The organism is Pseudomonas sp. CJQ_9 (genome assembly GCF_043106615.1).
Classification (GTDB): Bacteria; Pseudomonadota; Gammaproteobacteria; order Pseudomonadales; family Pseudomonadaceae; genus Aquipseudomonas; species Aquipseudomonas juntendi.
On record NZ_JBICMS010000043.1, the window covers coordinates 1 to 49169 of the forward strand.

The 49169-nt window shown below is 64.2% G+C and carries 44 protein-coding genes and 1 pseudogene; 16 read left to right on the forward strand and 29 right to left on the reverse strand.

Annotation, left to right across the window (positions count from 1 at the left end):
• The first annotated feature begins 197 nt into the window (after positions 1–197).
• The 3 genes from ACF8SD_RS07665 (at position 198) to ACF8SD_RS07675 (ending at position 2824) form a co-directional block, all read left to right on the forward strand.
• Entirely contained in the window at positions 198–995 is a 798-nt protein-coding gene (locus ACF8SD_RS07665; RefSeq protein WP_033690660.1) for a transporter substrate-binding domain-containing protein, read from the forward strand.
• Between the two features lie 139 nt (positions 996–1134).
• The gene (locus ACF8SD_RS07670) at positions 1135–2097 is read left to right on the forward strand and encodes an amino acid ABC transporter permease (protein WP_054905298.1); all 963 of its coding nucleotides are present in this window, start codon (positions 1135–1137) and stop codon (positions 2095–2097) included.
• The gene (locus ACF8SD_RS07675; RefSeq protein WP_392484162.1) at positions 2090–2824 is read left to right on the forward strand and encodes an amino acid ABC transporter ATP-binding protein; all 735 of its coding nucleotides are present in this window, start codon (positions 2090–2092) and stop codon (positions 2822–2824) included. The genes ACF8SD_RS07670 and ACF8SD_RS07675 overlap by 8 nt, the downstream gene beginning before the upstream one ends.
• A gap of 123 nt (positions 2825–2947) precedes the next feature.
• Here ACF8SD_RS07675 and ACF8SD_RS07680 read toward each other — a convergent pair whose 3' ends face one another.
• The 12 genes and pseudogenes from ACF8SD_RS07680 to ubiE form a co-directional block, all read right to left on the reverse strand.
• Positions 2948–3820, reverse strand: coding sequence for a methyl-accepting chemotaxis protein (locus ACF8SD_RS07680; protein ID WP_392484163.1), 873 nt, complete (start codon positions 3818–3820; stop codon positions 2948–2950).
• A pseudogene (locus ACF8SD_RS07685) lies at positions 3803–4891 on the reverse strand (methyl-accepting chemotaxis protein); the annotation flags it as partial. The gene ACF8SD_RS07680 and the pseudogene ACF8SD_RS07685, both read right to left, overlap by 18 nt.
• Before the next feature lie 192 nt (positions 4892–5083).
• A complete protein-coding gene (locus ACF8SD_RS07690; RefSeq protein ID WP_173891362.1) occupies positions 5084–7000 on the reverse strand; it encodes a methyl-accepting chemotaxis protein in 1917 nt (638 codons plus the stop codon).
• Between the two features lie 100 nt (positions 7001–7100).
• Positions 7101–7808: a 16S rRNA (uracil(1498)-N(3))-methyltransferase gene (locus ACF8SD_RS07695; protein WP_009684303.1), complete on the reverse strand. Its 708-nt coding sequence runs from the start codon at positions 7806–7808 to the stop codon at positions 7101–7103.
• Positions 7805–8593 (reverse strand): twin-arginine translocase subunit TatC, encoded by a 789-nt coding sequence (gene tatC, locus ACF8SD_RS07700; RefSeq protein WP_173891361.1) that lies wholly within the window; start codon positions 8591–8593, stop codon positions 7805–7807. Before tatC ends, ACF8SD_RS07695 begins: the two co-directional genes overlap by 4 nt.
• Complete coding sequence (gene tatB, locus ACF8SD_RS07705) at positions 8590–8967, reverse strand: Sec-independent protein translocase protein TatB (protein WP_173891360.1); 378 nt, start codon at positions 8965–8967, stop codon at positions 8590–8592. Before tatB ends, tatC begins: the two co-directional genes overlap by 4 nt.
• Before the next feature lie 3 nt (positions 8968–8970).
• Positions 8971–9243: a twin-arginine translocase TatA/TatE family subunit gene (locus ACF8SD_RS07710; RefSeq protein ID WP_029886370.1), complete on the reverse strand. Its 273-nt coding sequence runs from the start codon at positions 9241–9243 to the stop codon at positions 8971–8973.
• A 60-nt stretch (positions 9244–9303) separates the two neighbouring features.
• Positions 9304–9639 (reverse strand): phosphoribosyl-ATP diphosphatase, encoded by a 336-nt coding sequence (locus ACF8SD_RS07715; RefSeq protein ID WP_009684306.1) that lies wholly within the window; start codon positions 9637–9639, stop codon positions 9304–9306.
• A gap of 1 nt (position 9640) precedes the next feature.
• The gene (hisI, locus tag ACF8SD_RS07720) at positions 9641–10033 is read right to left on the reverse strand and encodes a phosphoribosyl-AMP cyclohydrolase (protein ID WP_173891359.1); all 393 of its coding nucleotides are present in this window, start codon (positions 10031–10033) and stop codon (positions 9641–9643) included.
• A 72-nt stretch (positions 10034–10105) separates the two neighbouring features.
• On the reverse strand, positions 10106–11725 hold the full coding sequence (ubiB, locus tag ACF8SD_RS07725) for a ubiquinone biosynthesis regulatory protein kinase UbiB (RefSeq protein ID WP_173891358.1): 1620 nt from the start codon (positions 11723–11725) through the stop codon (positions 10106–10108).
• The gene (locus ACF8SD_RS07730) at positions 11722–12345 is read right to left on the reverse strand and encodes an SCP2 domain-containing protein (protein WP_392484151.1); all 624 of its coding nucleotides are present in this window, start codon (positions 12343–12345) and stop codon (positions 11722–11724) included. The genes ubiB and ACF8SD_RS07730 overlap by 4 nt, the downstream gene beginning before the upstream one ends.
• Complete coding sequence (gene ubiE / locus ACF8SD_RS07735; RefSeq protein WP_009682367.1) at positions 12345–13115, reverse strand: bifunctional demethylmenaquinone methyltransferase/2-methoxy-6-polyprenyl-1,4-benzoquinol methylase UbiE; 771 nt, start codon at positions 13113–13115, stop codon at positions 12345–12347. The genes ACF8SD_RS07730 and ubiE overlap by 1 nt, the downstream gene beginning before the upstream one ends.
• Before the next feature lie 124 nt (positions 13116–13239).
• Here ubiE and ACF8SD_RS07740 point away from each other — a divergent pair, with 124 nt between their 5' ends.
• Positions 13240–13515: a polyhydroxyalkanoic acid system family protein gene (locus tag ACF8SD_RS07740; RefSeq protein WP_173891356.1), complete on the forward strand. Its 276-nt coding sequence runs from the start codon at positions 13240–13242 to the stop codon at positions 13513–13515.
• 12 nt (positions 13516–13527) lie between these two features.
• Here ACF8SD_RS07740 and ACF8SD_RS07745 read toward each other — a convergent pair whose 3' ends face one another.
• Positions 13528–18216, reverse strand: coding sequence for a hypothetical protein (locus ACF8SD_RS07745; RefSeq protein WP_392484152.1), 4689 nt, complete (start codon positions 18214–18216; stop codon positions 13528–13530).
• A gap of 177 nt (positions 18217–18393) precedes the next feature.
• Here ACF8SD_RS07745 and ACF8SD_RS07750 point away from each other — a divergent pair, with 177 nt between their 5' ends.
• Both ACF8SD_RS07750 and ACF8SD_RS07755 read left to right on the forward strand, forming a co-directional pair.
• Complete coding sequence (locus tag ACF8SD_RS07750) at positions 18394–18813, forward strand: phasin family protein (RefSeq protein WP_173891354.1); 420 nt, start codon at positions 18394–18396, stop codon at positions 18811–18813.
• A gap of 10 nt (positions 18814–18823) precedes the next feature.
• Entirely contained in the window at positions 18824–19600 is a 777-nt protein-coding gene (locus ACF8SD_RS07755) for a phasin family protein (protein ID WP_392484153.1), read from the forward strand.
• A gap of 111 nt (positions 19601–19711) precedes the next feature.
• Here ACF8SD_RS07755 and ACF8SD_RS07760 read toward each other — a convergent pair whose 3' ends face one another.
• The 14 genes from ACF8SD_RS07760 to gshB form a co-directional block, all read right to left on the reverse strand.
• Positions 19712–20326 carry a TetR/AcrR family transcriptional regulator gene (locus tag ACF8SD_RS07760; RefSeq protein WP_029886365.1) on the reverse strand — a complete coding sequence of 205 codons (615 nt, stop codon included), beginning with the start codon at positions 20324–20326 and terminating at the stop codon, positions 19712–19714.
• Between the two features lie 13 nt (positions 20327–20339).
• On the reverse strand, positions 20340–22022 hold the full coding sequence (gene phaC / locus ACF8SD_RS07765) for a class II poly(R)-hydroxyalkanoic acid synthase (RefSeq protein WP_392484154.1): 1683 nt from the start codon (positions 22020–22022) through the stop codon (positions 20340–20342).
• Between the two features lie 58 nt (positions 22023–22080).
• The gene (phaZ, locus tag ACF8SD_RS07770) at positions 22081–22932 is read right to left on the reverse strand and encodes a poly(3-hydroxyalkanoate) depolymerase (RefSeq protein ID WP_173891351.1); all 852 of its coding nucleotides are present in this window, start codon (positions 22930–22932) and stop codon (positions 22081–22083) included.
• 62 nt (positions 22933–22994) lie between these two features.
• Positions 22995–24674, reverse strand: a complete 1680-nt coding sequence (phaC, locus tag ACF8SD_RS07775) for a class II poly(R)-hydroxyalkanoic acid synthase (protein WP_173891350.1) — start codon at positions 24672–24674, stop codon at positions 22995–22997.
• A 267-nt stretch (positions 24675–24941) separates the two neighbouring features.
• A complete protein-coding gene (locus ACF8SD_RS07780; protein WP_029886361.1) occupies positions 24942–25319 on the reverse strand; it encodes a gamma-butyrobetaine hydroxylase-like domain-containing protein in 378 nt (125 codons plus the stop codon).
• Positions 25320–25462: 143 nt separating this feature from the next.
• Entirely contained in the window at positions 25463–26806 is a 1344-nt protein-coding gene (hslU, locus tag ACF8SD_RS07785) for an ATP-dependent protease ATPase subunit HslU (protein WP_173891349.1), read from the reverse strand.
• A 76-nt stretch (positions 26807–26882) separates the two neighbouring features.
• The gene (gene hslV, locus ACF8SD_RS07790) at positions 26883–27413 is read right to left on the reverse strand and encodes an ATP-dependent protease subunit HslV (protein WP_009682353.1); all 531 of its coding nucleotides are present in this window, start codon (positions 27411–27413) and stop codon (positions 26883–26885) included.
• Between the two features lie 212 nt (positions 27414–27625).
• Positions 27626–28897, reverse strand: a complete 1272-nt coding sequence (locus tag ACF8SD_RS07795) for a dihydroorotase (RefSeq protein WP_392484155.1) — start codon at positions 28895–28897, stop codon at positions 27626–27628.
• Positions 28894–29898: an aspartate carbamoyltransferase catalytic subunit gene (locus tag ACF8SD_RS07800; protein WP_173891347.1), complete on the reverse strand. Its 1005-nt coding sequence runs from the start codon at positions 29896–29898 to the stop codon at positions 28894–28896. The genes ACF8SD_RS07795 and ACF8SD_RS07800 overlap by 4 nt, the downstream gene beginning before the upstream one ends.
• Before the next feature lie 12 nt (positions 29899–29910).
• On the reverse strand, positions 29911–30429 hold the full coding sequence (gene pyrR, locus ACF8SD_RS07805) for a bifunctional pyr operon transcriptional regulator/uracil phosphoribosyltransferase PyrR (RefSeq protein WP_392484156.1): 519 nt from the start codon (positions 30427–30429) through the stop codon (positions 29911–29913).
• A 49-nt stretch (positions 30430–30478) separates the two neighbouring features.
• Entirely contained in the window at positions 30479–30904 is a 426-nt protein-coding gene (gene ruvX / locus ACF8SD_RS07810; RefSeq protein ID WP_003249316.1) for a Holliday junction resolvase RuvX, read from the reverse strand.
• The gene (locus ACF8SD_RS07815) at positions 30904–31473 is read right to left on the reverse strand and encodes a YqgE/AlgH family protein (RefSeq protein ID WP_173891345.1); all 570 of its coding nucleotides are present in this window, start codon (positions 31471–31473) and stop codon (positions 30904–30906) included. Before ACF8SD_RS07815 ends, ruvX begins: the two co-directional genes overlap by 1 nt.
• A 122-nt stretch (positions 31474–31595) precedes the next feature.
• Complete coding sequence (locus ACF8SD_RS07820) at positions 31596–32501, reverse strand: energy transducer TonB (protein WP_173891344.1); 906 nt, start codon at positions 32499–32501, stop codon at positions 31596–31598.
• 91 nt (positions 32502–32592) lie between these two features.
• Positions 32593–33546, reverse strand: coding sequence for a glutathione synthase (gshB, locus tag ACF8SD_RS07825; RefSeq protein ID WP_173891343.1), 954 nt, complete (start codon positions 33544–33546; stop codon positions 32593–32595).
• Between the two features lie 242 nt (positions 33547–33788).
• On the opposite strand from gshB, the gene ACF8SD_RS07830 reads away from it, so the two are divergent.
• The 7 genes from ACF8SD_RS07830 (at position 33789) to ACF8SD_RS07860 (ending at position 43412) form a co-directional block, all read left to right on the forward strand.
• Positions 33789–34190, forward strand: a complete 402-nt coding sequence (locus ACF8SD_RS07830; RefSeq protein WP_392484157.1) for a PleD family two-component system response regulator — start codon at positions 33789–33791, stop codon at positions 34188–34190.
• 47 nt (positions 34191–34237) lie between these two features.
• Complete coding sequence (gene pilH / locus ACF8SD_RS07835) at positions 34238–34603, forward strand: twitching motility response regulator PilH (protein WP_392484158.1); 366 nt, start codon at positions 34238–34240, stop codon at positions 34601–34603.
• Complete coding sequence (locus ACF8SD_RS07840) at positions 34600–35154, forward strand: chemotaxis protein CheW (RefSeq protein WP_392484159.1); 555 nt, start codon at positions 34600–34602, stop codon at positions 35152–35154. Before pilH ends, ACF8SD_RS07840 begins: the two co-directional genes overlap by 4 nt.
• Before the next feature lie 47 nt (positions 35155–35201).
• The gene (locus ACF8SD_RS07845; protein WP_392484164.1) at positions 35202–37226 is read left to right on the forward strand and encodes a methyl-accepting chemotaxis protein; all 2025 of its coding nucleotides are present in this window, start codon (positions 35202–35204) and stop codon (positions 37224–37226) included.
• A 48-nt stretch (positions 37227–37274) separates the two neighbouring features.
• On the forward strand, positions 37275–42224 hold the full coding sequence (locus ACF8SD_RS07850; RefSeq protein WP_392484160.1) for an Hpt domain-containing protein: 4950 nt from the start codon (positions 37275–37277) through the stop codon (positions 42222–42224).
• Positions 42217–42678 (forward strand): chemotaxis protein CheW, encoded by a 462-nt coding sequence (locus tag ACF8SD_RS07855; protein ID WP_054904974.1) that lies wholly within the window; start codon positions 42217–42219, stop codon positions 42676–42678. The genes ACF8SD_RS07850 and ACF8SD_RS07855 overlap by 8 nt, the downstream gene beginning before the upstream one ends.
• Positions 42679–42794: 116 nt before the next feature.
• Positions 42795–43412 (forward strand): hemolysin III family protein, encoded by a 618-nt coding sequence (locus tag ACF8SD_RS07860; RefSeq protein ID WP_173891338.1) that lies wholly within the window; start codon positions 42795–42797, stop codon positions 43410–43412.
• Here the strand turns inward: ACF8SD_RS07860 and ACF8SD_RS07865 are convergent, their stop codons facing one another.
• Both ACF8SD_RS07865 and ACF8SD_RS07870 read right to left on the reverse strand, forming a co-directional pair.
• On the reverse strand, positions 43413–44132 hold the full coding sequence (locus ACF8SD_RS07865; protein ID WP_173891337.1) for a 16S rRNA (uracil(1498)-N(3))-methyltransferase: 720 nt from the start codon (positions 44130–44132) through the stop codon (positions 43413–43415).
• A gap of 70 nt (positions 44133–44202) precedes the next feature.
• On the reverse strand, positions 44203–45609 hold the full coding sequence (locus ACF8SD_RS07870) for an adenosylmethionine--8-amino-7-oxononanoate transaminase (RefSeq protein WP_173891336.1): 1407 nt from the start codon (positions 45607–45609) through the stop codon (positions 44203–44205).
• A gap of 225 nt (positions 45610–45834) precedes the next feature.
• On the opposite strand from ACF8SD_RS07870, the gene ACF8SD_RS07875 reads away from it, so the two are divergent.
• From ACF8SD_RS07875 to ACF8SD_RS07885, 3 genes are all read left to right on the forward strand, one after another.
• Positions 45835–47706 (forward strand): flavin monoamine oxidase family protein, encoded by a 1872-nt coding sequence (locus ACF8SD_RS07875; RefSeq protein ID WP_392484161.1) that lies wholly within the window; start codon positions 45835–45837, stop codon positions 47704–47706.
• A 255-nt stretch (positions 47707–47961) separates the two neighbouring features.
• On the forward strand, positions 47962–48513 hold the full coding sequence (locus ACF8SD_RS07880; protein WP_173891334.1) for a cytochrome b: 552 nt from the start codon (positions 47962–47964) through the stop codon (positions 48511–48513).
• A gap of 32 nt (positions 48514–48545) precedes the next feature.
• Positions 48546–49124 (forward strand): YceI family protein, encoded by a 579-nt coding sequence (locus tag ACF8SD_RS07885; RefSeq protein ID WP_173891333.1) that lies wholly within the window; start codon positions 48546–48548, stop codon positions 49122–49124.
• Positions 49125–49169: the final 45 nt, after the last annotated feature.

Below are 49169 nucleotides of genomic sequence, written 5' to 3' on the forward strand. Positions count from 1 at the left end.
CGCATTTCCCTGAGGGAGCGGGCGCGCCCGCGAAGCTTTAAGGGCCCAACCCCGATTTTGGCCAACAAAGTCCCCCCCAGTGCTAGGTCCCCGGGCCGGCATGCGTTAGCATCCCTCTCCGATAATCCGCATCGGCCGGTACGGCCGTGCCAACACAATAAGATTCGCTACTTTACTTGCTAGGGGACTTGGTGATGATCAAGAAATACCTTTCGCGGCTGCTGGTCGGTGTCACCGCCCTGGTCGCCGTGACAGCGGCGCAGGCCGGCGCCATCGATGATGCGGTCAAGCGCGGCACCTTGCGGGTGGGCATGGACCCGACCTACATGCCGTTCCAGATGACCAACAAGCGTGGCGAGATCATCGGCTTCGAGGTCGATATCCTCAAAGCCATGGCCAAGTCGATGGGCGTCAAGTTCGAGGCGGTGTCCACCGCTTACGACGGCATCATCCCGGCGCTGTTGACCGGCAAGTTCGACATGATCGGCAGCGGCATGACCCTTACCCAGGAACGCAACCTGCGCCTGAACTTCAGCGAACCCTTCATCGTGGTTGGCCAGACCCTGCTGATCCGCAAGGAACTGGCGGGCGAGATCAAGTCGTACAAGGACCTGAACAACGAGAAGTACCGCCTCACCTCCAAGCTTGGCACCACCGGCGAAATGGTGTCCAAGAAGCTGATCGGCAAAGCCAAGTACCATGGCTACGACAACGAGCAGGAAGCCGTGATGGATGTGGTCAACGGCAAGGCTGACGCCTTTGTCTACGACGCGCCCTACAACGTGGTGGCAGTGGACAAGGCCGGTGCCGGCAAGCTGCTGTTCCTCGAAGAACCCTTCACCTACGAGCCGCTGGCCTTTGGCCTGAAGAAAGGCGACTACGACAGCATCAACTTCATCAACAATTTCCTGCACCAGATCAAGCACGACGGGACCTACGATCGTATTCACGACAAGTGGTTCAAGAACAAGGACTGGCTGAAGGAAATGGAATAAAAGCTGGCTTCAAGCCGCAAGCCACAAGCTTCAAGCTGCAAGTTGCAAGTTGCAAGCACAAGCGGACCGTGCACCGATCCGCTTGTGCTTGCAGCTTGCAGCTTGCAGCTTGCAGCTTGACGCTTTCTGGAGTACCCACGTGATCAAACACAAGAAAGCCCAGTGGCCCTGGCACGGGCTGACCGCGCTGGTCCTGGTGGGCCTGGCGTTCAGCCTGTACATGGCCACCTCGATGATTTCCTACGAGTGGCGCTGGAACCGCGTCCCGCAGTACTTCGCCTACAAGGCCGAGGAAACCCAGCGTGCAGCCGATTACGGCACCGTGCAGGAAATCGTCATTTCCGGCGATAACGCCCGCGTGACGCTGAAGGACGAAAGCGGCGCCGAGCAGGTGCTGGATGTGGACGCGGACAGCCTGCAACTGAGCCGCGGCGACGATGTTGCCGAGGGCGACCAGATCGGTGTGACCCGCCACTGGGCCGCCGGGCCGCTGGCCTGGGGTCTTTGGACCACACTATGGATCTCGGTCGTGTCCGGCGCCTTGGGCCTGGTGATCGGCCTGTTCGCCGGCCTGTGCCGGTTGTCGACCAACCCGACCCTGCGCGACCTGTCGACCGTGTATGTCGAACTGGTGCGTGGCACCCCGTTGCTGGTGCAGATCTTCATCTTCTACTTCTTCATCGGTACCGTGCTCAACCTGTCCCGCGAATTTGCCGGGGTGGCTGCGCTGGCGTTGTTCACGGGCGCCTATGTGGCAGAAATCGTGCGGGCCGGGGTGCAGTCGATCGCCAAAGGCCAGAACGAAGCTGCACGCTCGCTGGGCCTTAATGCCGGCCAGTCGATGCGCCACGTGATCCTGCCGCAGGCTTTCAAACGCGTACTGCCGCCCTTGGCCGGCCAGTTCATCAGCCTGGTCAAGGACACCTCGCTGGTGTCGGTGATCGCCATTACCGAACTGACCAAAAGCGGCCGCGAGGCCATTACCACCTCGTTCTCCACCTTCGAGATCTGGTTCTGCGTGGCAGGCCTGTACCTGCTGATCAACCTGCCGCTGTCGCACATTGCCAGCCGGCTCGAGCGGAGGCTTGCGCAAAGTGATTGAAGTCCGTGACCTGCTGAAAGTCTTCGACACCCGCGGCCACGTGGTCCGGGCTGTGGATAACGTCACCACCCAGGTGGCCAAGGGCGAAGTGGTGGTAGTACTGGGCCCGTCCGGCTCGGGCAAATCCACCTTCCTGCGTTGCCTTAACGGGCTGGAGCACTTCGACCAGGGCCATGTCGCCATCGACGGCCTGCAACTGGCTAACCCGAAGACCGACATCAACGCCTACCGCCGCGAAGTCGGCATGGTGTTCCAGCATTTCAACCTGTTCCCGCACATGACCGTGCTGGAAAACCTGTGCCTGGCGCAGAAGGTGGTGCGCAAGCGCAACAAGGCCGACCGCGAGGCCAAGGCGCGGGCCTTGCTGGAGAAGGTGGGCATTGCGCAGAAGGCCAACGAATTCCCGTCACGCCTTTCCGGTGGCCAGCAGCAGCGGGTGGCAATCGCACGTGCGCTGGCGATGGACCCGAAAGTGATGCTGTTCGACGAACCGACCTCGGCGCTCGACCCGGAAATGGTCGGCGAAGTGCTGGATGTGATGAAAACCCTGGCCCAGGAAGGCATGACCATGGTCTGCGTCACCCACGAAATGGGCTTTGCCCGCGAAGTGGCTGACCGGGTGCTGTTCTTCGACCACGGCAAATTGCTAGAAGACTCGGCCCCGGCCGCGTTCTTTGCCGCGCCGAAAGACCCGCGCGCGCAGGCCTTCCTGCGCCAGGTGCTTTAACCTGCAGCGGCCTCTTCGCGGCTGAAGCCGCTCCTACACGCAACGTGGTCGGTGTAGGAGCGGCTTGAGCCGCGAACACCGGCAATGCCGGTGCCATCCACTGCGATGTCTGCGTCGCGGTCCTCAGATGTTGAACCGCCCGACCATCCCCCGCAGCTGCTGCCCCAGCTGTTCCAGCTCGCCACTCGACACCGCGGTCTGCTCACTGGCCGCACTGGTCTGGTCCGACACATCCCGCACATTCAGCACGCTCCGGTTGATCTGCTCGGCCACCACGCTCTGCTCTTCGCTGGCCGTGGCGATCTGCTGGTTCATGCCCTGGATGTTCGACACCGTGTTGGTGATCTGGCCCAAGGCATCGCCGGCCCTGCGGCTCAGCTCCACACTTTGCTCGGTCAGCTGCTTGCTGTTGTCCAGCAAGCGGGTCACCTCGTCGGTGCCGCTGTGAAGGCTGTCGATCAACTGGCCGATCTCTTCGGTTGCCGTGGAGGTGCGCTGGGCCAGGCCGCGTACCTCGTCGGCCACCACGGCAAAACCGCGCCCGGCTTCACCGGCCCGCGCCGCTTCGATGGCGGCGTTCAGGGCCAGCAGGTTGGTCTGCTCGGATACCGACTTGATGACATCGAGAATGCTGCCAATCCGCTGGCTTTCGCCCGCCAGGTGATGCATGGCCGCCAGGCAATGGTCCATCTGCCCGGCCAGTTGCTCGATGCGGCCGATGGCTTCGGCCACCACTTGGTCGCCCACCTGGGCCTGCTGGTCGGCGCTGGTAGCGGCTTGCGAGGCCTGCTCGGCGTTTTGCGCCACTTCCTGAACCGTGGCGCTCATCTGGTTCATGGCGGTGGCAACTTGGTCGGTTTCCTCGCGCTGCTGGTTGATGCGCAGTTTGGTGTCTTCGCTGCTGGTCGCCAGCTGCGAGGCCGCCTGCGACAGCTGGCCGACGCCCTGGTCGATGCCCCCGATCAGTTCGCGCAGGCTCAAGGTCATCTCACGCATGCTGGTCTGCAACTGGCCCATTTCGTCACGGCGCTGCACGGTGTCGACCTGGCTCAGGTCGCCCTTAGCAATGCGCGCCGCCACCGCCAGGGTCTGGCGCAAGGGCTGGGTAATTTGCAGGGTGATCAGCCAGGCAGCCAGGGCCCCCGCTACCAGTGCCAGCAACGCAACGCTGGTCAGCAGCGAGCGGGCAGCCAGTGCTTCGCGGTCACGTTGCTCGACCTTGCGTTTACCCAGTTCGAGGCTGAGCGCGCGCAACTCGTTGCCCATTCGCTCCATGTTGTTCTGCAATTGCTCGACCCGCACCGCAGCGCGCCGGTATTGGTCCAGGCTGGCGCGGTATTTGGCCAGCTCGACACCGGGCAGCTCGCTGACAGCGCGTGGCAGGCCAAGCGGCGCCAGGCCTTTGAGCAGTTGCTCCAGGCTGGCCTGTGCTGCGTCCAGGGCGCTGTCGCCGACTTTGGCAAAGTCCTCGACCGGGACGAACGTGTAGGCGGGTACCAGGCTTTGCTGGTTGGCACCGTCGACTTGCCGGCTGAGGGTGTCCATTTGCGCCAGGGCACCATTTTGCTGGCTGTGGGCCGGCATGTTCAGCAAAGCCTGGGTCTGCAGCTCGTCGATGGCATCGTTGAGCTTCTGCTCCTGCTCCTGCATCGCCTGGCGCAAGGCCACTCGGTTGGCCACGGTGCGCTGCAACTCGGTGAAGTCATCGCGCAGGCGCTGCAGTAGGGTCAGCTTATCGGTCAGCATCTGGCGCGACTCATCGACGTTGCTGCGCTGCTGCAGGGTGCTGAGCATGCTGTTGAGCTGGTCGAGGATGTTACCGATAGTGGCCTTGCTGGCGTCGTCGTTGAGCACGCGGAAGGTGATGCGCTCTGCGCGCAGGTCTTTGGTCAGGTCGTTGATCCGGCCGATTTCGCTGAGCTGTTGCGAGCGGACGATGGCGTCGTCCAACGCACGCCAGCCGCTGATGGTGGTGGCCAGGGTAAGCAGCAGGACCACAGCGAAGCCGAGGGCCAGCTTGGCAGCCACGCTGATGTTGCCGAGCTTGCGGTTGAGGTAGCCGAGCATGGTGAGTCTCCGTGCGAAAGGGGGAGGGCATGCAGGCGTATTGCCGGCATGACACCTTTGCCCATCGGCAGCGGAGCTGTAGGACTTGACCTGATAATCAGGTAGGAAATTTCGCTGCAGCTAGTAGGAAATGCGCCGCCTGTGCCTGACCTCTACGCGCTGAACTGCCGCGAAGAGGCCAGGCACACCCGATCAAAGCCTGAAGCGCCCCACCAACCCCTGCAAATGGGTACCCAGCCGCGCCAGCTCCACGCTGGAGCTGGCCGTCTCCTCACTGGCCGCCGAGGTCTGGTCGGAAATGTCCCGCACATTCATCACGCTGCGGTTGATCTCTTCGGCTACGGCCGTTTGCTCTTCTGCCGCGGTGGCGATCTGCTGGTTCATCGCCTGGATCGACGACACGGTACGGGTGATGGTTTCCAGCGAGCTGCCGGCGCGGCGGGTCAGCTCGACGCTGCTGTCAGTCAGTTGGCGGCTGCTGTCCATCACGCTGGCCACCCGCTGGGTTCCGCTTTGCAAGCCGGCAATCAGTTCTTCGATTTCTTCGGTCGACTGCTGGGTGCGCTGTGCCAGGCTGCGCACCTCGTCGGCCACCACGGCAAAGCCGCGCCCGGCTTCGCCTGCACGGGCAGCCTCGATCGCTGCGTTGAGCGCCAGCAAGTTGGTCTGTTGAGCCACCGACTTGATCACGTCGAGCACGCTGCCGATCTTGTCGCTTTCGGCCTTGAGCTGGTTCATCGCTTCGCTGGAGTTGATCACTTCGCCGGCCAGGCGCTCGATCTGCGCCACCGCTTCGCCCACCACCCGGTCACCTTCACGGGCCTGCTGGTCGGCCATCAAGGCCGCTTCCGAGGCTTGCTCGGCGTTGCGTGCCACGTCGTGCACGGTCGCGGTCATCTGGTTCATGGCAGTCGCCACCTGATCGGTCTCGACCTTCTGGTTGTTGACCCCGGCGCTGGTCTGCTCGGTCACCGCTGACAGTTGCTCGGCCGCGCTGGCGATCTGCGTTACCCCATCGCCGATGCCACCGATCAGTTCGCGCAAGCCTTGGGTCATGCGCTGCATGCTGGCTTGCAGCTGGCCCAGCTCGTCACGGCGGTCAACCGGCAGGTTGTGGCTGAGGTCGCCGCTGGCTACTCGCTCGGCGGCGCTCAGGGTCTGGCGCAGGGGCACGATGATCTGCCGGGTGATCGCCCAGGCTGCCAGCAGGCCAAGGGCCAGCGCCAGCACCGTGGCGATCAGCAGCAGGGTCTTGGCCTGGGCGGCAGCGGTATCCCGTACGGCGGTCTGGGAGGTGGTCATCGCCTCGCTGGTCTGCAGCAGCGCTGCGCCGAACTCGACCATGCGTTGCAAGGCTTGATCGCTGGCCGTCTGGGCAGCGCCGAACTGGCTGACCGCATCCCGGTACCCGCCCATGGCGGTGGTTGCATCGTCCAGACTGGCGGCGTAGTCGGCCGGCACCTTGGCCGGCAGGGCACGCAGTTCGAGCAAGGCCTGGTCGATGGCTTTCAAAGCGGTTTGCTGGTACTCGGCATTGCCGCTGTAGGTATAACCGCGGACCTGGAAGCGGGCTTGCTGCAGCAGGGCGCTGACTTCCACGGCGGACTGGTATTGGCTTATGTCGCCGCCCTGGCGCAGGCGCTGTTGCACCCGGTTCAGCAGTTCGACGGCCTTGTCGGCGCTGTCGCCGAGCACTGCGCGGCTTGCCTCGCGGCGTTGGCCGGCCTGCTTCAGCTCGCTGAAAGCCTGCTGATAGCCGCGCACGGCCTCGCGCTGCTGCTCCAGGCGCTGGTGGTCGGCGGGCTGCTCGATCTGCCCGAGCATCACTTGCACCTGGCGATCCAGCGTAGCCAGGGCTTTTTCCAGCTCTGCGACCGAGGCATCGTCACGCTCACGTTGATACCGTTGGCGGGCGATACGCAGTTCCTGAGTGTGCTGCTGAATGACCGAGATGTTCCCCAGCTTGTCGCCACGGCCGATGATGCTGTCCATGCCGAGCCAGCCAGTCAGGGTGATGGCCAGAGTCAATAGCAGGACCAGGCCGAAACCCATTCCCAGTTTGCGGTTCACGCTCATATTGCCCAGCGATTGGGCTAACCATTGATACATGTAGACTCCCGGTCGGCTTGGCAGCACGAAACTTTGTTGTGTTGCCAAGGCCATCGGCGCGGGAAGAGGAAACTTGATGGGCGATTACGTGGCGTTTGCGTCAGAAAATGCGCGAAAGTAGCGCAGTGACGGCCGTCTCCACGCGCAGAATGCGCTCACCCAGCTGCACGGGCGCCAGGCCTGCCTTGCCCAGCAGGTCGATTTCATAAGGAATCCAGCCACCTTCAGGGCCGATGGCCAGGGTCACGGGTTGGTCCACGGCGCGCGGGCAGGCAGGGTACGGGCCGGGGTGACCGACCAGTCCCAGGGTACCAGCAGCGATCGCGGGCAGGCGGTCTTCGACGAACGGCTTGAAGCGCTTCTCGATGATCACCTCGGGCAGTACCGTGTCGCGTGCCTGTTCCAGGCCCAGGATAAGGTTGTCCCGAATGCTTTCCGGCTGCAGGAACGGCGTTTGCCAGAAGCTTTTCTCGACCTTGTAGCTGTTCAGCAGGATCAGCCGCGGTACACCCAGGGTAGCCACGGTCTGAAACAGCCGGCGCAGCATCTTCGGGCGGGGTACAGCCAGCACCAGGGTCAGCGGCAGTTTGGCCGGCGGTTGCTGGTCGAAGGCCACCTCCAGCTCGGCCTGGTGCGGTGCCAGGCGCAGCACCGTGGCCTTGCCCATCAAGCCGTTGACGCGGCCCACGCGCAGCTGGTCGCCTACCGCCACGCGGTGTATTTCCTGCATGTGGGTGAAGCGCCGATCAGCCAGCACCACGCGGTCGGCCGAAACGAAGTCGGCCTGTTCAAGCAGCAGCAGGTTCACGGTTGAGTCGCTGGTGGCTGGTCGTTGGAATCGTCGGCAGTTTCGTCGTGGGCACTGCGCTTGCGCACCAGGCTGCCGCACAGCACGCCGACTTCGAACAGCAACCACATAGGCACGGCCAGCAGGGTCTGCGAGAAGATGTCCGGTGGCGTGAGGATCATGCCGACCACGAAGCAGCCGATGATCACGTAGGGGCGGACCTTCTTCAGGTACTTCACGTCGACCACGCCGATCCACACCAGCAGCACCACCGCCACCGGGATCTCGAAGGCCACGCCAAAGGCGAAGAACAAGGTCATCACGAAATCGAGGTAGTTGGCGATGTCGGTCATCATGGCCACGCCTGCCGGGGTGGCTGCCGCGAAGAACTTGAACATCAGCGGGAACACCAGGAAATAGGCGAACGCCATACCGGCATAGAACAGCAGGATGCTCGACACCAGCAGCGGGATCGCGATGCGCTTCTCGTGGCGGTACAGCCCCGGCGCGATGAAGCCCCAGATCTGCTGGAGGATGAAGGGGATGGCCAGGAACAGCGACACGATCATGGTCAGCTTGAACGGCGTGAGGAACGGTGAGGCCACGTCGGTGGCGATCATCGTTGCGTTGGCCGGCAAGTGATCACGCAGGGGAGCGGAGACCAGGGTGTAGATCTGCTGGGCGAAGGAGAACAGCCCGGCAAAGATCAGGAAAATGACCGCAACGCAGCGCAGCAGACGGGTGCGCAGTTCGGTCAGGTGCGAAACCAGCGGCATTGGCTGGTCGTGTTCCGGATTCTCGCTCATGGGGCTCGCGGCGGTTGAGGCGGTTCAGTGGTTGTGCCCGGGGCGGCCGGCGTTTCCGCTGGCCTGGCAGCGACCCCGGCGGGGGGCTGCACGGTGGCGGTGGTCACGGGCGGCTGTGCCGGTGGCGTCAGCGGGTTGAGGATGCGCTTGGCTTCCTCTTCCATCTGCAGAATGTGCTCGTTGTGCAGCTGGCGGCGGATGTCGTCGGCGCCGATCTCACGCTCCACTTCCATCTTGATGCTGTTGAAGCTGCGCTTGAGCCGCCCGATCCACAAACCTGCGGTGCGGGCGGCGCCTGGCAGGCGCTCGGGGCCGAGCACCAACAGGGCGACCAGGCCGACGAGCAGCAGCTCGCTGAAACTGATGCCGAACATGGGTCAGTCTTTCCGCTGTGGCTCTTGGACCGGCTGTGCCTGGCCCTCGATGGTGTGGCCTGGCTGCGGCTGGGCGGTGTTCTGCACCGGCGGCACAGGCTGGGCAGGCGGTGGGGTTTGCTCGGCCGGCTTGTGCTCTTCATCGTTCATGGCCTTGCGGAAGCCCTTGATCGACTCGCCCAGGTCACTGCCGAAGTTCTTCAGCTTCTTGGTGCCGAATACCAGCACCACGACCACCAGCAGGACGATCCAGTGTTTCCAGTCAAAGATACCCATTTCGTACTCCTGAAAAATGTCAGTGAAGCTTCAGGGGCGCCCAGCGCCCCCGCAAATGCATCAGGCAGAAGGCGTGCGTGCAGCCTTCTCATCATGCCCGGACAGCCCGAAGCGGCGCTCCAGTTCGTCCAGCACCGCTTGCGGATGCTGGCCCAGCGCGCTGAGCATCACCAGGCTATGAAACCACAGGTCGGCGGTTTCGTAGATGACATCGCTGTAATCCTTGCTGTGCGCGGCGTCCTTGGCGGCGATGATGGTTTCGACCGACTCTTCGCCGAGCTTTTCAAGGATCTTGTTCAGGCCCTTGTGGTACAGGCTGGCTACATAGGAGCTGTCGGGCGCCGCTTGCTTGCGTTCTTCAAGCACGGCGGCCAGGCGGTTGAGGGTGTCGCTCATGTCAGTGTCCTGCGCTGTAGATGGCATCCGGGTCCTTGAGGACCGGGTCGACGATTTTCCACTGGCCGCCTTCGTAGACGCGATAGAAACAGCTTTCACGGCCGGTATGGCAGGCGATATGGCCCAGTTGCTCGACCATCAGGATGATGACGTCGGCGTCGCAGTCCAGGCGCAGTTCATGCAGCTTCTGCACATGCCCGGACTCTTCGCCCTTGCGCCACAGCTTGCCACGCGAACGCGACCAGTAGATGGCGCGTTGCTCGGCGGCCGTGAGGGCCAGCGATTCGCGGTTCATCCAGGCCATCATCAGCACCCGTCCGGTCTTGTGGTCCTGGGCGATCGCCGGCACCAGGCCATCGCTGTTCCACTTGATCTCGTCCAGCCAGTCTTTCATCGTCGACTCCAAAGCGAGCCCGCTCCTGTACCGGGCCATTTGCGCTAGTGTGCCAGCCACAGGCGCGGCTGGCTATTGGCGCACAATCAGGTAAAGGCCGGCGGCCAGCATCAGCCAGGCGGGCCAGGCTGCAGGCGCGGCCAGGCTGGAGGCCTCGGCAGCACCCGCGGCCAGTACCGCGCCCCCACCCAGCAGGCCGGCCCCGAGCAGGCGCAGCGCCCAGCGGTCGCCCTTGCGGCGCTCTGGCAGTTGCGGGTCATGCAGATGCGGTTGCGACAGGCGTTCGAGCAGGTCGCGGGTCATACCGGCCAGGTGCGGCAACTGCTCGACCTGGCTGTGCAGGTTGCCGAACATGGCCTTGGGGCTGTAGCGCTCGCGCATCCAGCGCTCCAGGTAGGGCTTGGCGGTGCTCCACAGGTCCAGGTCGGGGTACAGCTGGCGGCCCAGGCCTTCGATGTTGAGCAGGGTTTTTTGCAGCAGCACCAACTGCGGCTGCACTTCCATGTTGAAGCGCCGTGCGGTCTGGAACAGGCGCATCAGCACCTGGCCGAAGGAAATATCCTTTAACGGTTTTTCGAAGATCGGTTCGCACACGGTGCGGATCGCGGCTTCGAATTCGTTGACCTTGGTGTGTGCCGGGACCCAGCCCGAATCGATGTGCAACTCGGCCACACGCCGGTAGTCGCGCTTGAAGAAGGCAAACAGGTTGCGCGCCAGGTAGTCCTGGTCTTCGGCGGTGAGGCTGCCGACGATCCCGCAGTCGATGGCGATGTACTGCGGGCTCCACGGTTTGACCGTGCTGACGAAGATGTTGCCCGGGTGCATGTCGGCATGGAAGAAACTGTCGCGGAACACCTGGGTGAAGAACACCTCCACACCCCGTTCGGCCAGCAGCTTCATGTCGGTGCGCTGGTCGGCTAGGGTAGCCATGTCGGTCACGGGCACGCCATAGATGCGCTCCATGACCAATACCTTGGGCCGGCACAGGTCCCAGTACACCTGGGGCACGTACATCAGCTCGGAGCCTTCGAAGTTACGCCGCAGCTGGCTGGCATTTGCCGCTTCGCGCAGTAGGTCGAGCTCGTCGTAGATGGTTTTTTCGTAATCGCCGACGATGTCGACCGGGTGCAGGCGGCGGGCATCGGCAGAGGCGCGCTCGGCGGCCTTGGCAATCAGGAACAGCCAGGCCAAGTCCTGGGCGATGACTGGCTTGAGGCCGGGGCGTACCACCTTGACCACGACCTCTTCGCCCGTTTTCAGGCGCGCGGCATGCACTTGGGCGACCGAGGCCGAGGCCAGTGGCTCGACGTCGAAGCGGCTGAACAGCTCGCCCACCTTGGCGCCCAGTTGCGCCTCGATCAACGCCACGGCGTGTTTCGGGTCGAACGGGGGGACGCGGTCCTGCAGCAGCATCAGCTCGTCGGCGATGTCGGGGGGCAGCAGGTCGCGGCGGGTGGACAGCAACTGGCCGAACTTGATGAAGATCGGCCCCAGGTCCTGCAGCGCCAGGCGCAGACGTGCGCCACGGTTGAGCTCGGACGGCTTGCGCGGCAGCCAGCGCCACGGCATCAGCAGGCGCAGGCTGGCCAGCCACCACGGCAGCAGGGGTTGATCGAACAACAGGTCATCCAGGCGGTAGCGGATGACCACACGCTGAATGCGGAAAAGGCGGCGGACGGCGAGCAGCTTCATGCGTTATCGCTGGAATCAAGGGATCGGGAAAGGCGCTTGAGGCGCGCCTCAAGGCGTTCGGTGTCGAGTTTCAGGGCATCGAGTTCGCTGAAGGCAGCTTCGGCTTCGCGCTTGCCGACCAGCGTGCGCGACTCTTCGGCCAGGTATTCGGACAAATGCTGGCTGAAGCGCGCCAGGCCCTGGCGGGTCCAGCGTGCGCGCAGGCGGATATGGCCGGCCAGCAGGGCCGTGGCCACCGGGCCGAGCCAGCGTTGCAACTCGTGCTCCCAGTCCAGTTCCAGGTCCTGCAGCACACCGAACAGGTCGAGCAGCGCGGCGCTGTCGCCGTGCAGTTCGACCTGCGGGCTGTGCAACACGCCAGTCTTGTCCTTGGCCACGGCCAGTTGCACCAGGCTGCCGGCCGGGGCGCGCAGGCTGCAGTCGACCTCGCCTTGCCAGTGGGCGGCGAGCATCAGGCCCTCTTCATCGGGCAGGATGAACACCTGCAAGGCCGGTTGGCGGCAGTCTATCTCGATGACCTTACCCGCCAGCGCGCCCAGCCGCGGCGGGGCCGTGCTGTCCATGCGCAGGACGCGGTTCAGGCCCTGTTCGACACTGGCAAGCAGCCCGGCCAGCAGCATCAGGGCTTGATTCCCCGGTGCACGGCAACAATGCCGCTGGTCATGTTGTGGTAGGTGACGCGATCAAAGCCGGCCTCGACCATCATGCTCTTGAGGGTTTCCTGGTCGGGGTGCATGCGGATCGACTCGGCGAGGTAACGGTAGCTTTCGGAGTCGTTGGTGATCAGCTTGCCGGCCAGTGGCATGAAGGCGAACGAGTAGGCATCGTAGGCCTTGGACATGAGCTTGTTGGTCGGTTTGGAGAACTCCAGGATCAGCAAGCGGCCGCCGGGCTTGAGTACACGCAGCATCGAGCGGATGGCGGCATCCTTGTGGGTGACGTTGCGCAGGCCGAAGGCAATGGTCACGCAATCGAAATGGTTGTCCGGGAACGGCAGCTTTTCCGCGTCGGCCTGCACGAATTCGATGTTGCCGGCCACGCCGCGGTCCAGCAGGCGGTCACGGCCAACCTTGAGCATCGAGTCGTTGATGTCGGCCAGTACCACTTGCCCGGTCGGGCCGACCAGGCGCGAGAACTTGGCGGCAAGGTCGCCGGTACCCCCGGCGATGTCCAGTACGCGGTTGCCGCTGCGCACACCCGAGAGCTCAATGGTGAAGCGCTTCCACAGGCGGTGCATGCCGCCGGAGAGCACGTCGTTCATCAGGTCGTACTTGGCGGCTACCGAATGGAATACCTCGGCAACTTTCTTGGCCTTCTGACTTTCAGGTACGTCCTGGTAGCCGAAATGGGTGGTGGGTTCGGCGTGGTCGCCTTTGCGCTGGTCGTTCATATCGCTTCACCGAAAAAAATTACCGCCATTCTAGGGCGAACGGGCGGATTTGTCTTGGCGGGGTGTGCCAGTGGCCGGGGGCGGGCATAATGCCGATTATGTCTACATCTTCAGGAACACCCGCATGACCCAGATCAGCGTCGAACGCAACCACTCCCTCGGCCGTGACGCCGCCCGTGCCAAGGCCCAGGCGCTGGTCGACAAGCTCAGCCGCGAGTACGACCTCAAGGCCACCTGGAACGGTGACCGGGTCGATGTCGCGCGCAGCGGCGCCAAGGGTAGCGTGCAGATCGGCGAAGACAGCATCCGCGTGGAGCTGAAGCTGGGCATGATGCTGTCGATGATGGCCGGCACCATCAAGGGCGAGATCGAGCGGGCGCTGGACAAGGCACTGGCCTGACGCCCGCTGTTTTCAGCTGGCGGGAAACGGGATCAGGTCCTCGATCTGGTCCAGGCGCAGGTCACCCCGGTACACCTGGCAACGCTCCGCCGAAGCCTGTGCCCGTTGCAAGCGTTCGTCGCGGCCCATGGCCTCCGGGAACTTCAAATGGCCTTTGGCAAAGCGCCGGGCATTGGCGTTGGCGGTGGTGTAGTGGAAGTGCGCTTCCCAGAGCTTCTGCCTGGGTTGCCGGCGATAGATGTCGTACACATCCAGAAAGTCATTGGCCTTGAGCTGTTTGCGCGCCCTGTTCGGGGCGATTTCGACCTCGTGGGCCTCTACCAGAAAGCGCAGGGCTTTGCTGTCCGGGTAGCGGGTGCCGAGGTAGGCGCAGGTCAAGAGGCGCTGCTTTTCAGCGCGCACTTCGGTGATGGCCTGTTCGATCCTGCTGGCCAGGGGTTGCTCCCGGTCGGGGCCGCTGCGCAGGTTGCCGGCGATTTCTGCCAGGTCCTGCAAGTAGAAATCCAGCAGGTCGGCCAGGCTGTTGGGCCCATCCAGGTGGCGCGCGGCGTGGTTGAGCCTTGCCGCCTGCTGGCTCAGCAGATCATTGCCGATACGCCGCAGGCGCGCGTAGTCAGGCGCAGGCGGAGCGGGGGCAATGGTGTCCCAGTGATCGCCTTGCTGCTGGTAGCGTGCAACGGTTTGCTGGGTCATCGGGTCGATCTGCACGGTTTCGCCGGCCTCCTCGGTTTCCTCCACCACCAGCGACCTGCCTCGCGCCGTGCGGATCACCTTGCGTCGGACGGCCCGCACCCGGTGGGTCAGCGGTTGCTCGGGTACTGCATCCTGGCGATCGGTCGCGGCCGCCAGGTTGGCCATGTCATCCTCGCCCAGGCTTATCAGTGCATTGAGCTCGGCGATGTAGGCCTCGAGTTGGCTGCTGTCCACCGCAGGCATGTTGCGTGAAAGCAGGTATTGGGCATTGCTCAGGGCCAGCTTGTACTCGCGCACGGCGCTCTCCAGGGGCGCCTTTTGCTGTTCGGGCGTCAGGCCGGCGGCAGCCAGGCTGTCGTGGCTCAGCAGTGCCTCGTGGAAATGCTTGCTGCGCAGGGTTTGCTGGGCGAGCAGGGTACTTTCGAAATCGTCTGCGCTGAGCCGGTCTCTGCGGACGATGAGTTGATGCAGGTCACTGATGATCTGGGCGCGGGTAATGAGGGTCGAATACTGCCGGGTGCTGATGAGGCCATCGAGCTTCTTGCGTTTGCCGGGGAACTGGATCTGCCCATCTTGCAAGGCCTCGGCGAGATTCTGGTCCAGGCGTTGGCTGACGCTGAGGATGCGCCTGTGCACAGCCAGTGCGGCTTCGATGTTCTTGCTGTAGTCCAGGTACAGCTCTGCCTGCTCCTGGCCGAACGGCAGTTGCACCAGGCGACGGGACTGGCTCTTGAGCACCTCGTAGTCATTCATGTCGAGCAGGCGGCGGAACTGCTGCAGGTCAGTTTGCAGCAACTGCTCCCACCATTGCCCACGGGCAAATGAAGCGGTGGCTTGCGGGTCGAACCTGAGGTATTTCGGTTCGCCCATGCGGGTGTAGAGTTGTATCTGCTCCCTGATCAGCGTGGCCTGTTTCTCATAGGTGAGTGCCAACACATCGAGGTTGGCGCGCGTCTCCTGGCGAAGCGCCTGCAGCGCGCGCAGGCTTTCCTGCAGGTGTTCCGGCAAATTGTCGAGCGAAGCGCCGGGGTGCTCATCGAGCGATTTCAGGAATGCCTCGAGTGCCTGGTCGTAGGGTTCCACCCGCTTCAGGTAGACACCGACGAAGGTTTCCGTGTTGTTGAGCTTTTGATCATTGGCCACACGGGTCGCCAGCAGGGTGTTGAATGCCTGGGTTTTTTCGTCGATCAGCGCTCGGGCGCTTTTCGGCATGCCTCCGGCAAGGTGCAGGTCCAGCATCCATTCACCGTTCCAGCGTTTCAGCCAAGGGCCACGGCTGCGTTCGCGGCTGGGGAGGTAGTAGCCGTCAGGCTCCGCCCCCCATGACTGCGACCATTCGCTCTGGCTCAGCGGCGGCCCCATGATGCGCATGCCGCTCCAGCTCTCGACCACTTCGTAAGGCACGTGCTGCAACTGCACGTAGTAGCGCCCATCCAGTGCGTACAAACCGCGCATGCGCCCGCTGGCCAACGGCTGCAGCCCACTCAGGCTGACCGGGGCGCGCAGGCGTTCGAGGGCGGCGCGGGCGTCGCGCGGCAGGTTGCCGAGCCGTTGGTCATGGCCCCATTGGCTGACATTCAGCGCTGTCGGCTGGGCTGGCTCGGCGAAGGCTGTCCAGGTTTGCTGTTCCGGTAACGGCTCGGCCAGCGCGGCCGGCGCCCGACGCGGCGGGGCATGGTACGCGGGTTCGGGCGGTGTGCGGGCAACCGCGGGGCCGTGGGCCAGCAGCATGGCCAGGTTCAGCAGAATATCTGCGCCAGCGAGCCACTTTTCCTGGTCGCTGCCTTCGGTCAGCACGGTCAGGTCACGCCTGATGCCGAGCAGTGCCGTCACCAGCCAGGCCAGCATGCCTGCCGGGCCGCGCAGCAGCGGCGTGACCGTATTGAACGCCACCCAGGCGAACTGCTCGACCAGCGCCCAGCGCAGCTGTTGGTTGGACACGCTCTGCCGCGAGGCCAGCAACAGCAGAACCTCGGCCCGGGCTTGGTAAAGACGGCTGTCCAGGTCGTCGGCCCAGGGGCTGAAGGCCAGGCTGACCGGCACCCTCAGGCGCTCGATGGCAAGCCCCACCAAGGCAGCCCCGGGCGCCAGCAGATGGGCCACCTCGGCCAGCCCGGAATGCAGGTGGGGGTGAACAAAGCCGCCATTGGCGTAAATGGGGCGGGCGTCGTCATCCAGCCAGATGAGGATGTCCTGCTGCAAGGCATGCTCGGTGCGGATGCAGGTGATCAGTTGGTGGCGGCTATCGAACTGCCTGATGGGCTGCCGGGTGTGCAACGGCCGGTACAGTAGCCAGGCCCCGGTGGTGGGTACTTCGATGACGAACATGCCATGCACCGGGTTGCTCTTCGGGCCGCCGGGCACGCTGTTGAATGCCAGCGGCGCCAGCTTCAGCGCGCCGCTGGCATGGGGTTGCCGCCGGCAAAAATCGGCGATGACCTGCCACGTGCGCTCGTCCAGCTGGGCCATGATCTTGGCCTGCAGGCCGCTCAGCAGCAGGCTTGTGCGCCATTCTTCGGCAAAGCGCTGGCGCCGTTGGTCGGCGTCGTTGCCACGTTGCAACTGGTCGTGAACGAATTGCGGGTACTGGCCGCCGATATCCACGCTGTCGACCAGGGTGGCCACGTAATCGAGGTTCATCCAGCTATCCAGTGGCTGCTGGTCGGCGCGTTGAATCGCCGCTGCGACCTGCTCGCCGCCTGGCGGCAGGCGGGTGATGGCCAGTTCTGTCAGGCTGATGGTTCTCAGGTGCTCGAGCCGTGCCGGCCCGGTGGAGGAAACCTGCACCACCTGGGCAAGGCTGATCAGCAGCTGATCAGGGTCATACGGGGCCTGCGCAGGGTGGTCATTGCGCATGTGTTCCCGCAAGCGGCGAACCGCGTACTGCTGCAGGTCCTCGATGCCGTCCAGGGATGAACCACCCTGGGCCAGCATCTGCCTGGCCGACAGCGCCAGTAACGCCGTGTGGTACTCGAAACGATCAGTCAGGCTGGCGTTGCCGAGCCAGTCCGGAAACCCTATGGCCGGGGTCGATGGCTGAAGCACAAAACTTGCCGGGAACACCCATGAAGGGTCGCTGAGGGTGTAGAAGCGCTCATCCAGGTCGCTAGCCTTGTCGCCTGGGCGAAGCTGCAGCCGATCGATTCTTTGCAGCAGGCCATTGAGAAGCTGCCGGGCCTGGTAGGCAAACGGGTCCTCGCGCAAGGGCGTGCAGGCCCAGGACATCGAGTCGAACGCATGCTGCTCGTAGAGCGCTTCGCGCAGGGCCAGGGAAAAAGCAGCCAGATCATCGAAGCTACGCACGGTGCCTGAAGGCTGGCACCACAGAATGAGCTCACGGGCACCTTGCCTGCCCGTGACCAGCAGGTCCGGCAGCACCCATTGCAGGGTGTCCCCCGGGCGGGCCAGGAAAACCTGCAACGCTTGCACCTGTGCCGCAGCGTGGCTCTGGGCCAACAGCGCGTACAGCAGGGCTTTCTGGTCATGGTCCAGGCCCTGGCGCTCAAGCGTACCGAGCAGGGCGGCCTTGAGCAGTTGCTGCAGCCATTGCAGGCGGGTCACGTCCGAGTCTTTCTCGCAGCCATTCCAGAAGCTGACCTGCGCCCGCTGGAATGTCTCGCTGAGGGTAGAAAGCATGTTGTCGAAGTCGGTGTTCAGGTCTTCCATGCGCAGGTCGATGGCAGGGTCGCTGTCTTGCGGGCGAAAGACAGCAGGTGGGTCCATGCTCAGCTGGTCGGTCGGCTGGAGCGCCATGGGCTGGCCAGTGAAAAAATGCGTCAGCAGGGTATCGACCAGCTGGCCTGACGCTGTCGGCGGTTGCCCATTCACTCCGCGCAGGATGCTGAAGCCCTGGATCGATTGCAGGTGTGGGTGCTGGCTGCGCGTCCACGGGTAGCGTGCCGCGATGACCTCGAAGCCTGCGCGGGCGATGACTTCGCGCAAGCGCGGGCGATTGGCGAACTGGGTGGCTACAAGCTGCCTGAACGAGAGGGGCGATGACGATGGCATGGCAGGAGGCTCCGGTTGAATGGAGCCGAATGCTGGAGCAGCGGGCTGCAGCGCCTGTGGTAGATAAAGCAGTGCGCCGATCTTAGGGTGAAGATTCTAATTCCTGCCTCTACCTTATGCTCAAGCCCAACCTCCATGGGCGGTTCCTCCTCCACTCATGAGCATGAGGTACAGAGCATGGCCAAAGTGAATGTGAAGAAAAAGAGCGACGCACCGGGCACGCTGGGTGAGGTGCGGGGTTACGCACGCAAGATCTGGCTGGCGGGCATTGGCGCCTATGCGCGTGTTGGCCACGAAGGCGCCGACTATTTCCACGCGTTGGTCAAGGCTGGCGAAGGCGTTGAAAAGCGTGGCAGGAAGCGCATCGATAAAGAGCTGGACGCCGCCAACCACCAGATCGATGACGCCGCCCAGGAAGTGAGCCGCGTACGTGGCAAGGTAGAAATTCAACTCGACAAGATCGAAAAAGCTTTCGACGCACGGGTAGGGCGCGCCTTGAATCGCCTTGGCATACCGTCTAAACATGACGTTGAGGCGCTGTCGATCAAGCTTGAACAGCTGCACGAGCTGCTTGAGCGCGTCGCGCACAAACCATAAGGAGAGCAGGATGGCTGGCAAGAAGAACACCAACAAAGCAGGCAGCTCCTGGGTCGGCGGGATCGAAAAGTACTCCCGCAAGATCTGGCTGGCGGGGCTGGGTATCTATTCGAAGATCGACCAGGACGGCCCCAAGCTTTTCGACTCGCTGGTGAAAGATGGCGAGAAGGCTGAAAAGCAGGCCAAGAAGAGCGCCGAAGATGTGGCCGAAAGCGCCAAGTCCTCGACCACTTCGCGGGTGTCTGGCGTGAAGGACCGGGCACTGGGCAAGTGGAGCGAACTCGAAGAGGCTTTCGATAAACGCCTGAACAGCGCCATCTCGCGCCTGGGTGTGCCGAGCCGCAACGAAATCAAGGCCCTGCACCAGCAGGTAGACAGCCTGACCAAGCAGATCGAGAAGCTGACCGGTGCCTCGGTGGCGCCGGTTTCCTCGCGTGGGGCAGCGGCCAAGCCGGCAGCCAAACCACTGGCCAAGGCGGCAGCGGCTAAACCTGCAGCCAAAACCGCTACGGCGAAACCTGCAGCCAAGGCGGCCGCGGCAAAACCTGCGACCAAGCCTGCGGCTGCCAAACCTGCAAGCAAGGCGGCAGCAGCGAAATCTGCCGCCAAGCCTGCGGCAAAGTCGGCAGCAGCCAAACCGGCAGCAGCCAAGAAGCCTGCAGCGAAGAAAGCACCGGCCAAGCCGGCGGCCAGCGCTGCACCTGCCGCGACCGATGCCCCGGCCCCGGCTGCAGCCCCGGCCAGCAGCACGCCGTCGGCAGCCAACGGGACCGGTACCCTGATCTGATACCGCATCGCCCTCTTCGCGGGTGGCCCCGCCCCTACAGGTACAGCACGACCCTGTAGGCGCGGGTTCACCCGCGAATGCGTTGGCGGCGGCAGCACAGCCCCTGCAGGCCTAGTCCTCCAGATACTTCATCGCCAACTGCTCCGCAGCCCCCCGCGCCTGAGCCTGCAGGTGCGGCGCCACCAGCATCATCACCTGGTACACCACGATCCCCACATCCCCTTCGCGCCCCAGCACCCGTTGGTAATCCAGCGAGAACAGCAGCGTCAGGGTGATCTGTTCCACCAGTTGCCCCAAGGCCTGGGTGTCACTCTGTACCAGGCCTTGGCCCTTGAGGCTGGCCAGCAGTGCCGCCAGCGTGCGCTTCAAGGCGTTGATCAGGCTGCGCATGCCGCGGGCCAGCTTGGGCAGGCGCCCGGTCAGGTTCGACAGGTCCTGGAACAGAAACCGGTACTGCGCCATGTGCTCGACGATCAGGTGCAGGAACAGCCAGTAGTCCTCGGCATCCAGGCGCACTTCCAGCGGCGGGTCCAGCAGCGGCATCAGCGCTTCCTCGAAACGCTCGAACAACCCCAGCACCAGGGGCTCCTTGCCGTGGAAGTGGTAGTAGAGGTTGCCCGGGCTGATACCCAGCTCGTTGGCAATCTCCAGGGTCGATACGTTCGGCTCGCCCTGCTGGTTGAACAGCTGCAGGGCGCACTCAAGGATACGGTCGCGGGTTTTCATCCAGTCGGTCTGCTCATCGGCTCAGCACGTAGGTGCCGGGCGCAGGGGCCAGCGGCGGGTGGGTGGCGTTGCCCAGGTCGTTGCGTGGCGCCTTGAGCGGCCCGGAGCGCTGGGTGATCCACTCCAGCCACAACGGCCACCAGCTACCCTCGCTGCGCGTAGCTTCGTGGAACCATGCGCGTGGGTCACTGCTCAGCCTGGGGTTGGCCAGGTAATAGGCCTTGGGGTTGCCTGGCGGGTTGATGATGCTCTGGATATGCCCGCTGTTGGCCAGCACGAAGCGCCGATCCCCCCCCAGCAGCAGGGCCGACCGGTACACCGCGTCCCAAGGGGTGATGTGGTCGTTGCTGCCGGCAACGGTAAAACTGTCCACGCTGACCTGTTGCAGGTCGATTGGTGTACCGCAGACCTCCAGCCCGGCCGGGTTGGTCAACGGGTTGAGCTTGAAGAAATCCAGCAGGTCGCCATGTAATGCGGCAGGCAGGCGCGTGCTGTCGGCGTTCCAGTAGAGAATGTCGAACGCAGGCGGCGTCTTGCCGAGCAGGTAGTTGTTGACCCAGTAGTTCCAGATCAGGTCGTTGGGCCGCATCCAGGCAAAGATCCGCGCCACTTCGGCGCCATCCAGCACGCCGCGCTGGTAGGAGCGGCGCTTGGCTGCCTGAAGGGTCTGCTCGTCGGCGAACAGGCTGGCCGGGCTGTCGAACTTACTGTCCAGCAGGCTGACCAGGTAGGTGGCACTGCGCACCCGGCGCAACTGGTTCCTGGCTTGCAGGTGGCCTTGCAAGGCCGCCATGGTCAGGCCGCCAGCGCAAGCGCCCATGAGGTTGGGGTCACGGTTGCCGCTGATGCGGCGGCAGGCATCCAGGGCTTCTTCCAGCGCCTGCACGTAGCTGGACAAGCCCCATTCACGGTGACGCGGGTCCGGGTTGCGCCAGCTGACCATGAATACCTGCAAGTTGTTCTTGAGCATGTACTGGACGAAGCTGTTGTTCGTGCTCAGGTCGAAGATATAGAACTTGTTGATCTGCGGCGGCACCACCAACAGCGGGCGGCTGTGCTGTTTTTCACTCATCGGCCGGTACTGGATCAGCTCCAGCAGTTCGTTGCGAAACACCACCGCCCCAGGGGTGGCGGCCAGGTTGCGACCCACTTCGAAGGCCCGCTCATCGACCTGGCGCGGCAGCCCATCGTTGTGGCGCAGGTCTTCGAGCAACTGGGCCAGGCCGCGCACCAGGCTCTGGCCACCGGTGTTGAACAGCTCTTTCACGGCCAGCGGGTTGAGCAGCGAGTTGCTGGGGGCCAGCGCATCGTTGAGCAGGTTGAACAGAACGTGCGCGCGGGCCCGGTCATCGTCATGCAGCTGGCTTTCGTCGATCCACTGGCGGGTCTGCTGCTGCCAGGCCAGGTAGGCTTGCAGGCCTCGGCGGTAGAACGGGTTCAGGCTCCACGTAGGGTCGCTGAACCGGTTGTCACGCGGGCTGGGCTGAAGCGGTGAATCGCCCAGCATCACCCGCCCCAGTTGCCCGCCAAGGGCCAGCAGGTGATGGGCGGTATGCAACGGGTGGCGCAGCCCGTGGCGGCCGACCGTGCGTAGCGTGGCCAGCAGGTCGCGGCCGCGCAGGCCGAGCATGGCGTGCTGCACGGTCATTTTGGTGGCAGGGAGCGTTTGCGATCCTTTGGCCGGTTTGTCTGTCATGGCAACACTCCCTTGTCTGACCCATTGCGCGTTATAGCCCCTTTCGCGGTACTGGCGGTTACCCTCCCGAGGCCGGGCGCGGGTGCATCACGGCGCGCTGACGTTCTTGCTGCAGGAACTTCATGATGATTGGCGCGACAGCCTCGGCGCGAGTGATCAGGAACAAATGGCCGTCGTCGATAATATGTAGCTGGGCATTGGGAATCCGCCAGGCTAGCAGGCGCATGTTGACCAGCGGGATGAGCGGGTCATCGTCGCCAGCCAGCACCAGGGTCGGCTGCTGGATCTTGTGCAACCAGTGAATGCTGGTCCAGCCCAGGCCGGCGAACAGCTGCCAGTAGTAGCCCACCTTGCCGCCGGAGCGCACCTTGGCTGCGTGGTGCATGGCCAGCTCCGGGTCCCGGCGAAAACCGCCGCCGTAGATCAGTGGAGCAATGCGCAAGACATGCGACGGTTGCACATAGCGCCTGGGGCTGGCCATCATCCACAGCACCTTGGGCTTGCCGGGTACCATCACGGCACCGGCTGCAGTGGCGGCGAGTATCAGCTTCCTGCAGCGTTCGGGGTAGTCGTGGGCGAACTGTTGGGCCAGGGCGCCGCCCCAGGACACGCCAATCACATTGACCTGGCCGTAATCGAGGTAGTCGAGCATTCGTGCCGTCAGCTTCGCCAGCCCAGGGAAGCGATACGGGTGGCGCGGCGTGGACGAGCCGCCGACACCGGGTACGTCGAAAGCGATCACTTCCAGGTCCGGGTCCAGTGCCTCGATGAAGGGGAATACCAGCTCCAGGTTGGCGCCGATGCCATTGAAGATCAGCAGCGGCGTCAAGTGTGGCTTGCCGGGGCGGACGGCGGTGCGGATGGACTGGTTGTCCAGCTCGACGGTCCGGAAGATATACGGTTGCGTCATGCGCGTGACTCTTGGGTGAAATGAACACCGTGGCACCCTGCGGGCCGCCACGGCGCTGCCACTCAACGCTCGTGAACGTAGGTGCCTGGGGCAGCCTCGCCCGCAGCATAGGCACGGTTGCCCAGGCGGGTCGGCGCTTTTTTCAGTTCGCCTGCGCGCTCGGCCAGCCAGCCTTGCCAGTGCAGCCACCAGGAGTCGGCATGCTTGGTGGCATTTTCCTGCCAGGCCAGCGGATCACCCGGGCGGTCGTCACCGGTCATGAAGCGTGCCTTGGGGTTGCCCGGCGGGTTGAGGATGCTCTGGATATGCCCGCTGTTGGACAGCACGAACTCGATCTTGCCCCCGAACAGGTGGGCCGAGCGGTAGCACGACTGCCACGGGGTAATGTGGTCAGCGGTGCCCGCCACGCTGAAAATGTCGCACTGCACGTTTTTCAGGTCGATGGGTGTGCCGCACACTTCCAGGGCGTTGGGGCGTGTCAGCGGGTTGGTCTTGAACATTTCGATCAGGTCGCCATGGAAGGCGGCGGGCAGGCGCGTGGTGTCGTTGTTCCAGAACAGGATGTCGAACACCGGCGGCTCGTTGCCGAGCAGGTAGTTGTTCACCCAGTAATTCCAGATCAGGTCGTTGGGGCGCATCCAGGCGAATACCTTGGCCATCTCGCTGCCTTCCAGCACACCGGCCTGGTAGGAGTGGCGCTTGGCGGCTTCCAGGGTCTGCTCGTCGACGAACAGCGCCACCTGGGTATCCATCGTGGTATCCAGCACGCTGACCAGCAGGGTCAGGGCATTGACCTTGTGCTCGCCGAGGGCTGCGTAGTGCCCTACCAGTGCAGTGCAGGTGATGCCGCCAGAGCAGGCACCGAGCATGTTCAGGTCCTTGCTGCCGGTAATCGCCAATACGGCGTCGACGGCTTCCTTGAGGGCGTCGATGTAGGTGGACAAGCCCCATTCACGCTGGGCCTTGGTCGGGTTGCGCCAGCTGATGATGAAGGTTTGCTGCTGCGAGCGCAGGCAAAAACGTGCCAGGCTCTTTTCCGGGCTCAGGTCGAATACGTAGAACTTGTTGATCTGCGGCGGCACCACCAGCAGTGGCCGGGCGTGCACCTGCTCGGTGATTGGGCTGTACTGGATCAGTTCCAGCACATCATTGCGGTACACCACCGCACCTTCGCTGGTGCCCAGGTTCTTGCCCACCTCGAAGGCGTCCATGTTCACCTGGCTAGGCATGCCGCCGTTGTTGACCATGTCCTTGGCCAGGTTGGACAGGCCGTCGAGCAGGCTCTTGCCACCGGTCTCGAAGAAGCGCTTGACCGCAGCCGGGTTGGACAAGGTGTTGGTCGGCGCCATGGCTTCGGTCATCAGGTTGATGACGAACTGGCCGCGGCTGATGTCCTGAGGTGACAGGTCACTGCTGCCGATCCAGTCCTGCAGTTCGTTGCGCCAGGCCAGATACGTCTGCAGGTAGCGGCGGTACAGCGGGTTGCTGCTCCAGGCCGGGTCGTTGAAGCGTCGGTCGTCGCTTTCCGGGGCCAGGCTGGACTTGCCCAGCAGGACGTTTTTCAGTTCCAGGCCAAAATGGGCCACGTGCTTTGCGCTGTGCAGCGGTTGGCGCACGGCCTGACGCAATACGGTGCGTGCCGAACTCAGCAGGTCTTTGCGGCGAATGCCGATGATCGGGTTCAGCCCCAGGGTGTTTTCCGAGGCCTGCCGCTGCAGCTCATCGTTGTTCTTGTTACTCATCTACGACGCTCCGTTGTCCTGAGACGAGTACCGGTTGCTGTGACGGGGGCACAGCCCTGAGCCCGGTACTGCTACTCGGGTGACCAGTGATAAGGAACAGCGGTGCTGCGGGGTTCTGAATACCTGCAGCGTGATGCAGGGAACTTGCCACTCACATTGGTTACCCGACTTTCATGTAATGCGCAAGACAGCCCGTCACTGGGCCGTCTGCCAATCATTCAAACAGATGAAACTAGAAAATGCGCTCTAAACCTTGCAGCCCTTGCGCTAGAGCATGAATTTGACGACCGACTCCGCCGGGTCGCGGGATTTGCCGGCCTTGTGCAGCTCGTCGAGGTATTCGGCCCACAGCTCGTTTTGGCGCAGGCACAGCTGTTCCAGGTATTCCCAGGTGAACAGGCCGCTGTCATGGCCGTCGTCGAAGGTCAGTTTCAGTGCATATTGGCCGGCTGGCTCGATGCCGCTGAGGCCGACGTTGAGCTTGCCGAATTGCAGAATGGGGTTGCCGTGGCCCTGGACCTCGGCGGAGGGGGAGTGCACGCGCAGGAACTCGGCGGGCAGGGTGTAGACCTCACCGGGTGCATAGGTAAGGCTGAGGGTTTTCGAGGCTTTGTGCAGGTTGATGGCGGTGGGCATGCGGGCCATGGGCTGAATCTCTTCTTGGCGACAAGACTCAAGCTTCAAGCTTCGAGCCTCAAGCTGCAAGAGGTGATGCCCAAGACATGTAACGGCCCTGTTTTGCGGTGCTGCAAGCGACGTAGAACAGCTCGTCGCTTGCAGCTTTCCGCTTACAGGATGTAACGCGACAGGTCTTCGTTCTGCGCCAGCTCACCCAGGTGGCTGTTCACATAAGCCGCGTCGATCTGGATCGGCGTTTCGTCATGGGCGCTGGCCAGGTCACCGGCACTGAACGACACCTCTTCAAGCAGGCGCTCCAGCAGGGTATGCAGGCGACGGGCACCGATGTTCTCGGTTTTCTCGTTGACCTGATAGGCAATTTCGGCCAGGCGCTTGATGCCGTCGGCGACGAACTCGATGTTCAGGCCTTCGGTTTTCAGCAGCGCCTGGTACTGCTCGGTCAGCGAAGCGTGCGGCTCGCGCAAAATACGCTCGAAGTCTTCCGGGGTCAGTGCCTTGAGCTCTACACGGATCGGCAGGCGGCCTTGCAGTTCGGGTACCAGGTCGCTGGGCTTGCTCAGGTGGAACGCGCCCGAGGCAATGAACAGGATGTGGTCGGTCTTGACCATACCCAGCTTGGTGTTGACGGTGCAGCCTTCGATCAGCGGCAGCAGGTCGCGCTGCACGCCTTCACGGGACACATCGGCACCGCCCACATTGCCGCGCTTGGCAACCTTGTCGATTTCGTCGATGAACACGATACCGTGCTGCTCGACCGCTTCCAGGGCCTTGGCCTTGAGCTCTTCCTCGTTGACCAGGCGGCCCGCTTCTTCATCGCGGACCATCTTCAGCGCTTCTTTGACCTTCAGCTTGCGCGCCTTGCGCTTGCCCTTGCCCATATTGGCGAACAGGCTTTGCAGCTGGTTGGTCATTTCTTCCATGCCAGGCGGCGCGGCAATTTCGACACCTACGGCATCGGCGACTTCGATCTCGATTTCCTTGTCATCCAGCTGGCCTTCGCGCAGGCGCTTGCGGAACAGCTGGCGGGTGTTGGAGTCGCTACTGGTCTGCGCAGCTTCCTCATTGAAGTTGGTCACCCGCGCCTGCGGCAGCAGGGCATCGAGGATACGGTCTTCGGCGGCGTCTTCGGCGCGGTGGCGCACGCGGATGATCTCCTGCTCGCGCAGCATCTTCAGTGCGGCATCGGCCAGGTCGCGGATGATCGACTCGACATCACGGCCGACGTAGCCGACCTCGGTGAACTTGGTGGCTTCGACCTTGAGGAACGGGGCGTTGGCCAGCTTGGCCAGGCGGCGGGCGATTTCGGTCTTGCCGACACCGGTCGGGCCGATCATCAGGATGTTCTTCGGCGTCACTTCGGCGCGCAGCTCAGCCGGCAGCTGCATCCGCCGCCAGCGGTTGCGCAGGGCAATGGCCACGGCGCGCTTGGCGTCGTCCTGGCCGATGATGTGGCGGTTGAGTTCGTGGACGATCTCGCGGGGGGTCATGGACATGATCAATTGGGTCCTTGGGCAGATGAGTCAGCGTGGAAAAGCCCCATCACCGGGATGGGGCGCCAGAACAGCTGAGTCAGTCGGCCAGGTCCTGCTCCTCGATGGTCAGGTTATGGTTGGTGAACACGCAGATGTCGCCGGCGATGTTCAGGGCGGTTTCGGCGATTTCACGGGCCGAGAGGTCGGTCTTGTTCAGCAGTGCGCGGGCGGCAGCCTGGGCGTAGGCACCACCGGAACCCATGGCGATCAGGCCATCTTCGGGTTCGACCACGTCGCCGTTGCCGGTGATGATCAGCGAGGCGTCCTTGTTGGCCACGGCCAGCATGGCCTCCAGGCGGCTCAGGGAACGGTCGGTACGCCATTCCTTGGCCAGCTCGACGGCGGCACGGATCAGGTGGCCCTGGTGTTTCTCCAGCTGCCCTTCAAAGCGCTCGAACAGGGTGAAAGCGTCGGCGGTGGCACCGGCGAAGCCGGCGATGACCTGGCCGTGGTACAGGCGGCGCACTTTCTTGGCGTTGCCTTTCATTACCGTGTTGCCGAGGGATACCTGGCCGTCGCCGCCCATGACGACTTTGCCGTTACGGCGGACAGAAACGATGGTGGTCAAGGGGAGAGTCTCCACGCAGCGGGGCGAAAGTGCCTGATGCAGACTCATATGGGGGTGGGGGGAAGGATTTCAACCGTGGGGGATGAATGGTCGCGCCAGGCCGGGGGCGCCGTGTGAGGGCATTCGCGGGCATGCCCGCTCCCACAGGGTTACCACATGCTTCGAGATGGTGGTGATCCTGTGGGAGCGGGCGTGCCCGCGAAAAGGGTTACTCAGGCCTCGTGGCAAACGTGCCCATCGACCAAGGTATAGCGCACCGCACCCGGCAGGCAGTGGCCGATGAACGGGCAGTTCTCACCCCGCGACAGCCATTGCTCGCCGGCAACGGTCGAGGCTTGCGGGTCGAACAGCACCAGGTCGGCCGCGCCGCCTGCCTTCAGCTCACCCGCAGGCAGGCGCAGGGCAGCAGCCGGGCCGCTGCTCAGGCGGGCGAGCAAGGTGGGCAGGTCGAGCAGGCCGTCCTGCACCAGGGTCATGGCCAGCGGCAGCAGCAGCTCGACGCTGCTGATACCCGGCTCGGTAGCACCGAACGGGGCCAGCTTGGCATCGCGTTCGTGCGGCTGGTGGTGGCTGGAAATCGCCTGGATTACGCCAGACTTCACCGCTTGACGAAGGCCCTCACGGTCAGCAGCAGTACGCAGCGGTGGCTGCACGTGGTACAGGCTGGAGAACTCGCGCAGCGACTCGTCGGTGAGAATCAGCTGGTACAGCGCCACGTCAGCGGTTACCGGCAGGCCAAGTGCCTGGGCCTGGGCGATCAGCCGCGCGCCACGGGCGCTGGTAATCTGGCTGAAGTGCGCGCGCACGCCGCTCTGCTCGACCAGCAGCAGGTTGCGCGCCAAGGCCACGGTTTCGGCACTTTCCGGAATGCCCGGCAAGCCAAGGAAACTGGCCATGGCGCCTTCGTGGGCCAGGCCGCCCTGGGCCAGGTCGCGGTCCTGGGAATGGAACACCACGGTCAGGTCGAAGGTGGCGGCATACTCCAGGGCGCGGGCCAGGGTACGGTTGTTGGGGATTTCCTTCAGGCCGTTGCCGAAAGCCACGCAGCCGGTGTCACGCAGGGCCACCAGCTCCGCCAGCTGCTCGCCTTCCAGGCCCTTGGTCAGGGCGCCGATCGGGTAGACCTTGCTGTTGGCCGCTTCGCGGGCACGGTCGAGAATCAGCTCGGCCACGGCCGAGGTGTCCAGCACCGGCTTGGTTTGCGGTGGGCAGCACAGGCTGGTCACGCCACCGGCCACGGCTGCGCGGGTTTCGCTGGCGATGTTGCCTTTGCGGCTAAAGCCCGGTTCGCGCAGGGCCACGCCAAGGTCGACCAGGCCAGGCGCGGCAACCAGGCCTTGCGCCTGGATCGTGCGGCTGGCGCTGAACCCGGCCGGGGCGGCGCCGATGGCAGCAATGCGGCCACCGTCCAGGTGCAGGTCGGTCACCTGGTCCAGGCCGCTGTTGGGGTCGATGACCCGGGCGCCAAGAATACTGATGGTCACTGGGCGTTCTCCTGGTCGAATTGACGTTGCGCGTTTTGCCCGCTCATGGCCATGGACAGCACTGCCATGCGTACGGCGATGCCGTAGGTGACCTGGTTGAGGATCACCGAATGCTTGCCGTCGGCCACCGCCGACTCAATCTCCACGCCCCGGTTGATCGGGCCTGGGTGCATGACGATGGCATCCGGCTTGGCCCCGGCCAGACGGGCCGTGGTCAGGCCGAACAGGCGGTAGAACTCGCCTTCGCTGGGCAGCAGGCCACCGGCCATGCGTTCACGCTGCAGGCGCAGCATGATCACCACGTCGACATCCTTCAGGCCCTCGGCGAGGTCGCTGTAGACCTTCACGCCGTACTGCTCGATACCGATCGGGATCAGGGTTTTCGGCCCGATCACGCGAATGTCCGGGCAACCCAGGGCCTTGAGCGCCAGCATGTCGGAGCGGGCAACCCGCGAGTGCAGGATATCGCCGACGATCGCTACCGACAGGTTCTCGAAGCTGCCTTTGTGGCGACGGATGGTCAGCATGTCGAGCATGCCTTGGGTCGGGTGCGCATGGCGGCCGTCACCACCGTTGATCACGGCAACGTGCGGGCACACGTGCTCGGCGATGAAATGCGCCGCGCCCGAGTCGGAGTGGCGCACGACGAACATGTCGGCGGCCATGGCTTCGAGGTTGCGCAGGGTGTCGAACAAGGTCTCGCCCTTGCTGGTCGAGGACGTCGACACATTGAGGCTGATCACGTCGGCAGACAGGCGCTGGGCTGCCAGCTCGAAGGTGGTGCGGGTACGGGTCGAGTTCTCGAAGAACACGTTGCACACGGTCTTGCCGCGCAGCAAAGGGACTTTTTTAACGGCCCGTGCACCGACTTCCAGGAAGGAGTCGGCGGTGTCGAGGATCTCGGTCAGCAGTTCGCGGGGCAAACCGTCAAGCGAGAGGAAGTGGCGCAGCTGGCCCTGGTCATTGAGCTGCAGCGGGCGCTTGGCGTCGATTGGCGTCATCGCGGGGGACTCTTAAAGGGCGGAAGCGGGGGCGAGGTCCTGGCGCTCGAGGGCGAGCGGTGCGGGTCCGGTCAATTTTACCCGTTCATAGGGGGCCAGCGACAGGGTGGCGCCGACCACATTCGGGCGGATTGGCAGTTCGCCGGCATCCAGGTCCACCAGGCAGACCAGGGTGACGCTGGCCGGGCGGCCATAGTCGAACAGTTCGTTGAGCGCCGCGCGGATGGTGCGGCCGCTCATCAGCACGTCATCCACCAACACCAGGTGCTGACCTTCGACTTCGAACGGCAGCTCGGACGGGCGTACCTGCGGGTGCAGGCCATTCTGGCTGAAGTCATCGCGGTAGAACGAGACGTCCAGGGTACCCATGGCACTCTTGTCGCCCATGGCCTCCTGCAGGGCCTGGGCAACCCAGACACCACCTGTACGAATACCGATGTAACGCGGCTCGCTGATGCTGCGGCGGGCCAGGTGGGCGCGAAGGTCGACAGCCATCTGCCGGACCAGCTCGGCGGGGTTGGGTAGGCTCATTGCGGGCTCCTCGGAAGGGTGCGCCGGGCGTGGCCGGCGGCAAAGATGATCAGGTATTGGCCTCCAGCCAGCCTTGCAGCAACAGGGCCGCGGCGATGGCATCGACCGGGTTGTCGCGGTAGCTGCCGCGCTGGCCGCCACGGGCCATGCGCTCGCCTTTGGCCTCGAAGGTGGTCAGGCGCTCGTCGTGGGTGTGCACGGGCAGGTTGAAGCGGCCATTGAGGCGGCGGGCAAATTTTTCGGCGCGGGCGCTCATTTCGCTGGGCGTGCCGTCCATGTTCAATGGCAGGCCGACGACGATGGCGTCCGGCTTCCATTCGGCAATCAGCTTTTCCACCTGGGCCCAGTCCGGCACGCCGTTCTGCGCCTTCAGCGTGCACAGCTCACGGGCCTGGCCGGTGATGACCTGGCCGACGGCCACACCGATCTGTTTGCTGCCATAGTCGAAACCCAGCAGCAGGCGTAGTTCGGCCATCAGGCGTGGCCCGCCTGGCTGGTCAGCAGGTGCAGGTTGATGCCCAGGCTGGCGGCGGCGGCCTCCAGGCGCAGGTCACTGGCCATTTCAAAAATGATTTGCGGGTCGAACGGGCAGTTGAGCCAGGCATTGTCGGCCAGCTCCGCTTCCAGCTGGCCGGCCTCCCAGCCGGCATAGCCGAGCGTGATCAGGCTTTGCTTGGGGCCGACCCCGGCGGCAATGGCCAGCAGGATGTCCTGCGACGTGCTCAGCGTCAGCCCTTCCAGCGCCACGCTCGCCTGGAAACTGCACTCGCTGCTGTGCAGCACAAAGCCACGGTCGGTCTGCACCGGGCCGCCCTGGTAGATCGGCACCTGCAAGGTGCTGTCCGGCGGCGTTTCGTCCGGGCGCAATTGCTCGAGAATATCGGCCAGGCTCAGTTCCTGCGGCCGATTCACTACCAGGCCCATGGCGCCATGGGCGTTGTGCTCGACAATGTACGTGAGGGTCTGGGCGAAGTTCGGATCGGCCATGTGCGGCATGGCGATCAGGAACTGATGCTTGAGGTAGCTCGGCGTGAGGTTTTTCATGGGGTAGTAGTGTGGCGCCAGGTGGCGAGGCTGACAAGGTTCTCGGTATGCCTGATTTGAGGGCTGCTGCGCAGCCCATCGCCGACAAGCCGGCGCCCACAGGGGCGCGCAGCGGCCCTGGTTCAGTTACTGGACAAACGGTCCCCACGGGCAAAGCGCCAGGTGCGGATGATCTCCAGGCGGTCGAACTCGGCCAGGTCCCCGGTAAACGGTGCGAACGGCGCCGCCAGCCGCACGATACGCTGCGCTGCCTGGTCCAGCACCGGCTGCCCGGACGACTCCAGTACCAGCACTTCGTACAGCGAGCCGTCGCGGTTGATCGAGACCATCATGCGCAGGTTGCCGTAGATCTGCTGCCGGCGCGCCTCGTCGGGGTAGTTGAGGTTGCCCACCCGCTCGACTTTCTTGCGCCACTCTTCCTTGTACCAGGCGCCCTTGTCGCGCATGGTCGAGGCAGCGTTCAGGCGGTGGATGCGCGGGCGCTTGGCGTACAGTTGCTGTTCGTTGGACAGCTCTGCCTCCAGGCTGGCGATCTGGCTGGACAGCTGCGAGCTGTCGAAGTCCGGGGCGGGCGCGGCGGGCTTGGGTTGGGCCTTGCTGGGCTTGGGCTTGGGCTCGACCTTGTGCGCCTTGGGTGCGTTGGTCACCACCGCCGACTTCTGCGGGGTTGGTGGCGGCACTACTTCCGGTTTGGCTGTCGGTGGGGGGGTGATCTTGTTGATCTTGCTGTCCTGGAACGGCGCCAGCTCGGTGGTCTTGGGCACGGCCTTCTTGTCCAGGGTGCCGCTGCCTTGCTGGTTGTCCTGGGCCTGGAAATCAGCTTTCTCCGGCGGTTTTTCGCTTTTGAAGGTGGCCAGGGTAATGTCCATGGTATGGCGGATTTCGGCAGGCTTGACCACGGTGAAACCGACGCCGAGGATCAGCGCCAGGTGCACCAGCACAGCCAGGAACAGCGTGAAACCGAGCCGGTCCACAGGGCGAACGCGTGGGGGCAGCAGGTCGGAAGGGATGTCAGCGGGCAGCGTCATCGGGTATCCAGCAACCGCAGGGCGGGGCAGCAGGCCAGGCAAATAGGACCCGCATCATACCCCACTCCGGGTAAATGCCGTGCGTCGGCGGTCAGCGCGCCTGCAACTGGCGATCAATGGCATCCATCAGCTTGCCGCCGATATCGGTGTTGTAGGCGTTGTCGATTTCGCGAATGCAGGTCGGGCTGGTGACGTTTATCTCGGTGAGGTAATCGCCGATCACGTCGAGGCCCACGAACAACAGGCCTTTCTCGCGCAGGGTTGGCCCCACCTGGGCGGCAATCCAGCGGTCCCGGTCGCTCAGCGGGCGCGCCTCGCCGCGGCCACCGGCAGCCAGGTTGCCACGGGTTTCGCCGCTGGCCGGAATGCGCGCCAGGCAGTAGTCGACCGGCTCGCCGTCGATCATCAGGATGCGCTTGTCGCCGTCCTTGATCGCCGGCAGGTAGGCTTGCGCCATGATCTGCTGGGCACCCAGCGCGGTCAGGGTTTCGAGGATCACCGACAGGTTCGGGTCGCCCACCCGGTGGCGGAAGATCGACGTGCCGCCCATGCCATCCAGTGGCTTGAGGATTACATCGCCATGCTTGGCCGCGAACTCGCGGATGATGTCCGGGCGGCGGCTGACCAGCGTGGGTGGCGTGCACTGCGGGAACAGCGTGGCAAACAGCTTTTCGTTGCAGTCACGCAGGCTTTGCGGGCGGTTGACCACCAGCACGCCATCGTTCTCGGCTTGCTCCAGCAGGTAGGTGCTGTAGACGAACTCCATGTCGAACGGCGGGTCCTTGCGCATCAGGATCACATCCAGCTCGGCCAGGGTGCTGTCCTGTTCCTCACCCAGCTCGAACCAGCGGGCCGGGTCGGCGAACACTTTCAGCGGGCGCATGCGCGCACGGGCCTTGCCTTCGCCCTGATACAGGTCGTGCTGTTCCATGTAGAACAGGCTCCAGCCGCGTGCCTGGGCGGCCAGCAGCATGGCCAGCGAACTGTCCTTTTTGTAGGAGATGGACGCGATGGGGTCCATGACAATGCCGAGGCGAACGCTCATGGGGTGGTTCCTCTTGGCGGCGCGTGGCCGCGATGGCTCGAAAGAAAAGTGGCTCAGGGTGGCGCTGCGAACGCCGCCGGTCAAGGGGCGGCGCAGATGGAACGGCCACCCGGAGTGTGCTAAAAATGCAGCTGCAAGCCTTTAGCTACAAGCCTCAAGAGAAAAGCGGTCACGCGCCGATTGGCTTTTTCTTGTAACTTGCTGCTTGCAACTTGCAGCTAAATTCCCATTGGTAGGCGTCTATGGAACAACCCCTGAAGGTGATGGTGATCGACGATTCGCGCACGATCCGCCGCACCGCGCAGATGTTGCTCGGTGAAGCAGGCTGCGAGGTCATCACCGCCAGCGATGGCTTCGATGCCCTGGCCAAGATCGTCGACCACCAGCCTGGCATCATCTTCGTCGACGTGTTGATGCCGCGCCTGGACGGCTACCAGACCTGCGCCATCATCAAGCACAACAGCGCCTTCAAGGACACCCCGGTGATCCTGTTGTCGTCGCGCGACGGGCTGTTCGACAAGGCCCGCGGCCGGGTAGTCGGCTCTGATCAGTTTCTGACCAAGCCGTTCAGCAAGGAAGCACTGCTCGACGCAATCCGTGCCCATGTGCCCGGGTTTGCGGCACCTGAACCACAAGCACCCTGACCGCGCCCCGCCATGGCACGGTTCTACTTTCCTGATGGGGTAACAGCATGGCCCGAGTTCTGATTGTCGACGACTCGCCGACAGAGATGTACCGCTTGACCGAATGGCTGGAAAAGCAAGGCTACCAGGTGCTCAAGGCCAGCAACGGTGCCGACGGCGTGGCCCTGGCCCGGCAGGAAAAGCCGGACGCCGTGCTGATGGACATCGTCATGCCGGGCATGAACGGCTTCCAGGCCACCCGCCAGCTCAGCAAAGACCCGGAAACCAGTGCCATTCCGGTGATCGTGGTCACCACCAAGGACCAGGAGACCGACCGCATCTGGGCCACCCGCCAGGGCGCCCGCGACTTCCTCACCAAACCGGTGGATGAAGCCGCGCTGATCGCCAAGCTCAAAGAAGTGCTGGGGGCTTGACCACCCGCCCGCAGGGCGCGTCACTGACCGCCTTCGAGTTGTTGCTGGACATCGACCGGCGCTGCCGTTTGCTGGTCGCCGACCAGCCGCCGCAAGACAACCGCCCGCAAGAGTGGAGTGGCATTGGCTTTCGCATCGCCGGGCAATGGTTCGTCGCGCCCATGGGCGAGGTGGCCGAGGTGCTGCGCGAGCCGCGTAGCAGCCGGGTGCCGGGGGTGCAGCCTTGGGTCTGCGGCGTGGCCAACCTGCGTGGCCGGTTGTTGCCGGTAATGGACCTGAGCAGCTTCTTTGGCCTGGGCCACGCCGCCCCGGGCAAGCAGCGCCGGGTGCTGGTGGTGGACCACGACGACCTGTTCGTCGGCCTGCTGGTGGACGAAGTGCTCGGTTTGCAGCACTTTACCCTCGACAGCCTGCAACTGTCCCCGCCACAGCCGCTGATTCGGGCTGCTGCGCGCTTTGTGCAGGGGCACTTCCCGCGTGAACGCAATTGGGCGATCTTCAGCCCCTTCGCCCTGGCCCAGGCGCCGGGTTTTCTCGATGTGGCGTTATAGGACCTGCGAACGTGAACACACCCGCCGCCCCCGTCACGGCCACCACCGTGACCCCACGTACCCGCAGCATCGCGCAGATCACCGTGCTGTTCCTGATCCTGATCCTGTCGATCATCCTGCTGTTCGCCAATTTCGCCTACCTGAACACCCAGTCCAATTACGACAAGCAGTACATCGGCCATGCCGGCGAGTTGCGCGTGCTGTCACAACGCATCGCCAAGAACGCCACCGAAGCGGCTGCAGGCAAGGCGTTGGCGTTCAAGTTGCTGTCGGATGCGCGCAACGATTTCGAGCGGCGCTGGGGCTACCTGCGCCACGGTGACAAGGCCACCGGCTTGCCGCCGGCGCCGCACACCGTGCGTGATGAAATGGAAGCGGTGCGGCGTGACTGGGAAAACCTGCGCAAGAACACCGATACCATCCTGGCCAGTGAACAGACGGTGCTGTCGCTGCACCAGGTGGCGGCGACCCTGGCCGAAACCGTGCCGCAACTGCAGGTGGAGTACGAAAAGGTCGTCGAGATCCTGCTGCAGAGCGGCGCCCCGGCCAACCAGGTGGCGGTGGCCCAGCGCCAGTTGTTGCTGGCCGAGCGGATCCTCGGCTCGGTCAACACGGTGCTGGCCGGTGATGACGCGGCAGCCCAGGCGGCCGATGCCTTCGGGCGTGATGCCGGGCGCTTCGGCCAGGTGCTCGAAGGGATGCTCAACGGCGATGCGGGCATCCAGGTGACCCGTGTTGCAGATGCCGACGCCCGTGCCCGGCTGGCCGAAATTGCCGAGCTGTTCCAGTTCGTTGCCGGTTCGGTGGACGAAATTCTTGAAACCTCCCCAGAGCTGTTCCGGGTGCGCGAGGCGGCGGGCAATATCTTCAGCCTGTCGCAAACCTTGCTCGACGAGGCCTCGCACCTGGCCAACGGTTTTGAAAACCTGGCCGGCGGGCGCACCCTCGATACCGTGGGTGGCTACGCCCTGGGCCTGCTGGCCCTGGCTTCGATCATCCTCATCGGCCTGGTGATGGTGCGTACCACCAACCGCCAGCTGCGTGAGACGGCAGAAAAAAACGAACGCAACCAACAGGCAATCATGCGCCTGCTCGATGAAATCGAAGAGCTGGCCGATGGCGACCTGACGGTGACGGTTTCGGTCACCGAAGACTTCACCGGCGCCATTGCCGACTCGATCAACTATTCGGTCGACCAGCTGCGTGACCTGGTCGCTACCATCAACCACAGTGCGGTGCAGGTTGCCGCCGCTGTGCAGGATACGCAGAACACCGCGCGGCAGCTGGCCAAGGCCTCCGAGCAGCAGGCCGAGCAGATCAGCGAGGCGTCCGAGGCGGTGGGCGACATGGTCGAGTCGATCGACCGGGTTTCCGCACATGCCTATGAATCTGCCAAAGTTGCCGAGCGGTCGGTGGCCATCGCCAACAAGGGCAACGAGGTGGTGCACAACACCATCAACGGCATGGACAACATTCGCGAGCAGATCCAGGACACCGCCAAGCGCATCAAGCGGCTGGGCGAGTCGTCCCAGGAAATCGGCGATATCGTCAGCCTGATCGACGATATCGCCGACCAGACCAATATCCTTGCCCTGAATGCGGCGATCCAGGCCTCGCTGGCGGGCGAAGCCGGGCGCGGCTTTGCCGTGGTCGCCGACGAAGTGCAGCGCCTGGCCGAGCGCTCGTCGTCGGCCACCCGCCAGATCGAGGCGTTGGTGCGCACCATCCAGGCCGACACCAACGAAGCCGTCATATCCATGGAGCAAACCACCGCCGAGGTGGTGCGCGGTGCCCGCCTGGCCCAGGATGCCGGGGTGGCGCTGGCCGAGATCGAAGGGGTGTCGCAGAACCTTGCCGACCTTATCCACAGCATTTCCGACGCCGCTCAGTTGCAGACCTCTTCGGCTGGGCAGATTTCCCACACCATGGCGGTGATCCAGCAGATCACTGCGCAGACTTCCGCCGGTTCTGGTGCGACCGCCGACAGTATTCGCCATTTGGCGCGCATGGCCAGCGAGATGCGCCGTTCGGTGTCTGGCTTCACCTTGCCACCACCTGCCGAGCCCAAGTGAACCGGCCTTGCGATGAGCCGTACTGATATGCCGCGCTGAGGAGTGCCCATGGCTGTAGCAACACTAAGCCCCGAGCGCCACGATACCGTAGCGCTGGCCTGGACCAAGGCCGCCATCCTCGATTGCCTGGGCCAGGCCCGCCAGGCGCTGGAGCGCTTTGCCGGCGAGCCGGGCGAGCTGTCGATGCTGGCCTTCGTGGTCGACAACCTGCACCAGGTGCATGGTTGCCTTCGCATGCTCGAATTGCGCGGCGCAACACGCCTGGCCGAAGAGCTGGAGCTGTTCGCCAAGGCCTTGGCCGATGGCCAGGTCAGCCCGCGCGGGGATTGCCTGGGCGCATTGTTCCGCGGCCTTGAGCAATTACCGGCGTACCTTGAGCGCTTGCGTGGCGCGCGCCATGACCTGCCATTGGTCATGCTGCCGTTGCTCAACCAATTGCGCGCCTGCCGGGGTGTCGAGCCGCTGGCCCAGGCCAGCCTGATCAGCGGCACGGCGCACCGCTTCGCCGGTGCCGATGACCTGGCCAACCTCGATCTGTCGCTGGGCAATTGGCGTGATCAGCTGCAGGCCGGGCCGGGCAAGGATGCCTTGCGCTCGGTAGTGACCGCGCTGTGCGACGACCTGATGCGCATCAAGGAGCGGCTCGACCAGTTCGTGCGGGGCGACCGCCTGCACCGTGAACAGCTTGACGCTTTGCTGGCGCCCCTGCGGCATGTCGCCGATACCCTCGCCGTGCTGGGCTTTCAGCAGCCACGGCGGGTGATCATCGACCAGGTGCTGGCCTTGCAGGCGCTGGCCGAGGGTGCGCGCGCCGTGGACGATGCGGTGCTGATGGATGTGGCAGGTGCGCTGCTGTACGTGGAGGCTACCCTCAACGGCATGGTCGGCCCGTTGGAAGAAAACGGCCAGGGCGGCCTGGCTGGCTCGGACCTGGCCGAGATTCGCCAGTTGGTGCTGAATGAGTCGCTGAATGTGCTGCAGCAGGCCAAGGACCTGATTGGCGATTGCCTGGAGTCCGGCTGGCCGCGGCAGCGCCTGCAACCCCTGCCGGGGTTGTTGCAGCAGGTTCGCGGGGCACTGGCCATGTTGATGCTGCCCGCGGTGGCCGAGCTGTTTGGGGGGTGTGCCGATTATGTGCAGGGTTGGCTGCAACACCTGGAAGTGGAGCCGCCGGCCGATGAGCTGGCTCACCTGGCGCAGGCCCTGAGCGCGGCCGAGTGTTATCTGCAATGGCGCGTAGCCGATCCGCTGGCCGATGGCCAGCCCTTCATCGACATCGCACGGGCCAGCTTGGCTGCGCTTGGGGTGCAGTGTACGCAACCCACCGCCACTGAGGGCGCCGACTACAGCAGCGATGGCATCGATGATGAGCTGCGCGAAGTGTTCCTCGAAGAGGCCGGTGAGCTGCTACCAGAAATCGAGCGCCACTGGCTGCGCTGGCGTGCCGATAACCAGCAGACGGCAGCGTTGGGCGATGTTCGGCGCGCCTTGCACACGCTAAAAGGCAGTGGGCGCATGGTCCATGCCGAAGCTGTGGCTGAACTGGCCTGGGGCGCCGAACACTTGCTGAACCGGGTAATCGAAGGCCGCAGTGCGCTCAGCGCCCAGGGCGTGGTGGCGCTGCAGCAGGCCTTCGTGCAGTTGCCAGACCTGCTGGCCGACTTTGCCGCAGGCCAGTTACCGCAGCTGAGCGACATCGAACAACTGGCTGGGCATCTGCATGGCCTGGCTGAAAACGACCCACCCGCGGTCGCCGACCTCGATGGCCTCGACCCGCAGTTGCTGGACATCTTCCGCAGCGAAGCGCAAGGCCACCTGGCCAGTCTCGACGCCTTCCTGCAGGGTGCAGGCGGCCATGACACGCCGTTCAGCGATGACCTGCAACGTGCCTTGCACACGCTCAAGGGCAGCGCCGCCATGGCCGGGGTGATGCCGCTTGCCGAACTGGCCACGGCCTTCGACCGCCTGGTACGCGAATACAAAGGCCACCAGTTACCGCTGCAGATGGCTGAAGTCGAGTGGCTTGAGGCTGCCCGCGCGTTGTTCCAGCTGGGCCTGGCACAACTGGACAGCACCCCACTGGCCGCCATTGCCGGGGCCCCGGAACTGATCGAGCGGGTTGGCCAGGCAGTGGACGAGCGGCTGGCCAGCCTGCATGCCGACCCTCGGCAGCAGCGGCGCGGCAGGCATGACCCGCAGTGGGTGGCCAATTTCCTCGCGCAAGCGACGGATACCCTGCTCAACGCCGAGTCATTGCTGTCGCGCTGGCAGCAGCAGCCCGGCCAACGCGATGCGCTGGACACCCTGCTGGATGAAATGACCACGCTGGGCCATGCCGCGCACCTGGCCGACCTTCGCCCAATGGATGACTTGTGCGAGGCCCTGCTCGACCTCTATGGTGCCGTGGAAGAGGGCAGCCTGGCTGCCGATGCAGGTTTCTTCGCCCTTGCCCAGGGCGCCCATGAAGCCCTGATGGACATGCTCGATGAAGTGGCGGCCGGCCAGGATGTAGCGCCGCGCCCGGAACTGGTCGAGCGCCTGCGTGCGCTGCTGGACCAGGCGCTGGCCCCGGATGCCACCGGCCTGGTGGGTATCGACGCGGTCACCCCGCTGCACCCGGACATGGACCTGACCGACGCCTTGGGCCTGGGCTTGCCACGCCCGTCAATGCCGCCGGAAGTGGCCGAGCCCCAGGTCGAGGAGGCCGAAAGCCCTGGCGAGGAGTTGTTGGAGGTATTCCTCGAAGAAAGCTCGGACATCGTCGAAAGCGCCGCTGCAGCCCTGGCCCGCTGGCAAGCCGACCCGCGCAGCAGCGTCGAGGTGGACAACCTGATGCGCGACCTGCACACCCTCAAGGGCGTGGCGCGCATGGTCGAAATCACCCCGATCGGCGACCTTGCCCATGAGCTTGAATTTCTCTACGAACTGCTGGCCGCCGGCCGCCTGCCACCCAGCGCGCCGTTGTTCGCCTTGCTGCAGAACTGCCACGATCGCCTGGCCCATATGCTCGACGCCGTGCGCCTGGGGCAGCCGCTGCACGCGGCCACGGCGCTGATCGACTACATACGCAATTTCAGCAGCGCGGCACTGACCGACAGTGCCGCAGGCCAGGGGCCGCAAGATGCCAGCGCTGCCGAAGTGCCGGCAGCGGCACCCGAGCGCGCCGCAGGCGACATGGTCAAGGTCGATGCCGAACTGCTCGACGACCTGGGTAACCTGGCAGGTGAGCACTCGATCATCCGTGGGCGCATCGAGCAGCAGGTCAACGATGCGCAGTTTGCCCTCAACGAAATGGAAACCACCCTGGAGCGCATGCGCGACCAGTTGCTGCGCCTGGATATCGAGACTCAGGGGCGGATCTCCAGCCGCCAGCCGTTCGAGGGCGATGCCTACGACGATTTCGACCCGCTGGAGCTGGACCGCCATTCGCAGTTGCAGCAGCTGTCGCGGGCACTGTTCGAGTCTGCCTCGGACCTGCTCGACCTGAAAGAAACCCTGGCCCAGCGCGCCCAGGAGGCGCACAGCCTGCTGCAGCAACAGGCGCGGGTGAACAGCCAGTTGCAGGAGGGCCTGACCGCCACCCTGATGGTGCCTTTCGAACGCCTGGTACCGCGTTTGCAGCGGGTGGTGCGACAGGTGGCCAGCGAGCTGGGCAAGCAGGTCGAGCTGGTGGTCGGCAACGCTGAGGGCGAACTGGACCGCAGCGTGCTCGAACGCATGGTGGCGCCGCTGGAGCACATGCTGCGCAACGCCGTGGACCATGGCCTGGAAAGCCGCGAAATGCGCTTGGCAGCGGGCAAGCCGGAGCTGGGTACCATCCACCTGAACTTGCTGCACGAAGGCGCCGATATCGTCATCGAAATGACCGACGATGGTGCCGGCGTGCCACTTGAGGCTGTACGGCGCAAGGCGATCAAACGCGGCTTGCTGGACCCGCAGGCGCACTTGAGCGACCACGAGATCCTGCAGTTCATCCTGCGCCCTGGCTTTTCCACCGCCGAGAAGATTACCCAGATCTCCGGGCGCGGCCTGGGTATGGACGTGGTGCACGAGGAGGTCAAGCAGCTGGGCGGTTCGATGAGCATCGAGTCGGCCCAGGGCAAAGGCGCGCGGTTCCTGATCCGCCTGCCGTTCACGGTGTCGATCAACCGCGCCTTGATGGTGCACCTGGGCGAGGAACAGTACGCCATCCCGCTCAATACCATCGAGGGCATCGTCCGCGTGCCGCCGGCCGAGCTAGCCGCGTGCTACCAGCTGGACACGCCACGCTATGTGTATGCCGGCCACGAATACGAGTTGCGCTACCTGGGCGAGTTGCTGCAAGGCATGCCGCGCCCGAGCTTGCTGGGGCAAAGTGTGCCGCTGCCGGTGCTGCTGGTGCATTCCAAGGAGCAGTCGTTCGCGATCCAGGCCGATGCCTTGTCACCCAGCCGGGAGATCGTGGTGAAAAGCCTGGGGCCGCAATTTGCCGCCGTTGCCGGGCTTTGCGGGGCAACATTGCTGGGCGATGGGCGGGTCGTGTTGATCCTCGACTTGCTGGGCCAGCTGCGTGGCCAGCAGCGCAGGCTGGCGCGCTTGCCCGGGGGCGGCAACCCGCGCCAGTTGCCCGGCCCGGTACCGCGCCGCGCCTTGCTGGTGATGGTGGTGGACGACTCGGTTACGGTGCGCAAGGTCACCAGCCGCCTGCTGGAACGCCACGGCATGAGCGTGCTCACGGCCAAGGACGGTGTCGATGCCATGGCATTGCTGCAGGAGCACCGCCCCGATGTGCTGCTGCTGGACATCGAGATGCCGCGCATGGACGGCTTCGAAGTCGCTACGCGTATCCGCCGTGATGAGCGGCTCAAAGACCTGCCGATCATCATGATCACCTCGCGTACCGGGCAGAAGCACCGCGACCGGGCCATGGCGATTGGCGTGAACGAATACCTGGGCAAGCCATACCAGGAGTCGTTGCTGTTGCAAAGTATTGCCCAGTGGAGCCAGACCCATGCTTGAACTGATTGCCGGCCAGCGCAGCAGCCTGACCGGGTTGTTGCTGCCCTTGGGTGACCGGACCCTGGTGCTGCCGAACGTGGCGGTGGCCGAGTTGAGCGGGCAACGCAACCTGTTGTGCCAGCGCGGCGACCCGCCCTGGCACCTGGGCTGGATCGACTGGCGCCAGCAGCGCCTGCCGCTGATCGGTTTCGAGGCTGCCTGCGGTGGCGAAACGCCGTGCGGGGAGCGGGCGCGGGTGGTGGTGCTCAATGCCTTGGGCGATACCGGCCTGCGCTACCTGGCATTGCTGCTGCAGGACATTCCGCGTTCTTGCAAGCTCGACAGCCAGCTCAACTATGTGGACGTGGCGCTGGGGCGGCTGGAGTTGGCCGCGGTGCAGGTGGGCGAGCAAGTGGCGCGGGTGCCGGACCTGGTTGCGCTGGAAAGGCTGGTGCGTGACGCGCAATTGCAATAGCAGCGCTTGAAGTTTCAAACTTGAGGTTGCGAGCTTGAGGGCGGTGTTCGTTTCACCGCGATCGGCTTGCAACTTGCCGCTTGAAACTAGCCGCTCCTAGAGAGGTCTGTGTTTGCATGTATTACGGTGAACGCTTCAATGCCTGGACGCACCTGGTCGGTGCCATCCTGGCCAGCATCGGTGCCATCTGGCTGATCGTGGTTGCGGGTATGCAAGGTGACCCGTGGAAGATCGTCAGTTTCTCCATCTACGGCAGCACCTTGCTGTTGCTGTACAGCATCTCCACCCTTTACCACAGCACGCGCGGCCGGGCGAAGGTGATCATGCGCAAGCTCGATCACTTGTCGATCTACCTGCTGATTGCCGGCAGCTATACGCCGTTTTGCCTGGTCAGCCTGCATGGCCCGTGGGGCTGGAGCCTGTTTGGCGTGGTCTGGGGGCTGGCAGCGATCGGCATGTTGCAGGAAATCAAGCCGCGTTCCGAAGCGCGGATCCTGTCGATCATCATCTACGCGGTGATGGGCTGGATCGTACTGGTGGCGGTCAACCCCTTGCTGCAGGCACTGGGCACCGCTGGCTTTGCCTGGCTTGCCGCCGGCGGAGTGTTCTATACCGTGGGCATCATCTTCTTTGCCCTCGACAGCCGCCTGCGCCACGCGCACGGTATCTGGCACCTGTTCGTGATCGCCGGCAGCCTTTTGCACTTCGTGGCGGTGTCGTTCTACGTGCGTTAGTTAAAAGTCGCCCCACAACTGCTGCGCCACCGACAGCGCCACTACCGGTGCGGTTTCGGTCCGCAGCACGCGCGGGCCAAGCCGTGCGGCCTGGAAGCCTGCGCGTTGCGCCTGTTCGACTTCAGCGTCGCCAAGGCCGCCTTCAGGGCCGATCAAGAAGGCCAGGGTGGCGGGCCTGGCATGGCTTGTGAGCGGCTCGGCCACCGGGTGCAGCACCAGCTTCAGCTCAGCCTGGGTGCTGCTCAGCCATTCGGCCAGGGTGGTGGGTGGGTTGATGGCCGGCAAGGTGGAGCGGCCGCATTGCTCGCAGGCGCTGATTGCCACCTGGCGCCAGTGCGCCAGGCGCTTGTCGGCGCGCTCGTCTTTGAGGCGCACTTCGCAGCGCTCGCTGATGATAGGCGTGATGGCGTTGGCGCCCAGTTCGGTGGCTTTCTGGATCGCCCAGTCCATCCGCTCGCCGCGGGACAGGCCTTGGCCAAGGTGGATGTGCAGGGGCGAATCGGCCTGGCCGGCGAAGGCCTGATCGAGGCTGACGCGTACGGTTTTCTTGCCCACTTCGCGCAAATGGCCACGGTATTCCTGGCCGCTGCCATCAAACAGCTGCACGGCGTCGCCGGGGGCCATGCGCAAGACGCGGCCAATATAGTGGGCCTGGGCCTCGGGCAGGTCATGCTCGCCAAGGCTCAGGGGGGCATCGATGAAAAAGCGGGACAGTCTCATGTAGTGCTCGTTGGCAAAGGGAAACGCGCCCTGGGTAGGAGCGGCCTTGTGTGGCGAAAGGGCTGCACGATCAGCCCGGGTCGCGGAAGTCGGGGTGGAAGTTGGCCGGCACCGCCACGCTGATGCGCTCGCGGGTGGCAATGTCGATGCCTTCGCTGGCGACCTCGGCAAGAAAGTCGATCTGCTCGGGGGTGATCACGTACGGCGGCAGGAAATACACCACGCTGCCCAACGGGCGTAACAGCGCGCCGCGGCTCAAGGCGTGTTCGAACACCTTCAGGCCCCGCCGCTGTTGCCAGGGGTAGGCGACCTTACCCGCTTTGTCCTGGACCATCTCGATGGCCAGCGCCATGCCAGTCTGGCGGATTTCGGCCACGTGGGCGTGGTCGGCCAGGTGCGCGGTGGCGCTGGCCATGCGTGCGGCCAGGGCCTTGTTGGCTTCGATCACGTTGTCCTCGGCAAAGATGTCCAGGGTCGCCAGCGCCGCTGCGCAGGCCAGCGGGTTGCCGGTGTAGCTGTGCGAGTGCAGGAACGCCCGCAGGGTCGGGTAATCGTCATAGAAGGCCTGGTACACCTTGTCGGTCGTCAGGCAAGCAGCCAGCGGCAGGTAGCCCCCGGTAAGGGCCTTGGACAGGCACAGGAAGTCTGGGCGGATGCCGGCCTGCTCGCAGGCGAACATCGTGCCGGTTCGGCCGAAGCCCACCGCGATTTCATCGTGAATCAGGTGCACGTCGTAGCGGTCGCAGGCCTCGCGCAACAGCTTGAGGTACACCGGGTGGTACATGCGCATGCCGCCGGCGCCTTGGATCAGCGGCTCCACGATCACCGCCGAAATGGTCTCGTGGTGCTCGGCCAGGGTCTGTTCCATGCTGGCGAACATGTTGCGCGAATGCTCTTCCCAGCCCATGCCCTCGGGGCGCAGGTAGCAGTCCGGGCTCGGCACCTTGAGGGTATCGAGCAGCAGCGCCTGGTACGTCTCGGTGAACAGCGGCACATCGCCGACCGACATCGCGGCGATGGTTTCGCCGTGGTAGCTGTTGGTCAGGGTGACGAAGCGTTTCTTGCCTGGCTTGCCGACGTTCTGCCAGTAGTGGAAGCTCATCTTCAACGCGACTTCGATGCACGAAGAGCCGTTGTCAGCGTAGAACACCCGGTCAAGCCCGGCCGGGGTCATGGCCACCAGGCGCTCGGACAGCTCGATCACCGGCTGATGGCTGAAGCCGGCCAGGATCACATGTTCCAGCTGGTCGACCTGGTCCTTGATGCGCTGGTTGATGCGCGGGTTGGCATGGCCGAACACATTGACCCACCAGCTGCTCACCGCGTCCAGGTAACGCTTGCCTTCGAAGTCTTCGAGCCATACGCCTTCACCGCGCCTGATCGGGATCAGCGGCAGCTGCTCATGGTCTTTCATCTGGGTGCAGGGGTGCCACAGGACCTTGAGGTCACGTTGCATCCACTGATCATTGAGGCCCATCGGCACTTCTCCTGGCTTTGCGGCGTGGTTCGACCGCGTAAGCCTAAGCAATGCCGCAGGGTAGGACAACCGCCGGGCGGCGGTAGGTAAAAATGTCAGTTGCCAAGGGCACTTGATATCACTGCGCTGGCAGGGCCGGCACAGCTGACGTATTCTTAACGCATCTCGCTCGGGGCATTTCTGCCCCTCCTCGTTCCTGTAACTTCTGACTCGGAGTTCGCCGACATGGCTGCTGCTTGGGTGCGCCTGTGCGCGTTGGTATTGATTGGTGTGTCCAGCGGCGCTGCGCTGGCGAAGGACAAGACACCCACGGCGATCGTCGTCGGCGGTGGCCTGGCGGGCCTTACGGCTGCCTATGAGCTGCAGAACAAAGGCTGGCAGGTGACCCTGCTGGAGGCCAAGGCCAGCATGGGCGGGCGCTCTGGCCTGGCCACCAGCGAGTGGATCGGCAACGCCAAGGCGCAACCTGTGCTGAACCAGTACCTTGAGCGCTTCAAGCTCACAACCCTGCCAGCGCCAGAGTTCGTGCGCACCCCGGGTTACCTGATCGACGGTGAGTACTTCAGCGCAACCGACCTGGCCACCAAGCAGCCGGCCACCGCCGAGGCGCTCAAGCGTTACGAGAAAACCCTCGATGACCTGGCCCGCTCGATCGACGACCCGCTCAATCCACAGGCCACAAGCACGTTGTTTGCCCTTGACCAGATCAACGTCGCCAGCTGGCTGGACAAGCTGCAACTGCCGGCCACCGCCCGGCAACTGATCAACCAGCAAATCCGCACCCGTTACGACGAACCGTCGCGCCTGTCGCTGCTGTACTTCGCCCAGCAGAACCGTGTTTACCGCAACGTCAGTGACCGTGACCTGCGGGCCGCGCGCCTGCCTGGCGGCAGCCCGGTGCTGGCCCAGGCCTTCGTCAAGCAGTTGAAGACCATCAAGACCAGCTCGCCGGTCACCGCCATCGTTCAGGACAAGGACAGCGTCACCGTCAAGGTCGGCAGTGTCGGTTACCAGGCCGATTACCTGGTCATGGCCGTGCCATTGCGCGCCCTGGCCAAGATCCAGATCACCCCGGGGCTGGACAGCCAGCACCTGGCGGCGCTCAAGGGCACTAACTATGGCTGGCGTGACCAGCTGATGCTCAAGTTCAAAAAGCCGGTCTGGGAAAGCCGGGCGCGCATGTCGGGCGAGGTGTTCAGCAACGCCGGTCTCGGCATGCTGTGGATCGAGCCGGCGTTGAAGGGCGGGGCGAACGTGGTGATCAACCTGTCCGGGGACAACGCCCGCCTGCTGCAGGCCTTCGGCGACAAGCAGATGGTCGACCAGGTGTTGATCCGACTGCATGCCTTCTACCCGCAGGCACGCGGTGCGTTCACCGGTTACGAGGTGAAGCGGTATAGCGTCGATGCCGGTACCGGCGGTGCCTACCTGGCCTACGGGCCGGGGCAGATCAGCAAGTTCTGGCGCCTGTGGGAGCGCCCGGTGCAGCGCATCACCTTTGCCGGTGAGCACACCGATGCCTTGTACCCTGGCACCCTGGAAGGCGCCCTGCGCAGCGGCCAGCGTGCCGCCAGCCAGGCCCAGGACCTGCTGGCCGGCAAGTCGTTCGACCCGGCCAAGGCCGCGCCGGTGGCGGCAGCCGCCGCCGGTGCCGGGGCAGCCGCCGCGAGCAAGGGCGGGTTCTTCTCCAACCTGTTCGGTGGCTCGTCCGACAAGGCGGGCAAGGCTGAGCAGGCACCTGCCAAGGCTGAGTCCAAGGCAAGCGATGAGGCCAAGCAAGACAAGCCAGGCTTCTTCAAGCGCCTGTTCGGTGGCGCTGACGCGCCAGAGGCCAAGACCCAGCCGGTAGCCAAGGCTGACGAAGCGGCGCCGGTCGTTGCCCCTGCGCCAGCGCCCCAGGCAGCACCAGCACCTGCACCGGCGGTGAAGGCGGCGCCAGCCAAGCCTGCTGCGGCCAAGGCCGCCCCTGTCAAGCACGCGCCAGTGCACAAGCCGGCGCACAAGTCAGCGACCAAGCCTGCCGAGCGCAAAAAGGCCAACGCCAAGTCGGAGCCGGCCAAGAAACCGGTCGCCAACCCGCAGGCCAAGGCGGGTTGATCGGTCGCAGTGCCGGCCTCTTGGTGGGTAATCCCGCTCCTGCAACGGACCCTATGGTCCTTGGCGGGAGAGGGCGCCCTGGTAAAGGCCGGCCCTGGCTACCCCATTCACAGCCGTTTGGCGTTAATGTTTCCTTAATGGGAAGCGTTCAGAATTTCTATCGGATATATCGATAATCCGAAGCAATTTTTTCCGCTTTTATTCGATACGTTACGCGTTAGTCTGTGCACAGCTTTCACGGGGAAACACGTCAACATGCAACTGCGCAATTCACCTTCCCGCTACGGCATGGTCAGCATCATCCTGCACTGGGGCGTGGCACTGGCAGTCTTCGGCCTGTTCGGCCTGGGCCTGTGGATGGTCGGCCTCGACTACTATAGCCCGTGGCGCAAAGCCGGCCCCGACCTGCACAAGAGCATCGGCCTGGTGCTGCTGGCGGTAATGCTGCTGCGTGTACTCTGGCGTTTCATCAGCCCGCCACCGCCGGCACCGGCCAACCATGGCAGCTTCACCCGCCTGGCGGCCAAACTGGGCCATCTGGCGCTGTATCTCGGGTTGTTTGCCGTGATGGGCGCCGGCTACCTGATTTCCACTGCCGACGGCGTTGGCATCCCGGTATTCGGCCTGTTCGACGTGCCGGCGTTGATCAGTGACCTGCCGGACCAGGCAGACGTGGCAGGGGTGATCCACCTGTGGCTGGCTTGGGGCCTGGTGATTTTTGCCGTGCTGCATGGCCTGGCTGCTCTCAAGCACCATTTCATCGACCGTGACGCGACCCTGACCCGCATGCTGGGCCGCAAAGCTTGACCCTCAACCTCAATTGCATAGGAAGGAACAGGATGTTGAAAAAGACTTTTGCCGCTCTGGCGCTGGGTACCGCTCTGCTCTCTGCTGGCCAGGCCATGGCTGCTGAGTACAAGATCGACAAGGAAGGCCAGCACGCGTTCGTTGACTGGAAAATCAGCCACCTGGGCTACAGCTTCATCCACGGTACGTTCAAGGACTTCGACGGCAACTTCACTTGGGACAGCGCCAAGCCTGAAGCCAGCAAGATCAGCGTCGACCTGAAAACCGCCAGCCTGTGGTCGAACCACGCCGAGCGTGACAAGCACATTGCCAGCGCTGACTTCCTGGACGTGAAAAAATACCCGGACGCCAAGTTCGTTTCCACCAGCGTGAAGTCGACTGGCGACAAGACCGCTGACGTGACTGGCGACCTGACCCTGCACGGCGTGACCAAGCCGGTCACCTTCAAGGCTACCTTCAACGGTGAAGGCAAAGACCCATGGGGCGGGGAGCGTGCAGGCTTCAACGCGACCACCACGCTGAACCTGAACGACTTCGGCATCAAGGGCCCAGGCCCAGCTTCGCAAACCCTGGACCTGGATATCAGTGTCGAAGGCGTGAAGCAGAAGTAAGCATTGCGTTGCCCATGAAAAACGCCGCCCGTCCGGTAATGCCAG

Excerpts from the sequence above, each read along its gene's own strand:
- ACF8SD_RS07680 (WP_392484163.1), bottom strand. The coding sequence starts at position 3,820 with ATGCGTGAGATGACCTTGAGCCTGCGCGAACTGATCGGGGGCATCGAC.
- ACF8SD_RS07690 (WP_173891362.1), bottom strand. The coding sequence starts at position 7,000 with ATGTATCAATGGTTAGCCCAATCGCTGGGCAATATGAGCGTGAACCGC.
- tatC (WP_173891361.1), bottom strand. The coding sequence starts at position 8,593 with ATGAGCGAGAATCCGGAACACGACCAGCCAATGCCGCTGGTTTCGCAC.
- tatB (WP_173891360.1), bottom strand. The coding sequence starts at position 8,967 with ATGTTCGGCATCAGTTTCAGCGAGCTGCTGCTCGTCGGCCTGGTCGCC.
- ACF8SD_RS07710 (WP_029886370.1), bottom strand. The coding sequence starts at position 9,243 with ATGGGTATCTTTGACTGGAAACACTGGATCGTCCTGCTGGTGGTCGTG.
- ACF8SD_RS07715 (WP_009684306.1), bottom strand. The coding sequence starts at position 9,639 with ATGAGCGACACCCTCAACCGCCTGGCCGCCGTGCTTGAAGAACGCAAG.
- hisI (WP_173891359.1), bottom strand. The coding sequence starts at position 10,033 with ATGAAAGACTGGCTGGACGAGATCAAGTGGAACAGCGATGGCCTGGTG.
- ubiB (WP_173891358.1), bottom strand. The coding sequence starts at position 11,725 with ATGAAGCTGCTCGCCGTCCGCCGCCTTTTCCGCATTCAGCGTGTGGTC.
- ACF8SD_RS07730 (WP_392484151.1), bottom strand. The coding sequence starts at position 12,345 with ATGCTGCTGGCCGGGCTGCTTGCCAGTGTCGAACAGGGCCTGAACCGC.
- ubiE (WP_009682367.1), bottom strand. The coding sequence starts at position 13,115 with ATGAACGACCAGCGCAAAGGCGACCACGCCGAACCCACCACCCATTTC.
- ACF8SD_RS07740 (WP_173891356.1), top strand. The coding sequence starts at position 13,240 with ATGACCCAGATCAGCGTCGAACGCAACCACTCCCTCGGCCGTGACGCC.
- ACF8SD_RS07745 (WP_392484152.1), bottom strand. The coding sequence starts at position 18,216 with ATGCCATCGTCATCGCCCCTCTCGTTCAGGCAGCTTGTAGCCACCCAG.
- ACF8SD_RS07750 (WP_173891354.1), top strand. The coding sequence starts at position 18,394 with ATGGCCAAAGTGAATGTGAAGAAAAAGAGCGACGCACCGGGCACGCTG.
- ACF8SD_RS07755 (WP_392484153.1), top strand. The coding sequence starts at position 18,824 with ATGGCTGGCAAGAAGAACACCAACAAAGCAGGCAGCTCCTGGGTCGGC.
- ACF8SD_RS07760 (WP_029886365.1), bottom strand. The coding sequence starts at position 20,326 with ATGAAAACCCGCGACCGTATCCTTGAGTGCGCCCTGCAGCTGTTCAAC.
- phaC (WP_392484154.1), bottom strand. The coding sequence starts at position 22,022 with ATGACAGACAAACCGGCCAAAGGATCGCAAACGCTCCCTGCCACCAAA.
- phaZ (WP_173891351.1), bottom strand. The coding sequence starts at position 22,932 with ATGACGCAACCGTATATCTTCCGGACCGTCGAGCTGGACAACCAGTCC.
- phaC (WP_173891350.1), bottom strand. The coding sequence starts at position 24,674 with ATGAGTAACAAGAACAACGATGAGCTGCAGCGGCAGGCCTCGGAAAAC.
- ACF8SD_RS07780 (WP_029886361.1), bottom strand. The coding sequence starts at position 25,319 with ATGGCCCGCATGCCCACCGCCATCAACCTGCACAAAGCCTCGAAAACC.
- hslU (WP_173891349.1), bottom strand. The coding sequence starts at position 26,806 with ATGTCCATGACCCCCCGCGAGATCGTCCACGAACTCAACCGCCACATC.
- ACF8SD_RS07800 (WP_173891347.1), bottom strand. The coding sequence starts at position 29,898 with ATGACGCCAATCGACGCCAAGCGCCCGCTGCAGCTCAATGACCAGGGC.
- pyrR (WP_392484156.1), bottom strand. The coding sequence starts at position 30,429 with ATGAGCCTACCCAACCCCGCCGAGCTGGTCCGGCAGATGGCTGTCGAC.
- ruvX (WP_003249316.1), bottom strand. The coding sequence starts at position 30,904 with ATGGCCGAACTACGCCTGCTGCTGGGTTTCGACTATGGCAGCAAACAG.
- ACF8SD_RS07815 (WP_173891345.1), bottom strand. The coding sequence starts at position 31,473 with ATGAAAAACCTCACGCCGAGCTACCTCAAGCATCAGTTCCTGATCGCC.
- ACF8SD_RS07820 (WP_173891344.1), bottom strand. The coding sequence starts at position 32,501 with ATGACGCTGCCCGCTGACATCCCTTCCGACCTGCTGCCCCCACGCGTT.
- gshB (WP_173891343.1), bottom strand. The coding sequence starts at position 33,546 with ATGAGCGTTCGCCTCGGCATTGTCATGGACCCCATCGCGTCCATCTCC.
- ACF8SD_RS07830 (WP_392484157.1), top strand. The coding sequence starts at position 33,789 with ATGGAACAACCCCTGAAGGTGATGGTGATCGACGATTCGCGCACGATC.
- pilH (WP_392484158.1), top strand. The coding sequence starts at position 34,238 with ATGGCCCGAGTTCTGATTGTCGACGACTCGCCGACAGAGATGTACCGC.
- ACF8SD_RS07850 (WP_392484160.1), top strand. The coding sequence starts at position 37,275 with ATGGCTGTAGCAACACTAAGCCCCGAGCGCCACGATACCGTAGCGCTG.
- ACF8SD_RS07855 (WP_054904974.1), top strand. The coding sequence starts at position 42,217 with ATGCTTGAACTGATTGCCGGCCAGCGCAGCAGCCTGACCGGGTTGTTG.
- ACF8SD_RS07860 (WP_173891338.1), top strand. The coding sequence starts at position 42,795 with ATGTATTACGGTGAACGCTTCAATGCCTGGACGCACCTGGTCGGTGCC.
- ACF8SD_RS07865 (WP_173891337.1), bottom strand. The coding sequence starts at position 44,132 with ATGAGACTGTCCCGCTTTTTCATCGATGCCCCCCTGAGCCTTGGCGAG.
- ACF8SD_RS07870 (WP_173891336.1), bottom strand. The coding sequence starts at position 45,609 with ATGGGCCTCAATGATCAGTGGATGCAACGTGACCTCAAGGTCCTGTGG.
- ACF8SD_RS07875 (WP_392484161.1), top strand. The coding sequence starts at position 45,835 with ATGGCTGCTGCTTGGGTGCGCCTGTGCGCGTTGGTATTGATTGGTGTG.
- ACF8SD_RS07880 (WP_173891334.1), top strand. The coding sequence starts at position 47,962 with ATGCAACTGCGCAATTCACCTTCCCGCTACGGCATGGTCAGCATCATC.
- ACF8SD_RS07885 (WP_173891333.1), top strand. The coding sequence starts at position 48,546 with ATGTTGAAAAAGACTTTTGCCGCTCTGGCGCTGGGTACCGCTCTGCTC.